This window comes from Qipengyuania flava (genome assembly GCF_011762005.1).
GTDB lineage: Bacteria > Pseudomonadota > Alphaproteobacteria > Sphingomonadales > Sphingomonadaceae > Qipengyuania > Qipengyuania flava.
Map to the genome: position 1 here is coordinate 1 of NZ_JAASQU010000003.1, position 55,096 is coordinate 55,096.

Annotated in this window: 56 protein-coding genes and 1 tRNA gene (1 of these 57 cut by a window edge); 18 read left to right on the top strand and 39 right to left on the bottom strand. The window is 64.7% G+C overall.

What is annotated here, in order from left to right:
* Positions 1 to 310 precede the first annotated feature (310 nt).
* Positions 311 to 1,852 (top strand): lipopolysaccharide biosynthesis protein, encoded by a 1,542-nt coding sequence (locus FHS69_RS10465; RefSeq protein ID WP_243844638.1) that lies wholly within the window; start codon positions 311 to 313, stop codon positions 1,850 to 1,852.
* On the opposite strand, the gene FHS69_RS10470 is transcribed toward FHS69_RS10465, so the two are convergent.
* Positions 1,770 to 2,642 (bottom strand): glycosyltransferase, encoded by an 873-nt coding sequence (locus FHS69_RS10470; RefSeq protein WP_166777665.1) that lies wholly within the window; start codon positions 2,640 to 2,642, stop codon positions 1,770 to 1,772. The two genes, FHS69_RS10465 and FHS69_RS10470, sit on opposite strands and share 83 nt — an antisense overlap.
* Positions 2,643 to 2,818: 176 nt before the next feature.
* On the opposite strand from FHS69_RS10470, the gene FHS69_RS10475 reads away from it, so the two are divergent.
* From FHS69_RS10475 to FHS69_RS10485, 3 genes are all read left to right on the top strand, one after another.
* Complete coding sequence (locus FHS69_RS10475) at positions 2,819 to 3,709, top strand: retroviral-like aspartic protease family protein (RefSeq protein ID WP_341801770.1); 891 nt, start codon at positions 2,819 to 2,821, stop codon at positions 3,707 to 3,709.
* Between the two features lie 60 nt (positions 3,710 to 3,769).
* Positions 3,770 to 5,572 carry an ABCB family ABC transporter ATP-binding protein/permease gene (locus tag FHS69_RS10480; protein WP_166777667.1) on the top strand — a complete coding sequence of 601 codons (1,803 nt, stop codon included), beginning with the start codon at positions 3,770 to 3,772 and terminating at the stop codon, positions 5,570 to 5,572.
* 115 nt (positions 5,573 to 5,687) lie between these two features.
* The gene (locus tag FHS69_RS10485; protein ID WP_166777668.1) at positions 5,688 to 7,193 is read left to right on the top strand and encodes a SulP family inorganic anion transporter; all 1,506 of its coding nucleotides are present in this window, start codon (positions 5,688 to 5,690) and stop codon (positions 7,191 to 7,193) included.
* Positions 7,194 to 7,314: 121 nt separating this feature from the next.
* Here the strand turns inward: FHS69_RS10485 and FHS69_RS10490 are convergent, their stop codons facing one another.
* The 5 genes from FHS69_RS10490 to FHS69_RS10510 form a co-directional block, all read right to left on the bottom strand.
* Positions 7,315 to 7,998 (bottom strand): type 1 glutamine amidotransferase domain-containing protein, encoded by a 684-nt coding sequence (locus tag FHS69_RS10490; RefSeq protein WP_166777669.1) that lies wholly within the window; start codon positions 7,996 to 7,998, stop codon positions 7,315 to 7,317.
* A gap of 125 nt (positions 7,999 to 8,123) precedes the next feature.
* Complete coding sequence (locus FHS69_RS10495; RefSeq protein WP_166777670.1) at positions 8,124 to 8,528, bottom strand: ACT domain-containing protein; 405 nt, start codon at positions 8,526 to 8,528, stop codon at positions 8,124 to 8,126.
* Positions 8,528 to 9,826, bottom strand: coding sequence for an ATP-dependent protease ATPase subunit HslU (hslU, locus tag FHS69_RS10500; RefSeq protein WP_166777671.1), 1,299 nt, complete (start codon positions 9,824 to 9,826; stop codon positions 8,528 to 8,530). Before hslU ends, FHS69_RS10495 begins: the two co-directional genes overlap by 1 nt.
* 21 nt (positions 9,827 to 9,847) lie before the next feature.
* Positions 9,848 to 10,408, bottom strand: a complete 561-nt coding sequence (gene hslV, locus FHS69_RS10505) for an ATP-dependent protease subunit HslV (RefSeq protein ID WP_067467785.1) — start codon at positions 10,406 to 10,408, stop codon at positions 9,848 to 9,850.
* A gap of 60 nt (positions 10,409 to 10,468) precedes the next feature.
* Positions 10,469 to 10,927: an outer membrane protein assembly factor BamE gene (locus FHS69_RS10510; RefSeq protein WP_067467788.1), complete on the bottom strand. Its 459-nt coding sequence runs from the start codon at positions 10,925 to 10,927 to the stop codon at positions 10,469 to 10,471.
* Positions 10,928 to 11,089: 162 nt separating this feature from the next.
* On the opposite strand from FHS69_RS10510, the gene FHS69_RS10515 reads away from it, so the two are divergent.
* Genes FHS69_RS10515 through arsN2 form a run of 3 tightly spaced genes read left to right on the top strand, consistent with a single transcriptional unit; the run spans position 11,090 to position 12,566 of the window.
* Positions 11,090 to 11,605: a ubiquinol-cytochrome C chaperone family protein gene (locus FHS69_RS10515; RefSeq protein WP_166777672.1), complete on the top strand. Its 516-nt coding sequence runs from the start codon at positions 11,090 to 11,092 to the stop codon at positions 11,603 to 11,605.
* Positions 11,602 to 12,138 (top strand): YceD family protein, encoded by a 537-nt coding sequence (locus FHS69_RS10520; RefSeq protein WP_166777673.1) that lies wholly within the window; start codon positions 11,602 to 11,604, stop codon positions 12,136 to 12,138. Before FHS69_RS10515 ends, FHS69_RS10520 begins: the two co-directional genes overlap by 4 nt.
* Positions 12,135 to 12,566, top strand: coding sequence for an arsenic resistance N-acetyltransferase ArsN2 (gene arsN2, locus FHS69_RS10525; RefSeq protein WP_166777674.1), 432 nt, complete (start codon positions 12,135 to 12,137; stop codon positions 12,564 to 12,566). Before FHS69_RS10520 ends, arsN2 begins: the two co-directional genes overlap by 4 nt.
* A gap of 99 nt (positions 12,567 to 12,665) precedes the next feature.
* Here the strand turns inward: arsN2 and FHS69_RS10530 are convergent, their stop codons facing one another.
* The 8 genes from FHS69_RS10530 to FHS69_RS10565 all read right to left on the bottom strand — a co-directional run bounded on the left by FHS69_RS10530 (position 12,666) and on the right by FHS69_RS10565 (position 20,209).
* The gene (locus tag FHS69_RS10530; protein WP_166777675.1) at positions 12,666 to 14,057 is read right to left on the bottom strand and encodes a class I SAM-dependent methyltransferase; all 1,392 of its coding nucleotides are present in this window, start codon (positions 14,055 to 14,057) and stop codon (positions 12,666 to 12,668) included.
* Positions 14,054 to 14,263 (bottom strand): hypothetical protein, encoded by a 210-nt coding sequence (locus tag FHS69_RS10535; protein ID WP_130587109.1) that lies wholly within the window; start codon positions 14,261 to 14,263, stop codon positions 14,054 to 14,056. The genes FHS69_RS10530 and FHS69_RS10535 overlap by 4 nt, the downstream gene beginning before the upstream one ends.
* Before the next feature lie 68 nt (positions 14,264 to 14,331).
* Complete coding sequence (locus FHS69_RS10540; RefSeq protein ID WP_166777676.1) at positions 14,332 to 15,897, bottom strand: alkaline phosphatase family protein; 1,566 nt, start codon at positions 15,895 to 15,897, stop codon at positions 14,332 to 14,334.
* A 259-nt stretch (positions 15,898 to 16,156) separates the two neighbouring features.
* Positions 16,157 to 16,705 (bottom strand): single-stranded DNA-binding protein, encoded by a 549-nt coding sequence (gene ssb / locus FHS69_RS10545; protein WP_067467794.1) that lies wholly within the window; start codon positions 16,703 to 16,705, stop codon positions 16,157 to 16,159.
* Positions 16,706 to 16,803: 98 nt separating this feature from the next.
* Positions 16,804 to 18,651, bottom strand: a complete 1,848-nt coding sequence (feoB, locus tag FHS69_RS10550; RefSeq protein ID WP_166777677.1) for a ferrous iron transporter B — start codon at positions 18,649 to 18,651, stop codon at positions 16,804 to 16,806.
* Positions 18,648 to 18,887 carry a FeoA family protein gene (locus FHS69_RS10555; RefSeq protein WP_067467800.1) on the bottom strand — a complete coding sequence of 80 codons (240 nt, stop codon included), beginning with the start codon at positions 18,885 to 18,887 and terminating at the stop codon, positions 18,648 to 18,650. The genes feoB and FHS69_RS10555 overlap by 4 nt, the downstream gene beginning before the upstream one ends.
* A gap of 54 nt (positions 18,888 to 18,941) precedes the next feature.
* A complete protein-coding gene (locus FHS69_RS10560; protein ID WP_166777678.1) occupies positions 18,942 to 19,601 on the bottom strand; it encodes a COQ9 family protein in 660 nt (219 codons plus the stop codon).
* A 2-nt stretch (positions 19,602 to 19,603) separates the two neighbouring features.
* Positions 19,604 to 20,209, bottom strand: a complete 606-nt coding sequence (locus tag FHS69_RS10565) for an ankyrin repeat domain-containing protein (protein WP_308258852.1) — start codon at positions 20,207 to 20,209, stop codon at positions 19,604 to 19,606.
* A gap of 84 nt (positions 20,210 to 20,293) precedes the next feature.
* Here FHS69_RS10565 and FHS69_RS10570 point away from each other — a divergent pair, with 84 nt between their 5' ends.
* Genes FHS69_RS10570 through FHS69_RS10600 form a run of 7 tightly spaced genes read left to right on the top strand, consistent with a single transcriptional unit; the run spans position 20,294 to position 24,767 of the window.
* Positions 20,294 to 20,878: an SCO family protein gene (locus tag FHS69_RS10570; protein ID WP_130587113.1), complete on the top strand. Its 585-nt coding sequence runs from the start codon at positions 20,294 to 20,296 to the stop codon at positions 20,876 to 20,878.
* On the top strand, positions 20,866 to 21,345 hold the full coding sequence (locus FHS69_RS10575) for a YcgN family cysteine cluster protein (RefSeq protein ID WP_166777680.1): 480 nt from the start codon (positions 20,866 to 20,868) through the stop codon (positions 21,343 to 21,345). The genes FHS69_RS10570 and FHS69_RS10575 overlap by 13 nt, the downstream gene beginning before the upstream one ends.
* Positions 21,342 to 22,064, top strand: coding sequence for a M48 family metallopeptidase (locus FHS69_RS10580; RefSeq protein WP_166777681.1), 723 nt, complete (start codon positions 21,342 to 21,344; stop codon positions 22,062 to 22,064). Before FHS69_RS10575 ends, FHS69_RS10580 begins: the two co-directional genes overlap by 4 nt.
* Before the next feature lie 43 nt (positions 22,065 to 22,107).
* A complete protein-coding gene (locus tag FHS69_RS10585; RefSeq protein ID WP_166777682.1) occupies positions 22,108 to 22,563 on the top strand; it encodes a hypothetical protein in 456 nt (151 codons plus the stop codon).
* Positions 22,564 to 22,573: 10 nt separating this feature from the next.
* Positions 22,574 to 23,521, top strand: coding sequence for a bifunctional diaminohydroxyphosphoribosylaminopyrimidine deaminase/5-amino-6-(5-phosphoribosylamino)uracil reductase RibD (ribD, locus tag FHS69_RS10590; RefSeq protein WP_166777921.1), 948 nt, complete (start codon positions 22,574 to 22,576; stop codon positions 23,519 to 23,521).
* 20 nt (positions 23,522 to 23,541) lie between these two features.
* Positions 23,542 to 24,159 carry a riboflavin synthase gene (locus tag FHS69_RS10595; RefSeq protein WP_067503857.1) on the top strand — a complete coding sequence of 206 codons (618 nt, stop codon included), beginning with the start codon at positions 23,542 to 23,544 and terminating at the stop codon, positions 24,157 to 24,159.
* Between the two features lie 20 nt (positions 24,160 to 24,179).
* Positions 24,180 to 24,767 carry a protein-methionine-sulfoxide reductase heme-binding subunit MsrQ gene (locus tag FHS69_RS10600; protein ID WP_166777683.1) on the top strand — a complete coding sequence of 196 codons (588 nt, stop codon included), beginning with the start codon at positions 24,180 to 24,182 and terminating at the stop codon, positions 24,765 to 24,767.
* On the opposite strand, the gene FHS69_RS10605 is transcribed toward FHS69_RS10600, so the two are convergent.
* The 4 genes from FHS69_RS10605 to FHS69_RS10620 all read right to left on the bottom strand — a co-directional run bounded on the left by FHS69_RS10605 (position 24,752) and on the right by FHS69_RS10620 (position 28,148).
* Entirely contained in the window at positions 24,752 to 25,261 is a 510-nt protein-coding gene (locus FHS69_RS10605; RefSeq protein WP_166777684.1) for a ComEA family DNA-binding protein, read from the bottom strand. The two genes, FHS69_RS10600 and FHS69_RS10605, sit on opposite strands and share 16 nt — an antisense overlap.
* Before the next feature lie 247 nt (positions 25,262 to 25,508).
* Positions 25,509 to 26,048 (bottom strand): GNAT family N-acetyltransferase, encoded by a 540-nt coding sequence (locus FHS69_RS10610; protein ID WP_067676258.1) that lies wholly within the window; start codon positions 26,046 to 26,048, stop codon positions 25,509 to 25,511.
* Positions 26,049 to 26,054: 6 nt separating this feature from the next.
* Entirely contained in the window at positions 26,055 to 27,236 is a 1,182-nt protein-coding gene (locus FHS69_RS10615) for an amino acid aminotransferase (RefSeq protein ID WP_166777685.1), read from the bottom strand.
* Positions 27,237 to 27,347: 111 nt separating this feature from the next.
* Positions 27,348 to 28,148, bottom strand: a complete 801-nt coding sequence (locus FHS69_RS10620) for a DUF1134 domain-containing protein (protein ID WP_166777686.1) — start codon at positions 28,146 to 28,148, stop codon at positions 27,348 to 27,350.
* 243 nt (positions 28,149 to 28,391) lie between these two features.
* Between FHS69_RS10620 and FHS69_RS10625 the strand changes: the two genes are divergently transcribed.
* A tRNA-Ser gene (locus FHS69_RS10625) sits at positions 28,392 to 28,483 on the top strand.
* A gap of 19 nt (positions 28,484 to 28,502) precedes the next feature.
* Here FHS69_RS10625 and FHS69_RS10630 read toward each other — a convergent pair.
* Complete coding sequence (locus FHS69_RS10630; protein ID WP_166777687.1) at positions 28,503 to 29,855, bottom strand: mannitol dehydrogenase family protein; 1,353 nt, start codon at positions 29,853 to 29,855, stop codon at positions 28,503 to 28,505.
* Positions 29,852 to 31,252, bottom strand: a complete 1,401-nt coding sequence (gene uxaC, locus FHS69_RS10635; protein WP_166777688.1) for a glucuronate isomerase — start codon at positions 31,250 to 31,252, stop codon at positions 29,852 to 29,854. The genes FHS69_RS10630 and uxaC overlap by 4 nt, the downstream gene beginning before the upstream one ends.
* 63 nt (positions 31,253 to 31,315) lie before the next feature.
* Between uxaC and FHS69_RS10640 the strand changes: the two genes are divergently transcribed.
* Positions 31,316 to 32,869 (top strand): UxaA family hydrolase, encoded by a 1,554-nt coding sequence (locus FHS69_RS10640; RefSeq protein ID WP_243844654.1) that lies wholly within the window; start codon positions 31,316 to 31,318, stop codon positions 32,867 to 32,869.
* On the opposite strand, the gene FHS69_RS10645 is transcribed toward FHS69_RS10640, so the two are convergent.
* From FHS69_RS10645 to FHS69_RS10670, 6 genes are read right to left on the bottom strand one after another with little or no spacing between them, the layout of a single operon-like run.
* Positions 32,870 to 34,150, bottom strand: a complete 1,281-nt coding sequence (locus tag FHS69_RS10645; RefSeq protein WP_166777689.1) for a TRAP transporter large permease — start codon at positions 34,148 to 34,150, stop codon at positions 32,870 to 32,872.
* Positions 34,150 to 34,629, bottom strand: a complete 480-nt coding sequence (locus FHS69_RS10650; protein WP_166777690.1) for a TRAP transporter small permease — start codon at positions 34,627 to 34,629, stop codon at positions 34,150 to 34,152. Before FHS69_RS10650 ends, FHS69_RS10645 begins: the two co-directional genes overlap by 1 nt.
* A gap of 2 nt (positions 34,630 to 34,631) precedes the next feature.
* Positions 34,632 to 35,642 (bottom strand): TRAP transporter substrate-binding protein, encoded by a 1,011-nt coding sequence (locus FHS69_RS10655; RefSeq protein WP_166777691.1) that lies wholly within the window; start codon positions 35,640 to 35,642, stop codon positions 34,632 to 34,634.
* A 25-nt stretch (positions 35,643 to 35,667) separates the two neighbouring features.
* On the bottom strand, positions 35,668 to 37,284 hold the full coding sequence (locus FHS69_RS10660; RefSeq protein WP_166777692.1) for a family 43 glycosylhydrolase: 1,617 nt from the start codon (positions 37,282 to 37,284) through the stop codon (positions 35,668 to 35,670).
* The gene (locus FHS69_RS10665) at positions 37,281 to 38,258 is read right to left on the bottom strand and encodes an alpha/beta hydrolase (RefSeq protein ID WP_166777693.1); all 978 of its coding nucleotides are present in this window, start codon (positions 38,256 to 38,258) and stop codon (positions 37,281 to 37,283) included. The genes FHS69_RS10660 and FHS69_RS10665 overlap by 4 nt, the downstream gene beginning before the upstream one ends.
* A 33-nt stretch (positions 38,259 to 38,291) precedes the next feature.
* Positions 38,292 to 41,060, bottom strand: a complete 2,769-nt coding sequence (locus tag FHS69_RS10670; protein WP_166777694.1) for a TonB-dependent receptor — start codon at positions 41,058 to 41,060, stop codon at positions 38,292 to 38,294.
* A 182-nt stretch (positions 41,061 to 41,242) separates the two neighbouring features.
* Between FHS69_RS10670 and FHS69_RS10675 the strand changes: the two genes are divergently transcribed.
* Positions 41,243 to 42,577, top strand: coding sequence for a pectate lyase family protein (locus tag FHS69_RS10675; RefSeq protein WP_166777695.1), 1,335 nt, complete (start codon positions 41,243 to 41,245; stop codon positions 42,575 to 42,577).
* 81 nt (positions 42,578 to 42,658) lie between these two features.
* Here the strand turns inward: FHS69_RS10675 and FHS69_RS10680 are convergent, their stop codons facing one another.
* The 5 genes from FHS69_RS10680 to FHS69_RS10700 form a co-directional block, all read right to left on the bottom strand.
* Positions 42,659 to 44,224, bottom strand: coding sequence for a carboxylesterase/lipase family protein (locus FHS69_RS10680; RefSeq protein WP_166777696.1), 1,566 nt, complete (start codon positions 44,222 to 44,224; stop codon positions 42,659 to 42,661).
* On the bottom strand, positions 44,211 to 45,236 hold the full coding sequence (locus tag FHS69_RS10685) for a sugar kinase (protein WP_166777697.1): 1,026 nt from the start codon (positions 45,234 to 45,236) through the stop codon (positions 44,211 to 44,213). The genes FHS69_RS10680 and FHS69_RS10685 overlap by 14 nt, the downstream gene beginning before the upstream one ends.
* On the bottom strand, positions 45,233 to 46,006 hold the full coding sequence (gene kduD, locus FHS69_RS10690; protein ID WP_166777698.1) for a 2-dehydro-3-deoxy-D-gluconate 5-dehydrogenase KduD: 774 nt from the start codon (positions 46,004 to 46,006) through the stop codon (positions 45,233 to 45,235). Before kduD ends, FHS69_RS10685 begins: the two co-directional genes overlap by 4 nt.
* A gap of 102 nt (positions 46,007 to 46,108) precedes the next feature.
* Positions 46,109 to 46,741, bottom strand: coding sequence for an RpiB/LacA/LacB family sugar-phosphate isomerase (locus FHS69_RS10695; protein ID WP_067467868.1), 633 nt, complete (start codon positions 46,739 to 46,741; stop codon positions 46,109 to 46,111).
* Between the two features lie 122 nt (positions 46,742 to 46,863).
* Positions 46,864 to 47,880 carry a LacI family DNA-binding transcriptional regulator gene (locus FHS69_RS10700; protein WP_166777699.1) on the bottom strand — a complete coding sequence of 339 codons (1,017 nt, stop codon included), beginning with the start codon at positions 47,878 to 47,880 and terminating at the stop codon, positions 46,864 to 46,866.
* A 167-nt stretch (positions 47,881 to 48,047) separates the two neighbouring features.
* Between FHS69_RS10700 and FHS69_RS10705 the strand changes: the two genes are divergently transcribed.
* Positions 48,048 to 48,830 (top strand): 2-keto-4-pentenoate hydratase, encoded by a 783-nt coding sequence (locus tag FHS69_RS10705; RefSeq protein ID WP_166777700.1) that lies wholly within the window; start codon positions 48,048 to 48,050, stop codon positions 48,828 to 48,830.
* Positions 48,831 to 48,854: 24 nt separating this feature from the next.
* On the opposite strand, the gene FHS69_RS10710 is transcribed toward FHS69_RS10705, so the two are convergent.
* The 8 genes from FHS69_RS10710 to FHS69_RS10745 all read right to left on the bottom strand — a co-directional run.
* Complete coding sequence (locus FHS69_RS10710; protein WP_067503972.1) at positions 48,855 to 49,184, bottom strand: PepSY domain-containing protein; 330 nt, start codon at positions 49,182 to 49,184, stop codon at positions 48,855 to 48,857.
* On the bottom strand, positions 49,181 to 49,708 hold the full coding sequence (locus FHS69_RS10715; protein WP_166777701.1) for a ferric reductase-like transmembrane domain-containing protein: 528 nt from the start codon (positions 49,706 to 49,708) through the stop codon (positions 49,181 to 49,183). The genes FHS69_RS10710 and FHS69_RS10715 overlap by 4 nt, the downstream gene beginning before the upstream one ends.
* A 53-nt stretch (positions 49,709 to 49,761) precedes the next feature.
* Positions 49,762 to 50,445, bottom strand: coding sequence for a Fe2+-dependent dioxygenase (locus FHS69_RS10720; protein WP_166777702.1), 684 nt, complete (start codon positions 50,443 to 50,445; stop codon positions 49,762 to 49,764).
* A 62-nt stretch (positions 50,446 to 50,507) separates the two neighbouring features.
* Positions 50,508 to 52,874, bottom strand: a complete 2,367-nt coding sequence (locus tag FHS69_RS10725; protein ID WP_166777703.1) for a TonB-dependent receptor — start codon at positions 52,872 to 52,874, stop codon at positions 50,508 to 50,510.
* Between the two features lie 15 nt (positions 52,875 to 52,889).
* Complete coding sequence (locus FHS69_RS13960) at positions 52,890 to 53,636, bottom strand: TonB family protein (protein ID WP_166777704.1); 747 nt, start codon at positions 53,634 to 53,636, stop codon at positions 52,890 to 52,892.
* Positions 53,633 to 54,061: a TonB system transport protein ExbD gene (gene exbD / locus FHS69_RS10735; protein WP_067467891.1), complete on the bottom strand. Its 429-nt coding sequence runs from the start codon at positions 54,059 to 54,061 to the stop codon at positions 53,633 to 53,635. Before exbD ends, FHS69_RS13960 begins: the two co-directional genes overlap by 4 nt.
* Positions 54,062 to 54,063: 2 nt before the next feature.
* Positions 54,064 to 54,813, bottom strand: coding sequence for a tonB-system energizer ExbB (gene exbB / locus FHS69_RS10740; RefSeq protein WP_208380323.1), 750 nt, complete (start codon positions 54,811 to 54,813; stop codon positions 54,064 to 54,066).
* Between the two features lie 140 nt (positions 54,814 to 54,953).
* On the bottom strand, positions 54,954 to 55,096 hold the 3' portion of the coding sequence (locus tag FHS69_RS10745; protein WP_166777705.1) for an ArsR/SmtB family transcription factor. Its footprint extends 196 nt past the window's final position; only the last 143 of its 339 coding nucleotides appear in the window; the start codon falls outside the window, past its right edge; its stop codon occupies positions 54,954 to 54,956.

Below are 55,096 nucleotides of genomic sequence, written 5' to 3' on the forward strand. Positions count from 1 at the left end.
GGCGACCAATGCAGCGAACGGTGGAAGCCGTCAGCGCCGCGTCGGTGAGGGCCATCTAGGCCCCACCCAAGATTCGGTCAATGCCCTTTTTGCAATTTTGTTTCACGCTTTGCGCAAACTCGCGAAAATGCGGGCGTTTCAAGACTGCACCAGCCCCCCATAGATAGGGGCGTTGCGGTAGGATGCAACCACGCAGCCTCCCATTTGGCGTTTGAATCGCCGATTGCGCGGTGGAATCGGCACCGATTCATCCCGGATAAGCGAATCTCGCATCTCGCAATCGCCTCGAATCGCGCTTAGCACCTGCGCCATGACGATCGGCGATGCGCGCGAACAAGAGGCCCCCGAAGGATTTGCGGCACGCGTGCGCAATGCACTGGCATGGCGCTGGGGCAGCCAGCTGATCGCGCAATTCATCACCTGGGGGTCGACGATCCTCGTGGTCCGGCTGCTCGATCCGTCGGATTACGGCCTGTTCGCGATGAGCCAGGTGGTGGTCACCGCACTGAGCTTCCTCAACGGGTGGAGCTTTGCCAGCTCGCTGATCCAGTCGGACGAGGTTAGCGAACGCGACATCGGGCAGGTCTTCGCGCTGCTGCTGGTCACCAATGGCGCGCTCGCCGCGATCCAGCTGCTGCTCGCCCCGCTCGTGGCGCAATATTACGGCCAGCCCGAAGTCGCCCGGCTGCTGCAGGTCCAGGCGCTTATCTTCCTTGCCATCCCCTTCACCGCCCTGCCCACTGCGCTGCTCGCACGGCGGCTCGAGTTCCGCAGCCAGGGCATCGCCAATCTCGTTTCGGCGATCGCTGCAGCGCTTACCGCGCTGGCGCTGGCGTGGTTCGGCTTCGGCGTCTGGGCGCTCATCTATGCGCCGATCGCGGGCTATGCGGTGCGCGCAGTCATAATGAGCGTGGCCGCGAGGCTGTGGGTGCGCCCCGTGTTCGATCTCAGGGGGGCGCGGCGGATGATCACCTTCGGCGGCGCGCTGACGCTGTGCCAATTGTTCTGGATCGTCCAGAGCCAGAGCGACATCTTCATCGCCGGGCGCGTGTTCTCTGTCTACGATCTGGGCCTCTATTCGGAGGCGCTCTTCCTGACGTTGATCGTAACCGGACGCTTCATTCCGCCGCTCAACGAGGTCGCCTTCCCCGCCTATGCCGAACTGCACAAGGCGGGCCGCCGTCTCGGCCCCTATTTCGAACGCACCATGCAAAGCGTGCTGCTGGTGGTCAGCCCGATCTACATCGGCCTTTCGCTGACCGCACCCGAAGCGATCCTGGTGGTGTTCGGCCCGAAGTGGACGGGCATGGCGCCGATCGTCGCGGGGCTCGCGCTGGTGATGCCACTGATGGCCGTGCAGATCATCTGTTCGCCTACCTGCACCGCGACGGGCAAGGAGCGCATCTATCTCGCCACAAGCATCGCCGGAGCGGTGATCTTCGCCACGTCTTTCTTTATCGGCGTGCGCTTCGGCGCGCAGGGGCTGGTCCATGCCTGGTGGATCGCGGCGCCGCTATTGCTTGCCTTCACGCTCGCGCTGACGCTGCCGCAGATCGAGCTTCCGCTACGCCGCCTGCTGGCTGCGGCCGCGCCGCCGGTGCTGGCCTGCGCGGCAATGGCGGCGGTGGTGTCGGCCCTGCGACTGGTGCTGCCTGCCGACATCGGCCCCGTCCTGACGCTCGGCATCCTCGGCAGCGCGGGCGCCACCACTTATGCCGCGGTGCTCTATCTCGTCTGGCCCGATGTCGTACGCCAGAGCATGGCGATGATCAGGCGCAGCCCGGGCGATCCGCTGCCGCCTCGCGCATCCGCGCCAGTGCCCGTCGATCGAACCAGTACCATAGCGGATTGAGCCGCGGCCGCAGTTGGCCGAGCCAGGCGGGATAGGTCTGCGCCAGCGTCGCGGGTAGCGCCCGCGGACCGGGTCCGCGCATGATCGAAGAGATGATGCGGTTCTGGAAGCGGCGCTGCGCGTAATTGATCATCCGTTTTGCCTGTGCCGCAATCCCGTTGCGGTCGATCCGGTTGGGCTCGCAATAGAAGCCCGCCCCGGCGCAGCCGACCACGCGGTTCGCCTGCCAGCGGCTTTCGTCGCCAAGGTCGGTATGCGCGAGCGCGGCGATCAGCCCGTCATCGCCGATCAGATCGTCGGGCAGGCGGATGCGGCTGTCGCGAAAGCGCTCGACGAAGCTGCCGCGCAGCGCATAGCAATCGCCGAACAGCCCCGCCTCCTGCGCCATCAGTCGGCGATAGTATGCTGCGTTACGTCCGTTCATCGGCGGGGCCGACGCCGCATTGGCCTGCGGATTGTCCATCAGGCAGTCGGCGAGCGCGGTGAGCGAACCCGGCACCAGTTCGGCATCGCCATCGACGAAGACGTATGTGTCTGCTGCCGGAGCGCAATCGAGGATGAAGCGATTCCAGCTGCGCGCCTTGCCGCCTTCGGCATATTCGACCAGTTCGACCCCGCGCGCGGCATAGGTGCGGACGATGTCCGCGGTCGCATCGCTGCTGCCATTTACCACCACCACCACGCGTACGCCGCGCTCGCCCAGCGGAAGACTGTCGAGACACGCGGCGATACGCCGCTCTTCATTGTGGGCCAGGACCGTAACGAGGATCCGGCTGCGCTGTTCGGTCATAAAACGTCCGATCGAAGATGTACCGCGCGGTAGATCAAAGCGCCCGGCCGCCGCAATCGGGGGTGTGTCGCATTTTGTCGTAGCGTCCCGTCATGGTACTCTGGCTTTTCGAGCCTGAGGATAGGGCGATGCTTGCCCATGTATCTGCCATTGCCGTCGCGTTTGCCGCACCGATTGTGCAGCTTCAGCCGGATGCCTCGGCACAAGCCGAAGAGCCCGGCCCCGCGCCCACCGATCAGGCGATCGACCGCGATCGCTACGAGCGGCTGACGGTTCCGGTCATGATCGATGGTCAGGGGCCCTATCGCTTCCTGATCGACACCGGCGCGCAGGCAACCGTGGTCACGCATCGCATCGTCGACGATCTCGGCCTGCTCCGGCGCGGACAGGCAATGCTGGTAGCGATGGGCAGCGCGGCCGTGGTTGATCTGGTCGAGATCGACGAGCTGCGCTTTGCCGACCGCGCGATCACCGGCCTGCTATCCCCCCTGCTGCGCCGCGAGCACATCGGCGCCGACGGCATTCTCGGGCTCGACAGCTTGCAGGATCTGCGCGTGCTGATCGATTTCCGCACCGAACGCATGCTGGTCGCCGATGCGCAGACGCTGGGCGGCAACAGCGGATATGAGATCATCGTCCGCGCGCGGCGCAAGCTGGGACAGATGGTCATCACCGATGCAATGGTGAACGGCGTGCGTGCGGCCGTGGTCATCGATACCGGCGCACAGGGCAGCGTGGGAAATACCGCCCTGTTGCGCCGACTGCGCGCTCGCGAACAGGGCGAAACCGTCAGCGTCGACGTGCACGGTACCGCGGTGGTCAGCGAATTGTCCTATGTCCGCGAAGTGGTAATCGGTGGCATGGCGCTGGGCAATGTGCCGGTCGGCTTCACCGAAAGCCCGACCTTTGCCGCGCTGGGCTTCAGCAAGCGGCCCGCGCTGATTCTCGGCATCGCCAACATGCGTGCCTTCGACCGCGTGGCAATCGATTTCGCCAAGCGGCAGGTGTTGTTCGACATTCCCGGGCGCCGTGGTCGCATGCCCGCGAGCGGACCGTTCACACCCTAGCGTCGGGCTCGTAGCGGCCACCGCTTGCCCCGCCGCACCATTCCTCCCACATAGGCGCCCATGCCGCCCGACAACGCTTCCACCGCCCGGCCCGACGATCCCGAAGGCTGGGCCACGATCCGGCGGTTTCTCCCCTATCTCTGGCCGGCCGACAACCGCGCGCTAAGGCGGCGGATCGTCGGCGCGATGCTGTTCGTGCTGCTGGCGAAGGCGACCACGCTGGCGCTACCCTTCGCCTATAAGGGTGCGGTCGACGCGATGACCACGCCCGCGAACGAGGCGATGATGGCGGCGCTCGCCTTTGTCATCGCCTATGCCGCGGGACGCTTTGCCGCAGTGGTGTTCGACAATCTGCGAAACATCACCTTCGAACGCGTCGGGCAGGACGCCACCCGCCAGCTTGCCGAAGACACGTTCGTCCGGTTGCACCAGCTTTCGCTCCGTTTCCATCTCTCGCGTCGCACGGGAGAGGTCACCAAGACGATCGACCGCGGGACCAAGAGCATCGACATCATGCTCTACTTCCTGCTGTTCAACATCGCTCCCACCGCAATCGAGCTCATCGCGGTCGGCGTCATCTTCTACCTGAACTTCGGCTGGGAGCTGGTCGCCGCGACCGCGCTCACCGTCGCCGCCTATATCACCGTGACGCGCAAGATCACCGAATGGCGCAACGAGCTGCGTCGCAGGATGAACGAACTCGACGGCACTGCGCTGGCGCGCTCGGTCGACAGCCTGCTCAATTACGAAACGGTGAAATACTTCGGCGCCGAGCACCGCGAGCACGCGCGCTATGCCGAATCCGCCAGGTCGTTCGCAGAAGCGGCGGTGAAGAGCGAGAACTCGCTGGGGCTGCTCAACATCACGCAGGCCGTCATCATGAACCTGCTGATGGGCGGCGCGATGGGATTCACCGTCTGGCAGTGGAGCCGCGGCGTGCTGACCACGGGCGATCTGGTGCTCGTGAACACATATCTGATCCAGCTATTCCGTCCGCTCGACATGCTTGGCATGGTCTATCGCACCGTCCGGCAGGGACTGATCGACATGGCGGAGATGTTCCGTCTGATCGACACGCAGAACGAGGTGCAGGATCTTCCGGGCGCCCCAGCGCTGGTGGTGCGCCACCCGGTGGTGACATTCGACGACGTTCATTTCGGCTATGAGGAGGATCGCGAAATCCTCCACGGGCTCAGCTTCGAAGTGCCCGCGGGCAGCCATGTCGCGATCGTCGGGCCGTCCGGCGCGGGCAAGAGCACGATCGGGCGGCTGCTGTTCCGGTTCTACGACCCGCAGGCTGGCCGCATCCTGATCGACGGGCAGGACATTGCGCAGGTGACGCAGGCGAGCCTGCGCGCGCAGATCGGCATCGTCCCGCAGGACAGCGTGCTGTTCAACGACACGATCGGCTACAACATCGCCTATGGCCGCGACGGGGCCAGCCGCGAACAGGTCATCAACGCATCGCGCGATGCCGCCATTCTGCCCTTCATCGAGAAGCTACCCGACGGGCTCGACACCGAAGTCGGCGAACGCGGTCTCAAGCTATCGGGGGGCGAAAAGCAGCGCGTCGCCATCGCGCGTACGCTGGTGAAGGACCCGCCCATCCTGCTGCTCGACGAAGCAACCAGCGCACTGGACAGCCGGACCGAACAGGCGATCCTCGCCACGTTGCGCCGGGTCTCGCAGCACCGGACCACGCTGGCGATCGCGCACCGCCTGTCGACCATTGCCGATGCCGACCGCATCCTCGTACTCGACCAAGGCCGGTTGGCCGAAAGCGGGACGCATGCCGAGCTGCTCGGCGCGCGCGGGCTCTACGCGGAAATGTGGGCGCGCCAGCAGGCGGAACGCGGCGACTGAACGCATGCCCGGGGCGCCCCGCCCTTGTTCTGCAGTGCAACATGGTCCATAGGGCCGCGCGAATTACCGCGCGCGTTCGTCGCTGCGCATTCCCGGACCTGACAGGATATTTGCCATGCTCGACCGTGCCGCGATCCACCGCGACTGGTTCTCCAACATCCGTGCCGACCTGCTGGCCGGGCTCGTCGTCGCGCTCGCGCTGATCCCCGAAGCGATCGGTTTCTCGATCATCGCCGGGGTCGATCCGCGCGTCGGTCTCTACGCCTCGGTCGCGATTGCCATGGTCATCGCCTTCACCGGCGGGCGTCCCGGCATGATCTCGGCCGCGACTGCGGCCGTGGCCGTGGTGGTGGTGCCGCTGGTGCGCGATCACGGGGTCGAATACCTCTTCGCCGCGACGATCCTGATGGGCATCTTCCAGGGCATTGCCGCGCTGCTGCGGCTCGACCTGCTCATGCAGTTCGTCTCGCGCTCGGTCATCACCGGCTTCGTCAACGCGCTGGCGATCCTGATTTTCATGGCGCAGCTGCCGCAGCTCGATCCCACCGCCGACGGGATCGGCTGGATGACCTACGCCATGGTCGCCGCCGCGCTGGCGATGATCTACCTCATCCCCAAGATCTTTACCGCCGTGCCCAGCCCGCTGATCGCGATCATCGTGCTCACCGCGCTGTCGATCTGGATCGATGCACCGGTCAACACGGTGGCCGACATGGGCGAATTGCCCGAAGGCCTGCCCTATTTCGCGCTGCCCGATGTCCCGCTCAACTGGGAAACGCTGGCAATCATCGCGCCCTATTCGGCCACCATGGCCGCGGTCGGCCTGCTCGAATCGCTGCTTACCGCGCAGATCGTCGACGACATGACGCATACCGGCAGCAACAAGCGCCGCGAGAGCGGCGGCCAGGGTATCGCCAATATCGTCGCCGCATTCTTCGGCGGCATGGGCGGCTGCGCGATGATCGGCCAGTCGGTCATCAACGTCACCAGCGGCGGCCGCGGCCGGTTGTCGACCTTCACCGCCGGCCTGTCGCTGTTGATCCTGCTGGCGCTGCTGGGCGATCTCGTCGGCCAGGTGCCGATGCCAGCGTTGGTCGCAATCATGATCATGGTGTCGATCGGCACGTTCTCGTGGAATTCGATCCCCAATATCGGCACGCATCCGTGGCAGAGCTCGGTGGTCATGCTGGTGACGGTGGCCGTAGTGGTGGCGACGCACAATCTGGCGCTGGGCGTGCTGGCAGGCGTGATCCTGTCGGGCGTGTTCTTCACCCACAAGGTGATGACCATGTTCGAAGTGGTGCGCGAACGCGATGGCGAGACCGCAGTATACCGCGCGAAGGGCCAGATCTTCTATGCCAGCGTGGAGCGTTTCGAAGCGGCACTCGGCCCCGAAAGCACGCAGCCCGACCCCGCCGACCATGTGATCATCGACGTCTCGAAAGCCCATTTCTGGGATATCAGCGCGGTCGGCGCGCTCGACAAGGTCGTCGAACGCATGCGTCGCAACGGTCGCAGCGTACAGGTCGTTGGGCTCAATCGAGCGAGCAGCGATCTCGTCGACAAGTTCGCGCTGACCGACAAGACCGGCGTCGAGATCGGCCTTGCCCCGCACCCCTAATCCGAATGTTCGCGACCGTGGTCGTCACTTGAAGGACGCGGCCGACAGTATGTGGCTGCGGGCATAAAAAAGGGCGGGCGGGGTTTACCCTCGCCCGCCCTTTTCATGAACGCGCCGAAGCCTAGCCTGCTTTGAGCGCTTCCAGCAGCTTTTCGGCGGCAGGCTCGCTCGACGGCGGGTTCTGGCCGGTGATGAGCAGGCCGTCCTGAACGACATAGGGTTCGAAAACGCCCTGCTTCGAGAACGTCCCGCCCTGCTCGATCAAGATGTCTTCGAGCAGGAAGGGCACGACATCGGTCAGGCCGACCGCGTCTTCCTCCTGGTTGGTGAAACCGGTCACCTTGCGGCCCTTGACGATCGGTTCGCCATTCGGCGCGGTGACGTTCTTCAGCACGGCGGGTGCATGGCAGACCAGCGCCACCGGCTTGCCGGCGGCCAGCGTGCCTTCGATGACGGCTTTCGAAACCGCGCTTTCGGCGAGGTCCCACAGCGGCCCGTGCCCGCCCGGGTAGAAGACCCCGTCGAACGATGCGACATCGACATCCGCAAGTTTCTCGGTCGAAGCCAGTTGCGCCTGCGCCTCGCTGTCTTTCTTGTAGCGTTCGGTCGCCGCAGTCTGTGCATCGGGCTCGTCGGACTTCGGATCGAGCGGCGGCTTGCCGCCTGCGGGACTGGCCAGCGTGATCTCGTGTCCGGCGTCCTTGAGAACGTAATAGGGAGCAGCGAATTCCTCGAGCCAGAAGCCCGTCTTGTCGCCAGTGTCGCCGAGCTTGTCGTGGCTCGTCAGGACCATCAGGATTTTCATTAGTTTCGTCCTTTCGGGGGGAAATTGGGCGCGGCCGAAATGTGGGGCGCTTCACCCAGGAAACTCCCTTCGCGCGCTTCGGTTTCGCTGGGCAGGGTAGAAGATCTGAACGCCCGTCCGGATGGTCAGTCCGCCGCCCCCGCCAATCGGCGCAGCACCGCATGTGCCTCGTCGGCGCGGTCCGCAGGGACGAAGGCGTGATCATGATGCAGCGCCGCGACCATGTTGCAGGCAATGCCGGCATCCGCGAGCGCCGACGCGACTGCGGCGGTCAGACCGACGCCTTCGAGGTCGGAATGCACCATCAGCGTGATACGCGCAAAGTCGGGTCCTTCGATCCCGAGTTCATCCGCCACATCGGCCGGAACGATCGCAGAGACCCCCTCGTCCTCACGGAAAGTGCCGATTGCCGCGCCGAGCAATTGCGGCGCGGTATCGGGTTGCACGAGAACGAAGCGCCAGAGACGCGGGTCGAGCCGCGGCGCCATGGCGGCGATCATCGCCGCTCCATCGCGCACCGGCTCGTCCATTACAGGATATACTTGCTGAGGTCGGTATCACCGGCCAGCGTTTCGAGCCGTTCGCGCACGTAGTTCGCGTCGATCGTGATCGTCTCGCCCTTGTGCTCCTCGGCCTCGAAGCTGATGTCCTCGAGCAGGCGCTCCATCACAGTCTGCAGGCGACGGGCACCGATGTTCTCGACCGCTTCATTGACCTGCGCCGCCAGCTTGGCGACTTCGGTGATCGCATCCTCGGTGAAATCGAGCGTGACGTCCTCGGTGCCGATCAGCGCCTGGTACTGCTCGACCAGATTGGCGCGCGTTTCCTTGAGGATACGCACGAAATCCTCTTCGGTCAGCGCGCGCAATTCGACGCGGATCGGCAGGCGACCCTGCAATTCGGGCAGCATGTCGCTGGGCTTCGACACATGGAACGCCCCGCTGGCGATGAAGAGCACGTGATCGGTCTTCATCGGGCCGTATTTGGTCGCCACCGTGGTGCCTTCGATCAGCGGCAGAAGGTCGCGCTGCACGCCTTCGCGGCTGACGCTGCCGCCGCGCACATCGCTGACCGCGATCTTGTCGATCTCGTCGAGGAACACGATGCCGTTGGTCTCGGCATTCTCCAGCGCGACGCGATTGACGTCGTCCTGATCCATACGCTTGTCGGCTTCCTCGTCGACCAGCCGGTCCCAGGCATCGGGCACCTTCAGCTTGCGCCGCTTGAGGTTGGACTTGCCCATAGCCTTGCCGAGCATGTCGGAGAGGTCGATCATCCCGACCCCGCCGGGCATCCCGGGGATGTCCATCTGCTGTCCGGGTTGCTCGCGCACCTCGATCTCGACTTCGGTGTCGTTCATCGAATTGTCGACGATCCGCTGGCGGAAAGCCTCGCGCGTCGCTTCGCTGGCATTGTCGCCGACCAGCGCGTTCAGCAACCGGTCCATCGCCGCCTTGCTCGCCGCTTCACGCACTGCCTCGCGGCGGCGCTCTTTCTCCAGCCGGATCGCTTCCTCGGCGAGATCGCGCGCGATCTGGTCAACGTCGCGGCCGACATAGCCGACCTCGGTGAACTTGGTCGCTTCGATCTTGATGAAGGGCGCTTCTGCCAGCTTGGCCAGCCGTCGACTGATCTCGGTCTTGCCGCAGCCGGTGGGGCCGATCATCAGGATGTTCTTAGGCGTCACTTCGTCGCGCAGTTCGGGGCCCAGCCGCTGGCGGCGCCAGCGGTTGCGCAGTGCCACCGCGACCGCGCGCTTGGCATCCTTCTGGCCGATGATGTGATCGTCCAGCGCGGCGACGATCGCCTTGGGGGTCAGATTGTCCATGAATTCCTCGATCCCTTGAGCCTAGACGGTCTCAAGCGTCACATTGCCATTGGTGAAGACGCAGACGTCGGCGGCTACCGCCATCGCCTTGCGCGCGATCGCTTCGGGATCGTCTTCGTAATCGACCAGCGCCTTGGCCGCGCTGAGCGCATAATTGCCGCCCGAACCGATCGCCGCGATACCGCCTTCAGGCTCGAGCACGTCGCCATTGCCGGTGAGGACAAGGAGGTTCTCCTTGTCCGCGACGATCATCAAAGCTTCGAGATTGCGCAGATATTTGTCGGTGCGCCAGTCCTTGGTCAGCTCGACCGCGGCACGTAGCAATTGGCCATTGTGCTGCTCGAGCTTTTTCTCGAGCCGTTCGAACAGCGTGAAGGCATCGGCGGTCGCACCGGCGAACCCCGCCACGACCTTCTCGCCCTCACCAATCCGGCGGACCTTGCGCGCATTGGGCTTCATCACCGTATTGCCCATGGAGACCTGTCCGTCCCCGGCAATCACGGTGGTATCGCCGCGCTTGACGCCGATGATGGTGGTGGAATGCCACTGGGTCAGCCCGTGGCGATTGTCTCTGTCGTCCATGCCGCGCGATATGGGGCGTGCGACGCGGGGGTCAAGCCGCGCCGGCTGCCGCGGGCCGACTTACTGGCCCGGGCCGACACCCGGCTGGGTGACCGCGCCGATATTGCCGAACAGGTCCTCGAGGAAGCTGCGCTCGCGACCCAGCGTCGGCGTCGCATCGCCATCGGGGCTGAGGAACGCGACCTGGTCCATCCCCGTGCGATCTGCCGAGACGACATTCCCCGCCTCGTCGAACTTCACCGCCAGTACCGAATGTTCGCGGATACGCGGCCGCACGAAGGGTTTGCGCCCCGTCGTGCTGGACACGTAATACCAGGTCTTCTGACCATACTGGCTTTCGAAAGTCGGGCGCCCCAGCGTCCCGGCGACGCTCTGCTCATTGTCGATCCCGGGCTGCACCGATTGCACCAGCGTGGCGTCGACGATGTAGCCGCGCGGTTCGCGGATTGCGCTGCAGCCGGTGGCGGCGATGGCAGCCGCGCCGACAACGGCAAGGCCCAGAATTTTCGACCTGTTCATGGGAACAGCAAATCTCCGTCTTTCGGCAGGCGCTTGGCCGCGAGCGGCCGCCTCCCTATATGCTTGGCGAACGCCTTAATCCGAAAGCGTCGGCCCATGCAACTCGGCATTGGGGACCGCTTGGGGATCGCGGCCTGTATTGCCGCTGAACGGAGTAGTTTCGTGTCCTTCTTCTCTCGCCTGTTCTCGACTCAACCCGACCCGCGCGAGGAATGGCGCGCGCTGTGGCACCGCACCGTGGCCGAGGCGCGCGATCCTGACTGGTACCGCATGTGCGGCGTCGCCGACAGCGTCGAGGGTCGCTACGACATGATCACGCTGGTGCTGACGCTGGTCATGCTGCGGCTGGAGGATGAAGGCGGCATGGAAGCCAGCACCGCGCGGCTGACCGAACTGTTCGTCGAAGACATGGAAGGTCAGATGCGCGAAGCCGGTATCGGCGATCCGACCGTGGGCAAGAAGATCAACGCGCTGATGGAAAGCATGAACGGACGCATCGGCGCCTATCGCGAAGGCCTGCGCAGCGATACCAAGGTGCTGGTCGAAGCGGTGCGCCGCAACGTCACCATGGCGCAGCCCGACGAAGCCGAAGCGCTGGTCCAGTGCATGGCGGCGCTGCACGCGCGGCTCGCCCGGACCGATGTCAGCCAGCTCCGCGCAGGGGAGATCGCGGCATGAGCGCGCCCGAACTCTCTCGTCCGGTAAAGCCCCGTGCTCTCCCGGCCGAACCGCTGACGATCGAAGCGAACGATGCCGAGCGCCTCGCGCTGGCCGATCGATTTGCAGTGACCGCGATCGCCGCGCTCACCGCGACGGTGGAATTCGCCACCGAGGACGAAGCGGTGCTCGCCAACGGTACCCTGTCCGCCACCATCACCCAGCCCTGCGCGGTGACGCGCGAGGAGCTATCCTATGCGGTCGAAGAGCCACTTGCTCTGCGCTTCGTCCCCGCTGGATCGCTGCCCGAGCACGCGCCCGACGAGGAGATCGAACTCGACAGCGAGGATCTCGACGAGATCGAATATGAAGGCGACAGCTTCGACCTCGGCGAGGCGATCGCGCAGACGCTTGCCCTCGCGATCGATCCCTATCGCGAAGGCCCTGACGCCGATGAAGCGCGCAAGAAGGCCGGCATTGTCAGCGACGAGGACCACGCCCCGAGCGGCCCACTGGCGGAAGCGCTGGCCGGACTCAAGAAGGACGGACGATGACCGCGCTATCCATCACCCCGGCAGTCGCGAACGAGCAGATGATCCGCGCGCTGGCGGCAGAGGGCCTGCCGGTCGAGGATCTTGCCGAAGAGGGGCGCCGCTTCTTTGCCTTCCACGATGGCCCGCAATGGATCGGCTTTGGCGGAATCGAAGGCGATGGGCCCGACCGCATTCTGCGCTCGCTCGTCATTAGCGGCACTGCGCGGGGAAAGGGCACGGGGGCCGAGGCGGTTGCCTTGCTCGAAAGCGAAGCACGCCGCGATGGTGCCGCTCGGTTGCATCTGCTGACGACCACCGCAGGCGATTTCTTCCGCAAGCTCGGCTATCGCGATTGCCCCAGAGGCGAGGCCCCCGAGCGGGTTGCCTCTTCGCGGGAATTCGCTGCTCTATGCCCCGCCAGCGCGGACTATCTGGTCAAGCGCCTGTAATCCGCCCAACCGAAGCGGATAGGGCCCGAGACGGGCAGTGCCAGCTTGGCCCGCCAGCGGGCTAGCCACGATCAGAAGGGAATGTCGTCGTCGAGAGCGCTAGTTGCGCTGGAACCAGTACAGCGTTCGGGTTGGCAGCACGTCTACTGCTTTCACAATCTGCGCGCGCTGCGACAGCAGATTGGCGAAAGTGTCGTTGTGATAGTGCGGGAAAATATCCGGCCGCTGCGACAGCAACAGCTGCACCATTGGATCTTCCTTATGGGGAAACTCGATCACCCCGGCAGGCGCCAGGGACACGAGCCAGTCGACGGCCATGTCGAGCGGGACGTTGCGCCCGATGGCGATGTGGTGAATGAACGCGAGTGCCAGGAGCGCATCGGGCTTGGCGCGCTTTGAAAGGCCCATTCGTTCTGCTTCGCCCCAGCCCTGCGAGGGACTGGGATTGGCGGCATCGAGCCACAGCGGCAACAGATCGAGTTGTTCCAATTGTGCGCGCTTGAAGGCGATCTCCAAAGCGCCGTGGTCGAAATCGAATCCGATGACCTTTCCGGCCCCAGACTCTAGCGCCGACTTCGAATAATCGCCCGTATTGCAGCCGATATCATAGAGCAGGCCGGGCTTGATGGCGGCAACCGCCTCCTTTACCAGATCGTGCTTGGTCGCAGCTTCGGGAGCGGCGTAGCTGGTGTTGTTCGCGTATTCGCCCCACACCGTCTTGTGCGACGGGACTTCCATTTTCGCGATAGCCCCGCGCAGACCGCGAAGCATACCTTCGAAGCTCGAGCGTGGAAGGCGAGCCTCGCGGTACCGCGACGACCCCGTCGTCGACTGCACCGACCGGTTCTGCAACGTAGCCTGAGCGATAACGTGGGTAAGCACGGTCCAGTTGAGCCGCTTCCTCAGCGGAACAAGTTTAGCCAGGTCTTCGGGCGCAATGCCTTCGAGCGATCCGCGAAACCAGTGGTTCGGCTGGAGATCGAGCATCGACCACATCAGCAGCGGATTAAGAAACTGCATGCAGAATTGGCGATGGGCGGCCCAGATCTCGCCGTCTTCATACGGGCGGATCGACAAGTGGTCGATATGCACCGGTCGGGTCCCGTCGAATTGCATGTTGTATGCAGTCGCATCGACCAGTGTGAAGTCCTCGGACAAAAGCTCGAGATGGAGGTCAAGGTGCGCCAGCGCGGCCGCTTTGTGCAGGCTGAAGCTCCATTCATACGGATATGAAATGAACGGGATCTGCGGGTGTGAAAGGAGGACATCCGCCTGTTCGATCCCGACCTTCGATGCCTGTTCAGTCACATCGGTGAAATCGACCAGTTGGCCTCTGTCGACCAACTTTCGCATGACGCCGGCTTCTTCAGCACGCGCAAAATTACGAGCCGCACTGCCCGTAACCGAGCGGAACACCTTCTCGCCGATGCGGAACACTCGGCCGTCCGGATCGCGAAACGAACCGGGGTCCAGGACTGCGCTGGCGCTCATTCGTCGCCGCTGGGCTTCTGGCGGCTAAACAGCGCTTTCACCTTGTACAGCGAAGTGCGGAAGAACAGCGTCGCCCCGGCAACAGCACCGATCGCTGCCTGCAGGACGATGCTGCCCGTCGCGGGATCGATATAGGCATGGGCCGGTGCAGATAGGCTGAGCATGGCGGTAAGGCCGACAAGCGAAACCATGGTTCTTTGAAGCATCGAGATTCCTTCGCAAGGGTTATGGGCTGCGGTCAAAAATGAAGCAGTTTGGCTAAAATCTTATTAATCTACTCGGTAAAACTCGGCAGTGGGCGCCACTCGCGCGGAGTACCTGCCAAATCTGTCGCCGCCACCTGATCCGGCGCAGGTGCGGGCCGCGGAGCTGCAGCGAATTCGCGCGCGCGGAAATCAGCCATCAATCGTCCGAGGGAATGCGTTCCGGAAACCTCGCCAGCGCTTTCACCGGGAACACGGATCGCGTAGAAAGTCGAATAGGACATCAGCAACTCACGCCGCGAAAGCTGTGGCCCGTCAATAAATGGCTGCGTGGGAGCGATCCGCGATCCGTGATCGCCATGGATCAGGACGATCGCTTCGCGGCCCGCGGGAGTGAGATCGAGCGCCTCGATCAGCCGGTCGAGCCGCTGCTGTAGACAGCGAACCTGATCGGCATAGCCTATTTCGCGCGAAGCGACCGCGCCCGGCCCGTGCTCATCGAGCCAGTCGGATTCGGGTTTCACCGTGCAATCGGCGGCCAGCATATACGGATCATGCGGCAACAGAATATGCGCGAACTTCACTTCCCCCTCGCGCAAATCGGCAAGGTCAGCCACAAACCTGTCAAATTGGCCGAGCGAGGTAAGCGGGAATAGCTCGCTACGGTTGTTCGCCAGGCGGGCCGTGGGATCTGGGCGGATCCTGCCCGTGGCCGTGCGGATCGTCCTAGTCAGGTTGAACATCGTAAAGCCGAACACTTTCGCTCGGTCTGTCGCGCTCAGTTCGGTGTCCAGCATAGAAGCCAGACCGGAACTTTCGAACGTCCTGCACCGTGTGAGCTTCTGCTTCACGCACAGATCGAAATATGCGGGGAGCAAGGCGTCGATGCGATATCCCATCGCATCAAGATCGGCGAAATAGGGGAGTTGCTCGGGTATCGAATATTCCGAAGCGATCGAATGGACTACGGGCTCGTCCTGCCCATAGGAGAACAGCGCCGGAAGCGAATTCAAGGTCTTCGCATGCGGACTGTAGGCGCGCGGGTAGACCTGAAACTCGTGCTTGGTGAAAAAGTCGACCTGTTCGGACCGCAAGTCCCGGTAAACCTCCGGCCCCAGCGCCATGCCGTCCAGCCCAAGATAGGAGTCGAGCACCAGGTGAACGATCGCCGGGCGGTCCGCGCGATCTCGGTCGGGGTCCTGCAAGTTTTGCGCTTCGTTCTCGACTTCACGATGGCTGCCGTCGTTAAATGCCAGTTCGGCACCTTGGAAAAGGAGTACCGCAGCGGCCGCCGCGAAGAGAATCTTGACGAAAATTTCGCGGGCACAGAAAGCGATCACCGCGAAAATGGCCCAGAAGCCAAGGAACCAGATAGCGGTTATCGATGCGTTCAGATCGACCAGCGTCGCTGCGAAGAGTGCCACGACGAGAAACCAAAGCCGCGGTTTGGCAGCTTGCTGGACGAGAGCCATCACCCCCCCGATCAGGGCGAGCGCCAGCATGGTTACGGCTACCTCGGGCCGAAAGAGCGGATAGCCATTGAAGTTGAGAAGATTGAAGAAACTGGCCCACAGCGCGACAATCCACACGCAATGCGAGAGCCAGCGATCGCTCGTTCCTTCGTCCTGCATTCTCATTCTGACCTCCCCCCTGAACCGGGCGAAGTAGGTGGAACTTGGTTAAGATGCGCTAAAAGGAGCGGGATGGGCTGATCCGGCGGGGGCGGCTTCGGACCCGAGCCACGGCAAGAATTTCATAGCTGTGGTTACTTGTGATCGGCGCGTATAGTCGCAACCGGCCGGCATTATAGGCAAAACGGCCTTCCTCCTGTGAAGGAAGAAGGCCTTGTCCATCATGATCACGAAAGGCGTTTGCCCGCCAGCGGGCTAGCCACGATCAGAAGGGAATGTCGTCGTCGAGGTCGTCGTAGTTCGAGCCGCCGCCCGCGCTGCCGCCCGACGATCCGCCGCCGCCCTGGTTCCAGCCGCCGCCATTATCGCCGCCCTGCGAGCCGCCACCGTAGGAGCCACCGCCTCCGCCGCCGTAGCCGCCGCCGCGCTGGCCGCCACCGCCGCCGCCGCCCGATCCACCCTGGGCGCCATCGAGCATGGTCAGCGTACCGTTGAGGCCGCGCAGCACGACTTCGGTCGAATAGCGATCATTGCCCGACTGGTCCTGCCATTTGCGCGTCTGCAACTGGCCTTCGATATAGACCTTGCTGCCCTTGCGCAGGAAGCGTTCGACCACGCCGACGAGTCCTTCGGAGAAGATCGCCACCGTGTGCCATTCGGTCCGTTCCTGGCGTTCGCCGGTGTTGCGGTCCTTCCAGGTTTCGCTGGTGGCGATGCGCAGATTCGCGACCTTGCCACCGTTCTGGAAGCTGCGGATTTCCGGGTCGGCGCCCAGGTTTCCGATCAGCATGACTTTGTTGAGGCTACCGGCCATCGAATCGTTCCTTCGTATCTGTTGGCGCTTGGCCTAACCGACGGTGCGAGTCGCATCTAGGGCCACGGGCGAGTTTCCCCCGTAGTGGAGGTGCTTGGTCACAACCCCGCCGCGGTCGCGATCCAGAAGGTCAGTCCGGCGAAGGCATAGGCCAGCGCGAAAAGGTAAACGACCATGAAGGTCGGCCACTTCCAGCCATTGGTTTCGCGCCGTGCGACCGCGATGGTCGAGATGCATTGCGGAGCGAAAACGAACCAGGCGAGGAAGGCCAGCGCGGTCGGCAGGGTCCACAGCGCAGCGATCTTGTCGGTCACGCCTTCGGCAGCAAGGTCCTCGTCCTCGGCATCGACCGCATAGGTCGTCGCGAGCGCGGAAACCGCTACCTCGCGCGCGGCCATTGCGGGGATCAGCGCGAGGCTCATCTCGCGGTTGAAACCGATCGGTTCGAGCACCGGATGCAGGCCGTCGGCAACCATCCCGGCGACGCTGGCGTCGAGCTGGCTTTCGCCCGGCTCGGCCTTGGGAAAGCTGAGCATCAGCCACAACGCGATGGTGACCACGAAGATGATCGTGCCCGCGCGGCGCAGGAAGACATAGGCGCGATGCCACAGGCCGATGGCCAGATCCCTGACCCGCGGCATCTGGTAGCGCGGCATTTCCATGATGAAACCGCTTGCGGCGCCCTTGGCCAGCGTGTTGCGCAGCACCAGCGCCACCACCAGGGCGCCGACGATTCCGGCGAGGTAGAGCGCGAACAGCACCAGCCCCTGCAGGCCGATGCCGGGCCCGAGCGTGGTCTCGGGAATGACCGCGGCGATGATCACCGCATATACGGGCAGGCGCGCCGAACAGGTCATCAGCGGTGCGACGAGGATGGTCGTCAGCCGGTCCTTGGGATCGGGGATCGAGCGGGCAGCCATGATGCCGGGAATGGCGCAGGCGAAACTCGACAGCAGCGGGATGAAGCTTTTGCCCGACAGGCCGACACCGGCCATCAGCCGGTCCATCAGGAAGGCCGCGCGCGCCATGTAGCCGGTCGCTTCCATCACCAGGATGAAGAAGAACAGGATCACGATCTGCGGCAGGAAGACCACCACCGACCCGACCCCGGCGAGCACGCCCTCGGTCAGGAAGTCGCGGAAGAAACCGTCGGGCATGATGTCGGCGACCCAGCCCGAAATCGCGCCGACCGCGCCTTCCAGCGCATCGGCGAAAGGCGTGGCCCAGGCGAACACTGCCTGGAAAATCACGAACAGCAGGCCGAACAGGATGACCGGCCCGATCCACGGATTGAGGAGGACGCGGTCGACCCCGTTCTCGATCGTGTGCCGCGCCGAAGCCGACAGGATCGCGGCGCGCGCCATGTGCTTGGCGGCCAACCGGCGTTCGGGCAGCGTGATGTGCCAGCGCTTGTGGGCTTCCTCGTCGGCATGGCTTTCCGCCTCGGCGATCGCCGCGCACAATTCGTCGAGCCCCTTGCGGCGCACCGCAACGGTAGGGATCACGGGCACGCCGAGCGCGGCCGACAGCGCCGCAGCATCGAGAGTCAGCCCGTCGCGTTCGGCCAGGTCAACCATGTTGAGCGCAACCACCGTGGGTCGGCCGAGCTCGAGCACTTCCTGCGCGAACACCAGGTGCTGTTCGAGATTGGCGGCGTCGAGCACCAGCACGAGCACTTCGGGCAGCGCTTCGCCCTCGAATTCGCCGTGCACGACCTTGCGCGTGACGTCCTCGTCGGGGCTGGCGGCATCGAAACTGTAGGAACCGGGCAAGTCGATCAGTTCGAGCGGCTCGCCGCTTGGCAGAGTGAGCCGGCCCGCCTTGCGCTCGACCGTGACGCCGGGATAGTTGGCGATCTTCTGGCGCGCGCCGGTTAGCGCGTTGAACAGCGCCGACTTGCCGGCGTTGGGATTGCCCACGAGGGCTGCAGTGCGATGACGGCTCATGCGGGTTCCACCTCGATCGCGCGGGCATGTACGCGGCGCAGCGCGATGGTCATCCGGCCGATGCGCAGTGCCAGCGGATCGCGCGTCCCGAAGACGCCGCGATGGACGACCGAGACTTCGGCCCCCTCGTCCACGCCCAGCGCGCGCAGGCGCTTGGCTTCGCCTTCGGCCAGCGAAGCCCAGTCGACCGCGACGATTCGTGCAGTCGTATCGTTTTCGAACCCGTCCAGCGTCATGCGCGCCGCCCTGTCAGAACTGCGCGCTTGTTGCAACCGGTTATCAATAGCCCGTTAGCGTGCGGGGTAGCGCAGGCGTCCGAGGAAGCGCGAAACGCTGAAGGTCTCGCGGTCGGGGTTGAGCCACTTGGCCTTCACCTTCTCGAACTTCATCACTCCGTCGATCCGCCGGTCGAGAAAGGCGCGGGTCTCGGCCTTGCCCTCGCTCTGGTCGTCGACGAAGACCGCCAGCGTCGCGCCGTAGATCGATGCGAGGATCGCGCGCTTGGTGTAGTGGTTGTAATCGGTCGCGGTGTCGCCCGCGAGCCGCCACATGACATCCGCGCTGTTCCAGCCCGTCTTGAGCGCGCGCGGCGCGTTCTGCGGCATGGCCATGATCGCAAGCGCGCGGCGCAGCGCTTCTTCCTGCCCCGCCACCGCATCGAGGCGGTACTGCACGAGGCTGCGGATGCGTTCGCGGATCTTCATCGCCGCGAGCGTTTCGGGTGGCAGGTCGAGCGTCATTTGCCGGTCGGTAGTCTCGATCCAGGCACAGATCATGCCCATCGCGCCATCGTCCTTGAACGCCAGCCGCGCGACGTCGCGGTCGGCGCCGAGCTGGTGGGCGGCCATGTCGAGCGCTTCCACGCTCCAGCCGTCGAACACCGCCGAATCGGCGATCCCCGGGGCCAGCGCGAGCCGCAATTCGTCGAGCGTGAGATCGGCGACGTCCATGGTCAGCTCGGCCCGTAGGCTTCGGTCTGTTCGCCGCGCTCGGCCTCGGCGCGTTCGATTTCATCGAGCATGTTGGAGCGCGCGCCCATCAGCTTCGCATAATCGCGCGCGGTGCGGCCCGAATTGTCCGCCCGATCGGCATCGGCGCCCTTCGAGACGAGCAGCCGGACCAGCCCGGCATCGCGGCGGTGGACCGCGGCGATCAGCGGCGTTTCACCGGTGGTGTTGGGCACGTCTACCGAGGCGCCCCGTTCGGCGAGGATCTCGACCCCTTCCGAAAAGCCGAGCTGCGCGGCAAGCTGCAGCGGGGTGGTGCCGTTCCTGTCCGCAAGGTTGGGATTGGCACCCTTCGCCAGAAGGAAACGCAGCCACACCGGGTCGCGGCGTTCGGTCACGATGTGCAGCGCGGTCTCGCCGCTCGACAGGTCGCGCGAATTGACCAGCACACTGCCCGGCTCCTCGAGGAACCGGGTCACCTCGTCACCTTGCCGCTTCTTGACCGCCTCGAGGAATTTGTACCCGTCGCGCTGGCCTTGCGCATGCAGTGGCGTAACAGCCAGCGACCCTGCCAGCGCAGCCAGTAGAATATTCGTCGCGAAACGCTTCACCGTGTGAATGCCCCTGTAATCTGTGATCCAATCGCGGACTCGCTCTTGCCGAGCGGCGGTTAGCAGACCATGAACCGTCGCACGATGATACGCAACCATACCCCCTTGCTCGCCGCGCTGCTCGCGCTTGCCGCCTGCCAGCAATCCGCCCCTGCCCAGCCCCCACTTGCAGGTGCCGCCATCGGCGAGGAATTCACGCTCACGGGCGAGACCGGCGAGGATGTCAGCTGGAGCGATTTCGACGGCCAGTACCGCACGCTCTATTTCGGCTACACCTATTGCCCCGACGTCTGTCCGGTCGATACCCAGCGCGCAATGGCCGGTCTCAAGGCGTTCGAGCAGGCCAATCCCGAGCTGGGCGCGCAAATCCAGCCGCTGTTCATCAGCGTCGATCCCGCGCGCGATACACCCGAAGTGCTTGCCGAGTTCACCGACAGCTTCCACCCGCGCCTGATAGGCATGACGGGGACCAAGGCACAGATCGACACGGTCACCGATGCCTTCGCCGCGACCTATTCGATCGAGGAAGCCAATGAAGCGGGCGGCTATCTGGTCGGCCATACCAACATCACCTATCTGTTCGGCCCCGACGGCGAGCCGCTGGCCATGCTGCCGACCGACGAGGGGCCCGAGGCGGTCGCTGCGGAACTGGAAAAATGGGTGCGCTGAGGGACCGTTTCTGGGAGCGGCCGCTGGCCGATCTCGATACGGCGGAGTGGGAAGCGCTGTGCGACGGTTGCGGACGCTGCTGCCTGCACAAGGTCGAATATGAAGACAGCGGCGAGATCGAGCACACCAATGTCGCCTGCCGGCTGCTCGACACGCAGACCGCACGCTGCATGGATTACAAGCACCGCAAGGCCTTCGTCCCGGATTGCCTGCGGCTGACGCTGCGCATCGTCGACGATGTCAGCTGGCTGCCCGGGACCTGCGCCTATCGCCTGCGCGCCGAAGGCCGCCCGCTGCCGCACTGGCACTATCTCATCAGCGGCGATCGCGACGCAGTGGTCGGTGCGGGCGTTTCGGTGGCGGGGCGCGTCGTCAGCGAGGACGAGGCGGGACCGCTCGAACACCATGTCGTCGACTGGGACGACGATTATGACGACGAGCCCGCGCAAGGGGACGCGGCGGCATGATCGACTGGCTGCGCCGCGAAGCGATCGAACCCGAGATCGAGCTTGGGGACCGCACGCTGCCGATCGATCTTATTCGCAACCGCCGCGCCAAGCGATTGACGCTTCGGCTCGCGCCCGATGGCAGCGCGGTGCGGATCACGCTGCCGCACTGGTGCCGCAGCGTCGAGGCGATCGGCTTCGTTCATGCGCGCCGCGACTGGCTGACCGAACAGCTCGCGAAAATCCCGCCGAAACGCGATCCGGTCGCCGAGCGGAGGCTGATGTATCGCGGCACGCAGATAGCGCTCGACTGGCGCGCAGATGTCCCGCGGCGTCCGGACCTCGACGGCGATACTCTGACGATCGGCGGGCCGCAGGACACGCTGACGCGTCGCCTGCAGCGCTGGCTCGAAGCCGAAGCGCTGCGTCTGTTCGCTGCGGACGCGCGCGATTACTGTTCGGCCGCCGGGCTCGATACTGCCAGCGTCAAGCTTACCCGTGCGCGCAAGCGCTGGGGCAGTTGCTCGTCCGAAGGCGTTTTACGGCTGAACTGGCGGCTGGTGCAGGCTCCCGATGCGATCCGCCGTTCGGTGGTGGCGCACGAAGTCGCGCATCTGGTGCATTTCGACCATTCGCCCGCCTTCCACGCGCTGCTGGGCGAGCTCTACGAGGGCGATATCGATCAGGCCAACCGCTGGCTCAGCCGGCACGGGCGCGAACTCTACGCCGCGTTCGATTGACGCAGACTGGCGCGGTTCATCGAAAGCCCCTATCTTGCCTGCCATGCGCCTGACCTCTCGTTTCAATGCCAAGGCCGGTTTTGCCGATCTGTGGGACTATTTGCGCGAACCGCGCCCCTATCGCTGGCCGCTGCTTGCCGTGTCCTTCGCGATCCCGCTCGGCGGCCTGCTCGCCCTGACGCAGGAATCGCATTTCCGTCCGCCCGATGCACCGAAGGTAAGCTATATCTCGACCTTTGCCGAAGGGCGCAGCGACGAGGAAATCCGCCAGTCGAACATCGCCAACCAGCAGCGCAAGGAAGCGCGCGAGGCCGAGCGCGCCGAACTTCAGGAACGCAAGGTCGAAGCCTACAAGGCGCTGGGGCGCGCCACGGGGCTCGATGTCGACGCGATGGAGCGCGAGGCCGCAATCGAACGCGCCCGCGAGGAAGTCGCGGCCGAAGCGCGGCGGCGTGAACTCTACGCGGCAGGTTCGGACGGTGCCGACAACGGCGAGTGATGCGCGCTGGATGGATGCGGCAGCGCGGCTAAGCACGCGCGCGCGTCCTGCCAGCCACCCCAACCCCGGTGTCGCCTGCATTCTGGTCCGCGACGAAATTGTCGTCGGACGCGGCTGGACCGCAACTGGCGGACGTCCGCATGCTGAGGCCGCAGCTCTGGCGCAGGCTGGCGACGCTGCGCGAGGGGCGACCGCCTATGTCACGCTCGAACCCTGTGCCCACCGTTCGGAGCGCGGCCCCGCCTGCTGCGACCTGCTGGCGCATGCCGGGGTGGCGCGCGTGGTGGCGGGCGTCGAGGATCCCGACCCGCGCACCGCGGGCGAAGGCTTGGCCCGGCTGCGCCGCGCAAGGGTGGCCACCGACCTGCTTTCCTCTCCTGCCGCGCAGGCCAGCCTCGCCGGCTACCTCGCCCGCGCCGCGCATGCCCGCCCGCATGTCACGATGAAGATAGCCATGTCGCTCGACGGCTGCATCGCCACGGCGGGCGGAGAAAGCCAATGGATCACCGGCCCGCAGGCGCGCGCGCATGTCCATGCCCAGCGTGCCCGCGCCGATGCCATTCTCGTCGGCGGCGGCACCTGGCGCGCGGACCGACCACGGCTCGACGTACGCCTGCCGGGACTGGAGCATCACGCGCCGCAACGCATTGTGCTGACGCGCGGGGTCGCGCCCGATGGCGTCAGGGTCATCAATACCCCCGCGCAGATTGGCGCGCTGGAGGCGCTCTATCTCTACGTCGAGGCGGGTGCGGATATCGCCGCCAGCTTGCTGGCAGACGATCTGGTCGACCGGCTCGAAATCTACCGCGCGCCGATCGTCATCGGGGGCGGCCGGGGTGCGGTGTCTGATTTCGGGCTCGCTGCACTCGATGATGCACATGGCCGCTGGGCACTGGTCGAGCGACGCCAGCTTGGCAGCGACAGCTTCGAGGCCTACAGCCGCCAGCGCCAAGAATAGAGGGTTAGGCAGGAGCAAGCATGTTCACCGGCATCGTCACCGCCATCGGCACCATCACAAACGTCGAGGACCGGGGCGACACGCGTGTCGTCGTGGCCTGCCCCTGGGACCCCGCGGGTATCGATATCGGTGCATCGATCGCCTGTTCGGGCGTGTGCCTGACCGTGGTCGAAAAGGGTGGCAAGCAAGGCGACGCCTGGTTCGCAGTCGACGTTTCGGGCGAAACCGTAGCGCGGACCGCGCAAGACCAGTGGCGCGCCGACCGGCGGCTCAATCTCGAACCCGCCTTGCGGCTGGGCGACGAACTCGGTGGGCATCTGGTCACCGGCCATGTAGATTCGGTCGGTCGGGTCGCGCTGGTCGAGGATATCGGCGGGTCGACGCGGCTCGAAATCCTCGCCGGGCCGGACATCGCGCCCTTCGTTGCGGAAAAGGGCTCGATCACCGTCGACGGCGTTTCGCTGACCGTCAACGATATCGAGGACGAGGCGAATGGCGATGTGCGCTTCGCGCTCAACATCATCCCGCACACGGGCGAAGTGACCACGCTGGGCGACCTGTCCGAAGGCGATGCGGTCAATCTCGAGATCGACGTGCTCGCGCGTTACCTCAAGCGGATGCAGAGTCTCGCCGGCTGACGGGCACGGCGATCAGGCCCATGTTCTCCGCCCTCAAGCGATCGCGCCCGTTGGTCTGGCTGCTGCTGGCGTTCCCCGCGTTGTGGATCGGGTTGCGTTGGGCCATCACGCCCGGCGAATACGGCTATGGCCATGCGATCGCAGACAGCGGCGATTGGGCGGCCTGGCTGCTGATGGCAACGCTCGCGGTCACCCCGCTGCGGCTGGTCTTCAAGCGCAGTGGCTTGACCTTGTGGCTGATGCGCAGGCGGCGCGAGATCGGGGTGGCCAGCTTCGGCTATGCGGCGCTGCACACCGCGATCTATCTGGTGCGCAAGGGTTCGCCCGAATATGTGCTGGCCGAATTCACCACCCCCTACATGCTGGCGGGCTGGGCGGCGCTGGCGTTGTTCGTGCCGCTGGCGCTGACGTCGAACGATGTATCGGTGCGGTTGATGAAGCGCGGCTGGAAGCGCCTGCACCGGCTGGTCTATCCGGCGGCGGTCCTCACCTTCCTTCACTGGGTATGGTCGGCTTTCGACCCGACCACGGCCTGGATCCACATCGGGATCCTGGCCGCGATCGAGATCGTCAGAATTGCGCTGCAGCGCGCTCAGAGAGTGACGTAGTTCTTGAACCGTTCGACTTCGGCTTCGTCGACATACTTGCCGATCTCGCGATCGAACACGCCCATGTCTGCATAGGGCCGGTATTCTTCGAATTCGTGAACCATCTTGTCGGTCATGCCGGGGATGAGACGAATTTCTTCCTCGGTTCCGCTGTTGAGGTTCACCGGAACGAAGACGCTGGTGAGAACGGCGGCGGCTTCCTCGGCGCTCAGCGTTTCGAGCAGCTTGGCGTTGAGGTCGGTGACGCTGGCATAGGGCTGGCCGGCGACGATCGCGGCGGCCAGTTCCTCGCTCACGCCTTCGGTACCGGCGAGCTGTTCGGCCGTGGCGGTGTTGGCGTCGAGCACGGCGGCGGTTTCGACGGCTGCGGCATCTTCCGTCGCTTCGACTTCGGCGGTGTCGGCTGCATCGGTGCTTTCGTCGGCAGCGCCCGAGCAGGCTGCGAGAGTGAGCATGGTGCCCGAAAGGGCGGCGGCAAGTACCAGCTTACGCATAGGATGATTCCTCCTTTTGAGAAGCGCTCGCAATAGCCGCAGTATCGCCGAATGAAAAGCGAAGCGTGGCGATTTTCCTACTCGGGCGAATGCTGCTCGAAGCTGCGGGATGCCGCAGCCGTTTCTCTCTCGCCGTTTTGCCCGTTTCGCAGGCCCGGCGGGAGCTCGGCGGTTTCTTCACCCGGACCGTGTAGCAGGCGGTCCATGTGACAGGACTTGCCCGCGGCAGTCCTACACGGGTCCTACATCAGGCCAGCGGGCCCTGCTGGTGGGATTCGCGATCGATCTCGTAAACCAGATGCACCACGCGCTTGCCCTGGTAACGGCCCAGCTCGTAGCGGGTAGTACGCGCCGCGCCGATCGCCTCGAGCGCATTGCGCGAACGGTAATTGGTGTCGCCCACGCGAAACTCGACCAATGCCACATGGGCGAAGGCGTGCGCCAGCATCGCGCGCTTCATCTCGGGGTTGTAGCCCTTGCCCCAACAGCGCGGGGCGAGGAAGGTCCAGCCGATCTCGACCACCCCGCCTTCGTCGGGATCGAACCGGTCGAAGCGCGTCATTCCGAGCATGCGCTCGTCGCGCCTGTCGCATACGGCCAGTGCGCCCCCGCTTGCCAGACCCTCGTCGAAGAAGGCGTCGAACACGTCGCGCCGCCAGCGATCATGGATCGGGTGCTGTTCCCACACCGCCGGATCCGACGCGATGCCAAAAAGGGCTTCGCGATCGGTCTCGGCCAGCGGGCGCAGGACCAGCCGCTCGGTCTCGAGGGTCGGCTGGCGTTCCATCGGGGATCAGCCCCCTGTGACGTCCGCCAGCGCGGCGATGAACTTGGGCGTGTTGCCCTCGTGCAGGCCGGCCACGTTGATCCGGCCCGAACCGGCCATGTAGATGCCGTGATCCTCGCGCAGGCTGGCGATCTGCGCCTTGCTCAGCGGCAGCACCGCGAACAGGCCGTTCTGGTTCGCCAACGCCGCAAGATTGAGCCCGGGAACGTCTTCATCTGCCGCTGCCAGCCGCTCGCGCACGCGCCGCATCCGCTCGCGCATCTCCGCCAGCTCCTCGAGCCACAGAGCGGTGAGCGCGTCGTCGCGCAGCACGGTGCGCACTGCCGCGCCGCCGTGGTCGGGTGGCATCGACCAGTTGGCGCGCGCCAGCGCATTGGCATTGGACGTGATGGCGGGCAGCGCATCGGCGTTCCGGGCGAGCATGTAGAAGGCGCCCACGCGGTCGCGGTAGAGGCCGAAATTCTTGTCGCAGCTATAGGCGATCAGCGCTTCGGGGACCGCCGCGAGCACCTGCCGGACGCCCGCGACGTCCTCTTCAAGGCCCTGACCGAGCCCATGATAGGCCACGTCGAGGATCGGCAGCACACCGCTCTCGGCGAAGGCCTGGGCGATCTGGGCCCATTGCGCGTCGGTGTAGTCGACACCGGTAGGGTTGTGGCAGCAGCCGTGCAGCAGCACCGCATCGCCCGGCCGCGCTTTGGCGATTACATCGAGCAGCGCGTCGATATCGGCAGTGCCATCGGCCTTGGCATGACTGAAGCCGACCGTCTCGACACCCACATCCTCGAGGATCTGCGCGTGGTTGGGCCAGCTGGGCGTGCCGAGGTGGATACGTGTGATCCCCGCGGCTTTGCCCAGCGCGACCGCGAGACGCACCGCACCGGTCCCGCCCGGCGTCTGCATCCCCTCGAGCCGGCCGCCCATCGTGGCGTCCTTGCCGAAGATGTAAGGCTTGAGCGCATCGACGAAGCCGGTGTCGCCCTCGGGCCCGAGATAGCTCTTGGAATCCTGCGTATCGACCAGCTTCTGCTCGGCTGCCTTGATCGCGCGGAAGACGGGCGTCGCGCCGTCATTGGTGCGGTAGACGCCGACGCCGAGGTCGATCTTGTCCTCGCGCGGGTCCGCGGCATGCATCTTGATGAGCGCGAGCAGCGCGTCGGGAGACTGGGCTTCGAGTTGGTCAAGCATGGCCGCCTCATCGCCCGATATGCGAAGGGCCGCAACAGGAAATCCCGTCGCGGCCCCCTGCCCTGGCGAATTATCATTGTGCGATCCGAAGGGCGTCTTGTGCGCCTGTACTCAGAAGGGCAGCCAGCGGTGCTTCTTGGAGAACTTCATGTATCCGGCATTGACCCCGAGCCGCAGCCCCGCGCCCATCCGGATCGGGATCAGCACGACATCGCCCTTGCGCAGGTAGCTCGCGGTCAGCCCGCCGATGACATAGGCCTGCCCCTCGCCCGCAGGATAGCGCTCGTAGAGCTCCTCGCTGTCGTAGAGGTTGTAGACCAGCACGAAGGTGCTGCCCGCGTTCGCGCCTGCGTCGAACCCGATCGACGGGCCGGTCCAGTAGACCGGCATCTCGCCCTCGACCTTGTGATAGAGCGTACCCGAGCCGTAGCGTGCGCCGACGATGAACGCCCCGCCCGCCTCGCGTCCGACGATATAAGCATTGGGTTCCCCCTGTTCGGCAAGCAGGTTGCGGATCATCTTGGCAACGCCTTCCGCGCCCTTGCCGAACACGCCTTCCGCCGCGCCGATCAGGTCGTCTTCGCGATAGGTCGTCGCGGGATCGTCGACAGTGGCAGTTTCGACCGCGTCGCTCGCGGCTTCCTCGGCGGATTTCTCGGACCATTGCGGCTGTTCGGGATAGGCATCCGCCGTGGCCGTCGCTTCGGGCGTGGGGGTGTAGCTCGGTACAGGCGTCGGGGTGGCCGCGGGCTCGCCATAGACCGGCTGGTCGCCCGGCTGCTCGACGAGATCGCCGTCGATCGCGCTGTTCGGGTCGATCGTTTCGACCTGGGCGGACAATGGCGCGGCGACCATCCCGAATGCGGCGAACACCAGTCCGAGCCGCGGCCAGGTGCGTGTGAATGTGGTCATCGATCCCTCCGTGTCGGCGGCGCTGGCGCAGACAGCTGCGCCGTGAGAAGAATCCTCTTTGAGCGGTGCGGCAATGAAACGGCGATGAACCGAATCGGAAATGCGGCGAAGCGAGTCGTTTGCGGGGTCGGGCGGTGCTCGACCGGCGCCTTTCGACGAGGCACAAAACTCCCCTTGATGGGGCGGGATACCGTGGCTATAGCGCGCCCCTCGCAACCGGCGATGCCGGATCCTGCGAGATGCGGAGACGTGGGTGAGTGGCTGAAACCAGCTCCCTGCTAAGGAGCCATACCTGGTAACGGGTATCGAGGGTTCGAATCCCTCCGTCTCCGCCATTTCCCGAAAACGGAATGGTCAGCGCAGCAGCGGGAGCAGCCTGGTGTAGCCGGGCCAGAGCGGCGCGCGACCGCCTGCACCATCGAAGCAGTGCGCGACCAGCGCCGCGCGCCCCTCGCCCTGTGCGAGCGGGACAAGCGTCTCGCCGTGCGGATCGTCGACCGCAGTGCCTTGCTCGATATGACGGATCCACGCCGCGAGGCCAGCCACGATCGCATCACACCGCTTTCCCGTGCGGACGCAATCGATCGCGGTATCGAGCCAACGCTGCGGGATCTTCTGCGTACCGTCCATCGCGATTTGGTCGAGCCGGTGGCGGAGAGCGGGATCGGCGAAGCGGGTCAGCAACTGATCGGCATAGGCATCCAGGTCCTGCCCGGGTGCGGGCGTGATCGATGGCAAAGCCTCCTCGGTCATGAGCCGGGTAGCGAGTTCGCGCAGACGCCGATCTGCCACCGCCTCGTGCACGAAGCGGTAACCTGCTTCGAGCCCACAATAGGCGAGCAGCGAATGCGCACCGTTGAGCATGCGCAGCTTGGCGGTCTCGTAGGGCGCAACGTCGGCCACCAACTGCACTCCATGCCGCCCCCAGCGGGGGCGCCGCGCGGCAAAGCGGTCCTCGATCACCCACTGGCTGAAGCGCTCGGTGAAGACTGCGCCCTCATCGCGCAGGCCGATCCGCGCTTCCAGATCGTGGAGATCTTCGCCGCCGCTGCGCGGAACGATGCGGTCGATCATGGTCGAAGGGCAGGTACAGTGCTGCTCGAACCAGTCCGCTACAGCGGGGGCCTCCGCTTCGATCCACTCGCTCATCAAGCGCTGCAGCACCGCACCATTGTGGGCGAGATTGTCGCAGGACAGAAGCGTAACCCCGGCCAAGCCTGCTGCCCGCCGTCGCGCGAGCGCTTCACCAAGCAGCGGGTAGAAGCTCTGGCGAGCCGCCGCGAAGTCGAGGCTGCCGTCGGCTGCACGGGCATAACCCTTCTCGGTCACGGTGAAACTGACGATGTGGCATGCCGGATCGGCGATGCGCGCGACTACCGCCTCGTGTTGTTCGGGCGCGAACAGCACTTCTCGGACTGCGCCGATCACCCGGCTGTTCGCGGCGTTCCCGCTGCGCTCGGTCAGCGTGTAGAGCCCGCCTTGCGGATTGAGCTGCGCGGCAACGTCAGGTGAGCGAAGCGAAACGCCGCTTATCGCCCAGCCCTCGTCCCCCGCCGCCATCGCGCGATCGGCGTACCAGGCCTGGTGCGCACGGTGGAACGCGCCGATCCCGAAATGGGCGATGCCCAGCGCCTGCGCATCGCGATCATAGCCGAACCTTTCCACCTGCGGGGGCAGGTGGTGCAGCGTATCGGGTGCCAGCCTCACAAGCGGTAGGCCCGTTTGGCGAGGCCATATGCCAGCTCCGGCGCCAGTTCGGCCGCTTCCCAGTCCTCGAGCCGATGTTCGACGACGAGTTGCGCGAGGAAGCCGCAATCGATGCGTCGCGCGACATCGTGCCGCGCCGGGATGGAAAGGAAGGCGCGCGTATCGTCGTTGAAGCCGACCGTATTGTAGAAGCCTGCGGTCTCTGTCGTCATCTGGCGGAAGCGGCGCATGCCCTCGGGGCTATCGTGAAACCACCATGCCGGGCCGAGTTTGAGGCACGGATAGTGCCCCGCCAGTGGCGCCAGTTCGCGCGCATAGCTGCTTTCGTCGAGCGTAAACAGAATGATCGAAAGGTTCGCTTCATTCCCGAAACGGTCGAGCAGCGGCTGCAGCGCGTGGACGTAGTCGGTTCGCGTCGGGATATCGGCGCCCGTGTCGCGCCCGAAGCGTTCGAACAGCTGGCGGTTGTGATTGCGCAGGCTCCCCGGATGGATTTGCATGACCAGCCCGTCATCGACACTCATCGCCGCCATTTCTGTGAGCATCTGCGCGCGGAAAAGTTCGGCATCCGCGCTGCTTCCCGTCCCCGTCTTTACGCGGTCGAACAGCGCCTGTGCTTCTGCGGAAGAAAGATTGGCGGTCGCGGCGGTCGGGTGGCCGTGATCGCTCGAGGTCGCCCCCATTTCGGCGAAAAAGCGGCGCCGCTGGCGATGCGCGGCAAGATAGCCTGGCCAGGTCATCGTGTCCTCGCCCGTCAACTCGCCAAGCTGCGCCAGATTGTGCACGAACCCCTCGAACTCTGGATCGACGACGGCGTCTGGGCGATAGGCGGTGATGACGCGGCCGTTCCAGTCGCTGGCTCGGATCGCGGCATGGTGATCGAGCGTGTCGAGCGGGCCTTCGGTCGTCGCGAGGACTTCTATGCCGTAGCGATCGAACAGCGCCCGGGGTCGGAACTCGGGAGTTTGCAGCTTCTCGGTGATTGTATCGAAATAGAGGTCGGCTGTACTGGCTTCGAGCCGCACATCGAGCCCGAATGCCTCGGAAAAGACCCAGTCGAGCCACATTCTGGAGGGGGTGGCGCGAAACAGGTGATAGTTCTCCGCGAATATCCGCCACGAGGCACGTGGATCCGCGCTACTTCCGGCAATACCCAAATCCTCGAGAGCGATCCCCTGCGAATAGAGCATGCGGAAGACGTAATGATCGGGGTGGAGCAGCAGTTCGCTGGCATTGCCGAAGGGCTCGTTGCGCGCGAACCATGCCGGATCGGTATGCCCGTGCGGACTGATGATCGGGAGCTGCGCGACCGTAGCGTAGAGCTCGCGAGCGAGCGCCCGCACGCTCGGCTCGGCAGGGAACAGGCGGTCTTCGTGCAATTCGAGCGGTCGGCTCATGCTTCTCTCCCCAAGACGCTTGTGGTAACCGGTGTCAGAGAGAGACTTCTGCCCGTGGTGCCGATGGAAATCAACTCACGGGAAAATGAGGATGGGCTGATGCAGGATGACGGGACAGGCAGTGAATCCGGACGACGCGATGCCTGGCTGTGCCATGCAGCCGACAGCGTCGCCATCGCACTGCATGACCTCAAGGCCGAAAGTTGGGTGGAGGTCGGGGATGACGCCATTCGCCTGCCGGAGGCCATCGACAAGGGGCACAAGCTCGCCTTACGGCCGCATACGCCGGGCGAAACCATCATTCGGTATGGAATGCCGATCGGCAGGGCCACCGCCCCGATCGCGATTGGCGCCCATGTGCACAGCCATAACCTTGCCACTGCGCTGGGGGGCGAGCGCGATTACGGGTGTTTTGCCGCCACGCCTCCTGTGCTCGGACAGATGCCCGCGCTCGGCGATTGGCGCGGCTATCGCCGCGAGGATGGGCGGTTCGCGACGCGCAATGAGATTTGGGTCTTGCCGACGGTCGGCTGCGTCGCACCGCTGGTGGAGACCGTGGCGCGCGAAGCGCATGCGCGCCACGCGGGTTTGCTCGACGCGGTGGTGGGCTTCGGCCACCCGCACGGCTGTTCGCAACTCGGCGATGATCTTTCGGGGACGCGCGCCCTGCTCGCAGCGCTGTGCGACAATCCCAATGCAGGGGGCGTCGTGCTGGTAGGCCTTGGCTGCGAGAGCAACCAGCTCGACGAACTGCTGGCTGCCATTCCCGCGCGCAGTCGCGCCAAACTGCGTATGATGCGTGCGCAGGACGCAGGGGACGAGCGTGAACGCCTGCTCGCGCTTATCGCCGAACTGGCGCAGGAGATCGGGTCGCTGGAGCGCGAGACAGCCCCCGCATCGGCGCTCACGATAGGCCTGAAATGCGGTGGGTCCGATGCATTATCGGGCCTGACCGCCAACCCCCTGCTGGGCCGGTTCAGCGATCGGCTGGCGGCTGCAGGCGGAAGCCTTGTGCTTACCGAAATTCCCGAGATCTTCGGTGCGGAAGAGGCCTTGCTTGCGCGCTCGACCTCGCGCGAGACATTCGAACAGGCCGGCGCGCTGGTAAATCGCTTCAAACGCTATTTCCTCGATCAGGGGCAACCTGTTTCCGAAAATCCCTCGCCCGGCAATATCGCCGGGGGGATCACGACGCTGGAAGAAAAATCGCTCGGTGCCGTGCAGAAGGGCGGCAGCGCACCACTGGTCGACGTGATCGACTATGGCGGCATCGCTTCGCGGCCGGGGCTGACGCTTCTGGAGGCTCCCGGCAATGACGCGATCTCTTCGACCGCGCTGGCCGCGGCAGGAGCGACGATGATCCTGTTCACCACCGGTCGCGGAACGCCGCTGGGCTTCCCGGTTCCGACGATGAAGATTGCATCGAACAGCGCGCTCGCCGCCGCCAAGCCCGGCTGGATCGATTTCGACGCGGGCCGCGTGCTCACCGAAGGCGCGGTTGCGGTCGATGAAGACTTCGCAGAATGCTTGCTCGCCACGGCAAGCGGCCGCCCCACCGCCGCCGAGACCGGCGGCCAGCGGGTGATCGCGATCTGGAAACGCGGCGTTACGCTCTGATCAGCCGAACACGCCCGGCAGCCACAGCGAAAGCGACGGAACGAAGGTGATAACCACCAGCGCCGCGATCAGCGTGAGGTAGAACGGCCAGATCGTCTTGACCAGCGCGGTCACGGGCACCTTGCCGACCGCCGAACCGACGAACAGCACCGAGCCCACCGGCGGCGTCACCAGTCCGATGCCCAGGTTCAGCATCATGATGATGCCGAAATGGACCGGATCGACACCCACATCCATCGCGACCGGCAGGAAGATCGGCGTGGTGATGACGATCAGCGGTGCCATGTCCATGAAGGTGCCCAGCGCCAGCAGCATCAGATTGATGATGAGCAGAGTCAGGATCGGATTGTCGGTCATCACGCCGATCAGCGCCCCCATCGCGGCGGGCACTTCGAGCAGTGCCAGTGCGAAACCGAAAGCGGTAGCCGCAGCGATGATGAACAGCACCATGGCGGCGGTGCGAACCGATTTTCCTGCGGCCTCCCACATGCCTTCCCAGCCCAGGCTGCGATAGACGAAGGTGCCGATCAGCATGGTGTAGATCACGGCGATGGCGGAGCTTTCAGTCGGGGTGAAAAAGCCGCTGAGGATGCCGCCCATGATAATAACCGCGGTCATGAGTCCGGGAATGGCATAAGCGGCGGCGAGCACGAATTCGCGCCAGCCGGGGAACCGGCCGATGGGCAATTTGCCGCGCCTTGCCACTAGCCATGCGACCAGCATCAGCATGACGCCAGTCAGGACGCCCGGCAGCACTCCAGCGAGGAACAGGTCTCCGATCGAGACCCCGATGCCGGACGCTGCGGAATAGATGATCATGTTGTGCGAGGGCGGGATCAGCAGGCCGACGATCGCCGCGGTCACGGTGACATTGACGGCATAGTCGCCCGGATAGCCCTTGTCCTTCATCAGCGGGACCATGGTCGAGCCGATCGCCGAGGCGCTGGCGATGGCCGAACCCGACACCGCACCGAACATCATCGAGGCGCCGACATCGACGATGCCGAGACCGCCGCGGACCCGGCCGATCGCCGCATCGGCTACCCGCACGAGGCGCTCGGCAATGCCCGCGCGATACATCAGGTCGCCCGCAAAGATGAAGAAGGGGATCGCCATCAGCGTGAAGACGCTGATGCCCGCTGCGACACGCTGGACCGCGACGATGGGCGGGATGTCCATCGCGAGGAAACAGGCGAGTGCTGCCGCGAGCAGCGAAAAGGCCACCGGCACACCGATGACGAGCAGAGCGAAAAGCACGCCGAACAGGACAAGCAGTTCCATCAGCCTTCCCCCTCGCCTGCGGAATCTTCCGCGATGTGCCGCCCGCTGATGATCTGCGGCAGCGCGAACAGCGCCATCAGGAGGCCCGACACCGGCAGCGGAACATAAGCCACGGCGCGACTGACGCCGAGCGAGGGCACGCTGTTGCCGCGCACCGCCCAGCAAAGCTGCGTGCCATAGACGAGCAGCACCAGCCCGATTGCTGCCACCACCAGCGCAGTGAAGCGCAGCAGCGGGCGGGCGCGCGGTCCGAGTTTCTCCTCGAGCAGTGCGATGCGGATGTGAAAGCCCTCGTAGACCCCCGCCGCGGCAGCGAACATCACATACCAGATCATCAGGATCAGCGAGGCCTGCTCGGTCCATGAAGGACTGGAATTGAGCACGAAGCGACCGAACACCTGCCAGCCGATGATCGCGGTCATCGCCAGCAGGCCGATTGCTCCGAAGGCGATCAACAGGCGCGAAAGGGACGCAGCCATGACTATTCCTCCCTCATTTCACGAATGCGGCGCACGATGTCCCGCTGCGCGGGCGTGGTGATGAACTCGTCCCAGACCGGCCGCATCAGCGCGGCGAAAGGCGCAGGATCGACGCTGTTGACTGCGACATCGGAAGCGGCAACCGCGGCTTCGGCCTCGGCCACGCGAATGTCCCACAGGCGACGCATCTCCACGACCGAGGCCTTGGCCGCTTCCCGGACGAGCGCCTGATCGGGCGGTGCAAGCCGATCCCAGCTGGCCTTGCTCATCACCAGCGCCTCGGGCGTCAGCAGGTGCTGCGTCAGGCTGAGATGGGTGGCGACCTCGTAATGGCGTTCGCCCACGAAGGTCGGCCAATTGTTTTCCGCCCCGTCGATGACACCCTGCGCCAGCGCCTGGTAGATCTCGCCGAAGGGGATCGGTACCGCATTGGCGCCCAGCGCATTGACCATCGCGATATAGAGGTCGGAGGCGGGCACGCGGATCTTGAGCCCGCGCAGGTCCTCGGGCGCGGTGATCGGGCGGCGCATGTTGTAGAAGCTGCGTGCGCCGGAATCGTAGATGCACAGGCCGATCAAATTGTGCGGTTCGAGCGCGGCCATGACCTCGTCGCCCACTTCGCTGTCGACCACGCGGCGCATATGCGCGACCGAATCGAAGACGAAAGGCAGGCAGAAGGGCAGCGTCATCGGCTCGATCGAATTGAGCGGCGCGAAATTCACCCGGTTGAAATCGATCCCGCCGAAGCTGGTAATCTCGAGCGTATCGGTCTCGCTGCCGAGCTGGCCGCCGGCGAACATCCTGATGCCCAGCCTGCCACCCGTATTTGCATCGAGATAGCGGCCCATGAATTCGACCGCGCGCACCGTGGGATAATCGCCCGGATGCGCATCAGCACCGGTGAACAGCCCGGACATGACCGGCTTGCAGGCCGGAAGCATCGCAGCGCCTCCCAGCGCCATACCCCCCGCCAGCAAATGGCGACGCGACAACGCCGCGTTTGCAATACCCATCTTCGTTCCGCTCCCCATAATGCGTTCAGTCATCCAGTGCGGTGAAGCGGAAGTCACGGAATTTCGCCTCGCCCGGTCCTGCCGCATAAAGGCCCGGGCGCAGCATCAGGAAGTCGCCGCGCACGTTGTGGTGATAGCCGGACACTTCCATCCCGCGATCGAAGCGGTGCCAGGTTTTCCCGCCATCCCCGCTGGTATCGTAGGTGACGATGTGGCGCCGGTTGGTCACGCGCATCCGCATCCTCGCGCCATGCGGATTGGCGGGCCGTGCCCGCTCGCGCCCGTATTGATGCGTGACGAAGCGCGTGTCGTCGAAGCCGAGCCCGCAATAGAGCTTGTCGTCATAGAACAGGATCAGCCCCGCCCGTCCCCCCGGCGCAATCTCGATATCGCATTCGAAGCGATAGGATCGATCCCCTGCGGTCAGCAGCAGCGGCGATCCGCTGGACGGCGCCGCGCCCTTGCCCTTCAGCCGCAGCACACCGTTGCCGCTGGTTGCCCGTACCGCTTCATCGGCGTCGGGCTTGAAGAAGGCCCATTTACTGCCCAGCGCCAATGGGGCGGAGAAATCGTCGGTCAGCGGCATGCCATGTGTCACCGCAGTGCCCCCGCCCGGTTTGGCGATCGGCGCGGACAGATCGCCGCCGGTCATGCGGAACCACCCGTCGGGGGTGAATTCGACGGGATCGAGCAGACATTGCCGGCCAAGCGTCCAATAGCCGTTTTCATAGCCGTGGTAGAACGACCACCAGCTACCATCGGGCGCTTCGACCAGCGAGGCATGACCGCGCGACCACCACGCCTCATCCACGCTCTCGGTGCGGACCAGCGGATTGCCCGGATGGTGCTCCCACGGACCATGCAGCGAGCGCGACCGGGCGGCGATGACCATATGCCCGGTCGGTGGACCGGCGGTACCGCCCACGGCAGTGATCATGTAATACCAGCCGCCGATGCGGTGGATCTTGGGCCCCTCGGGCGAAAACCCCTCGACGATCCAGTCGGACGGATAGCGCCAGGGATCGTAGACGTGCTCGACTGCGCCGGCGAGCGAGAGATTGTCGTCGGACAGGCGAACACGGTCGCCGCCCGACAGGAACAGCCAGCGGCTGTCGTCTTCGGCCACGGCATGGCAGGGATCGATATGGTTCGGCAGGCCGAGCGGGATTGGACCGCTCCACGGGCCCGCGATATCATCTGCCCATGCCACGAAGATATCGTTCTGCGGCTGCGCCTTAACCGGGATGTAGAGGAGATACCGGCCCTTGTCCTTGTGCAGGCTGGGCGCCCAGACCGACCCGATGTTCCGCGTCAGCGCAGCGTCGAGCGGGCGCCAGTTCACCAGATCGCGCGAATGCCAGATCGTCAGCCCGGGATAGGCGTCGAAAGTCGAGAAGGTCATGTAATAGTCCGCGCCATCCTTGAGGATCGCGGGATCAGGACGGTCGCCCGAGACGACGGGATTGAGGAAACTCCCATTGCCGAGATCGGGGATACGCTGGTTATCGAAGCCGCGCCGGTACCGGCTTGCGGCAGGAGCATCGTGCGTTCGCGCAGCTAGCGGAGCGGACAATGCGGGCACGAGGCTCGCCAGTCCTGCCCCGCCGACCCCGGCGAGCAAATCCCTGCGTCGGATCGTCATGCAAAATTCCTTGTTCTGGCCCAGGAGAGCCACAGTTCCGGCCAGACTTCGACCGGTTTGCCCGCTGCCTTGCGAAGCCCGAAACCGTGTCCACCGGCCTCGAACAGATGCGTTTCGACGGGTAGGTCGCGCGCCTTGAGCGCCGCGCGCATACGGAGCGTGTTCTCGACCGGGACCGAAGCATCGTCCTCCGCATGGAGCAGGAAGAAGGGCGGCGCATCGGCGGGTACATTCTCATCGGGCGAATGCGCGCGTTCGAGCGCGGCGTCGGCGTCGCTGCCGATCAGCAGTTCCCGCGATCCAGCATGCGCTATGCCGGGTTCCATGCTGATCACCGGGTAAATGCACGCGGCACTGTCGGGCCGCGCGGAAAGCGTATCGGCTGCATCGACCGGTTCATAGGCCGCACGGTCGAACCGTGTCGCAAGGTCGGCGCACAAATGCCCGCCGGCGGAAAAGCCCATCGCGTTCACACGCGCCGGGTCGAGCCCCCATTCACGGGCGCGGCTGCGAATGAGCCGCATCGCGCGCTGCGCATCGCTGAGCGCCACGTCGGGTCCGGCCGCCCAACCGTCGCCGGGCAAACGATAGAAGAGTACGAAAGCGGTGATGCCGCGGCTGGCAAGCCACCGGCCCATTTCATAGCCTTCCTTGTCGATGACCACATGGCGGTATCCGCCGCCCGGCAGCAGCAGGACGCTGGCGCCGGTGGGACGTTCGGGCTGGAAAACGCTCACACGCGGAGCGGTTATCCCGGCGACCGCGCGGTCCTGGTAGGACGGGTCTGCCGCCCGGTCGGCGATGAGCTCCAGCGGCGCCCGATCGGGGAAGCCCGGCGCGCCATCCGGCCAGAGTTCAAGCGTTGCGAGCTTCGCATCGGTAGGGTCGCGGATGGGGCGCGCAGCAGCGCCGCCGGCCAGAATTCCCGACAGCGAAAGGCCCGCGACGAGAAGCGACCGTCGATCACTTCTCATGCGCGAGCCCTCGTCGTCATCACGCGGTTCGGATCAGTATTCGAACCGCACGCCGGCCATGATGATGCGACCGAAGTGGTTGTTTTCGTAGTTCCGGCGCGCGAAGTCGTCGGTCCAGCGGAAACGGTAGTCGTCGGTCAGGTTGTTCCCGTCCAGCGTCAGCTCGATCATGTCGTTCAGCTTGTAGCGGATTGCCGCGTCGAGATTGAACGAGGAGGTGAAGCCTTCGAGGAAATTGCCATTGCCGCTGTTGCCGGTGTGGTAACCGTCGCGATAGGCGGCCGACACACGGATCGAGAGGCGTCCATCATCATAATAGGCCGTTCCGTTGGCCGAATATTTGGACACGCCGGAGAAGCTGGTTTCGACCACATTGCCCTGGAACTCGAAGTCCTGCGAACTGTCGACATAGGTCACGTTGCCCAGCACGCCGAAGTTCTCGAGAGCGCCCGACGCGAAGGCTGAGAACGGCAAGTGCAGGCCAAGTTCGAGCCCCTTGATCGTCGCGCCCTCACCATTGCTGGTCGAGCGGAACTCGAACTCCCGGTTGGGGTCGGTACCATTGACGATCGCATCGTAAGCCGGCGTACCCGAAGTCAGCAGCGACAGCGGCAGCCCGCTCTGTGCATAGGTGATCTGCTGCGAGCTGCCCACCGGGAAGCTTTCGATCTCCTTGATGAAGCCAGCCAGCGAGACGATCGCACCCGGCGCGAAATACCATTCCGCCGAGAGATCGTAGTTCCACGCACGATAGGGTTCGATGAACGGGTTACCGGTGGTGATCCGGAAGTTGAATTCATCGACCGAACCGCCGGGCGTCAGATTGCCGAGCGAAGGACGCGTGATGACCCGGGCGATAGCGCCGCGGATGATGAAGTCGTCGCTCGGGAAGACGTTCAGGTTCAGCGCAGGCAGGAAATCGTCATAGCTGCGCTCGACTGTCACGAACTGGCCGTTGTTGAAGCCCTGCGACGATTGTTCGGTGTGCGCATAGCGGGCCCCGAAATTACCCGTGATGCGTAGGCCTTCGTCGATCTCGAAATCGGTCTGGAAGTACCCCCCTGTGACCTTTTCTTCCACGCCCCGCACATCGCCCTCGCGAACCACGGCGGGACGGTTGTAAAGGTCGAGGAAGGCGATCGCCGCGTCGAGATCGGGCACGATCCAGCTGTTGGTGTTGCCCGCCGGCTGCCCCGCATCGCCCAGTTCGAACAGTTCGGACAGGTCACCCGTGACAGGCGCACCATAGGCACCCGGAGCGCAGGTGAAGACCGAGCAGTACTGGCTGTCGCGACGCGCACTTTCGGTGGCAAAGTCGAACTGGCGGTAGAAGGGCCCGCCCGAAAGCTTCAGCCCCTCGGTGGGCTCCCATTCGAGATCGAAGGAAACGGTCTTGAACTTGTTTTCGACCGAGCTCGGCCGGTCGCGAAATTCGGCGAGCTGGAACATGCCCGGCGTGGTGACATCGGATTCGAAGGTCAGCCGCGGGAATGCCATGTCGGTGTAATCATAGCTGTACTGGCCGTCGCGATCGTCGAAGATGATCGTCGTCTCGACGGGAATGGTCGCATCCGACTTGGAAAAGCCTGCAAGCAAGGACACCCGGAAAGTGTCGGAGAAGGCCTGCTCCAGCCGGCCCGAGATCTGGTAGAAATCGGTTTCGCTTTCGCGGTGATAACGCTCGTTGCGGATCCAGGCGTTCGAAAGGTCTGCGCTGATGACGTTGTTGTTGCTGTCGATGAAGTAGTTCGACAGGTCGATTTCGTCCTCGTTCGAACGCAGCAGGACCTCGCCCCAATATTCGTCGCGATCTTCCTTGAAATTGGAATAGAGCGCGTTGAGTTCGATATTGGTGCGCTCGGTCGGACGGAACTGGATCGCCGCGGTCGCGCCGAGCCGTTCGCGGTCGTGATTGACCAGGCCGTAGCGCGGGATGCGCGGATGGAAGGCATCGCGTACTTCGACACAGCCCGGGTCGGCGGGGTTGGCGGTGCAATCGACACCATCGACCGATTGGAAGGTCGCGCCATTGGCCCAGCGAACCGAATTGTTGCCCAGTTCGGGGGTTTCGTATTTCGACCACGCAGCCGAAGCGGAGATACCGAAGGTCTCGTCAGCGTTGTTCCATGCGAACAGCCCCGCAATACGCGGCGCCACGTCATCGTTCAGATCATTGTACCGCGCCTGAGCCGAACCGACGAGTTTGAGCCCCGCCCCGTATCCCAGCGGATTGCCGGTGTTGAGATCGATTACCGCACCCAGCGAGCCCTCGTCGAGCGCTGCCGACGCGGTCTTGTTGACGACGATCGAATTGAACAGTTCGGAAGCGAACACATTGAAGTCGAAGGCACGGTCGCTGTTGAACGACGCCCCGTCGACCGAGGTGGCGATCGTTTCCATGCCATTGACGCGAACACGCGTGAACTGCGCCCCGAGACCGCGCACGGTGATCTGACGCCCCTCGCCCGCGTCACGTTCGATCGCCACGCCGGGAATCCGCTGCAGCGATTCTGCAAGATTGGTGTCGGGGAATTTGGCGATGTCTTCCGCGACGATCACATCGACTTGGCCGACTGCGTCGCGCTTGGCCGATATCGCGGCATTCAGCGACTGGCGAAAGCCGGAAACGATGATGACATTGTCTTCGGCGGAAACTTCGCCGGACGCTTCACCGGCAACTTCGCTGACTTCGTCGTCATCGAGCGTACCCGAATCCTGCGCAAACGCAGGGGCCGAAAAAACCAGCGCGCTGCCGGCCAGCAAAGCCGCCTTCGCGCTTCGCGCGGGAACCACAAACCTCATTGCATCCTCCTTCAAATTGGCACCGGTGTCTTTTTGAAGAAGATGTCGCGCATGCTTGCGCCCCGCCCCCTTCCGGACACCCCAATTTCCCTCAACCCGGCCGTTTTGGTAACCGGTGTCAATTCTTCTTGCTCCAATCTCGGGTAGCTGTCAAGGTGGCAATCAATGGAGAGGATGCCGCGATGAAGAATATCGGAAATTTCCTGTTGGCCCTGTGCCTGTTTGTAGTCAGTGCGCCTGCGATTGCGCAACTTGCCGACCCCACGGATGGTGGCGCGGGAGGCAGGATCATACGCGTAAGCACGCTCGACAAAGACGGGCCGGGCAGCCTTGCCGAAGCACTGGCTGCCAAGGGTCCGCGTATCGTGGTGTTCGAAGTCGGCGGTACGATCGATCTGGAACGCTCCGCCCTCACCGTCACCGAACCGCACCTCACGATCGCGGGGCAGACCGCCCCGTCGCCCGGCATCACGATCATGCGGGGGGGCATAAACGTCAACACGCATGACGTAATCGTCCAGCACCTTCGCGTAGTGGTTGGCAGCGACGGGCTACCCAAGCGTCACGGGTGGGAAGTCGATGCGTTCTCTACCCGTTCGGCGCACAATCTGCTGATCGAGAACAACAGCTTCTTCTGGGGCGTGGACGAGAACATGTCCGCCTCGGGGCCTCGCTTTACCGGCGAAACGGTCGAGGAATGGCAGGCCGGGACGAGCCGCAACATCGTGTTCCGTTCCAACCTTGCCGCCGAGGGCCTCGCCGATTCGACGCATCCGAAGGGCGAACATTCGAAGGGCTCGTTGATCCACGACAATGCAACCGGGATCGTCTTCGAACGCAACGTATGGGCGCACAATGTCGAGCGTTCGCCCCTGCTCAAGGGCGGGGTCGAAGCACTGATGATCAACAATCTCATCTACGATCCGCAGTACCGCGCGGTGCATTACAATCTGATGGATCTCGAATGGGCCGGGCACGAGCCGGTCGACGGCAAGCTGACCGCAATCGGCAATGTCATGCGCGGGGGAGTCAGCACCGATCCCGACCTGCCTTTCCTGATGATCGGCGGCGTGGGCGACCTGCTCTACTACGGGCGCGACAACATCGCGGTCGATCGCCTTGGCAACGACCTTCCCATGTTCGGTCGCTACGGCGTGACGCGCGCGCAGATCCGCGAGCAGGACGCCCCACTCCACGACCTAGAGGGCTATGACATCCTCGAAACGGTCGATGTGGAGTCCGTGCTGCTCGCGACTTCGGGCGCGCGCCCGTGGGACCGCAGCGAGATGGAAATCCGCGTGCTGTTCTACATCGCCGAGGGGCGCGGCGAGGTCATCGATTCGGAGGCCGAAGTGGGCGGCTATCCAACGTTCGAATCGACCCGTGCACCTTTCGTCGAGAGCGACTGGGACCTGACAACGATGCGCCCCAGATCGGGTGTCTGGCCGGGCCAGAAGGAAGGCGCGCAGGAACATCTGTCACCGCGCGATCGTGAGATGCGCCAAACCCGCCGTTGAATGAATTGACCCGCGGGATGCCCGGCAGGCGCTCCCGCGGGGTTCAAACTGGAGGACGCGTATAGCGACGCTGCTCCTGCGTCAGCTCCCGGGCTGAATATAGGGCGCCCTGCCCCAGAGCTCGCGCTCCCACCGACGCGGATCGTCCACCATGCGGATCCGGTCTTCACCGATTATCAGCGTCTGGCGTTCAGGCAGGCGATAGGGCTGCCAGGCATCCAGCCCCGGGCGACCTTCGTGCGCCAGTCCGGCGAAGGCACCGATCATCGCATCGCTGATTTCACGCGCGCGCCGGCCGGTGCCCGCATAGCTGCCCTCCGCGTCGAGCGTCCCGAAGACATAGGGTAAGTCATCTGTGTGCGCAGCACCACGCGCAGGATCGACCGGGCTTGGCCTGTCGAGCTGGTAGACCCAGGTCCCTTCGGCACCGGCGTGCGTGCGCGCATCGGCTTCGATGACCTGTCCCGGCCAGCTACGCCCCGCAGTGGTCGCGGCATAGAACACCTGCTCCACCGACCAGTCGGGGAAGCGCTGCCGATATTGCTCGACTACCCATGGCGTGGGCAGGTCGATGCGAATCTGCGGGCCAAGCCGCTCTGCCAGATTGCCCCAGTCGAGATCGCGCACGACCGGCCCGTCCGCCCGGATGAAAGCGCGCGTTTCATCGCGCGTGTTACCGAGGATCATGGGTATCGCCAGCGATTGCGGGGCGGCGTCGGGCCAGAACGGGTGGCGATGAAGGTGCACCATGTCGAGCACCGGACCGAAATAGAGGCTGCCCCCGAGGATCGGGTCGGTTGCATCGAGCGCGTCGACCAGTCGCTCGAACGGCAGGGCGAGCAGCGCATCCCCCGCCCCCTTCCCTTCGGACAGGCCAAGCCGCTCCAGCAATGCGAGCGTACGTCGCCAGCCATTGGCCGACCCTTGCGCAGTGACCTGCTGGCCGCTCATCGTGGCGGCCGAATGGAACAGTCCGTCGGCTTCGGGCATGGCCATCAGTGTTGCGATTTTCGCCCCACCACCCGATTGCCCGAAGACCATTACGCGCCCGGGATCGCCGCCGAACGCGCCAATGTGATCGCGCACCCATTCGAGGGCGCAGATAAGATCGAGCTGCCCCGCATTGCCGCTGTGCCGGAAGCGTTCGCCCAGAGGCTGCAACCAGCCGTAGCCGAACAGGTTGAGCCTGTGATTGACGGTCACCACCACCGCGTCGGCTTGTGCGGCAAGATGCGGCCCTTGCGTCAGCGGATCGGTGACCGAACCCCAATTGTAGGCCCCGCCGTGGAAATAGACCATGACCGGACGCTGTGCGGAAGGATGCGCATCGGGCGTCCAGATGTTGAGGAACAGACAGTCCTCGCTGATCCGCGGCGTCATGGGATTGCGCTGGGGGCACAGCGGCCCGAATTCGGTCGCCCGGGTGGCTTGCTTAGGCAAGCCCTCGCGCCGCGGCTGCGCGAACCGCGCTGCGCGCGCGTAGCGAATACCGAGAAAGGCCTGCGTCCCGCGATCGCTGAAGCCGCGATAGCCGAGTGCCTGCGGGTCGCCCGTTCGAGCTTGCAAGTGCGGTGCTGCCATGAGTGCGGCGCCACCGAGGCCGCTGCCGAGCACCGCCCTGCGCGTGAAGCTGCTAGCGTCGGACATCGACCCCGGCGGGTGCGAAGGCATCCAGTTCCGCGCGCGTTACCGCGATCGTATCGCCCGGCACCCCGTGCTTCATGACGGCGAGCGAAAGGCCGGTCTTGGCCATGTCCTGCACGCTAGCGCCTTCCATCCAGCGCAGCAGCACACCCGCCGCAAAAGCATCCCCCGTGCCGATCCGGTCGACGATCGGCGCGATCCGTACCTCGTCGGTCTGCCAATGGCTCTCGCGCTGGTCGACCCGCGCGGCAAGGCCGTGCGTGGTGGCGTTTTCGACGTGGCGAGCGGTCGAGGCGATCGTGGTCAGTTTGGGAAAGCGCGCGAAGGCGGCTTCCGATGCCTCGCGTCGCCGGTCCGGTCCGTCGCCCGAAAAACTGGTGCCGAGCAGGAGCGATATGTCGCGATGATTGCCGATCAGCACGGTCGCGTGCTCGACAAGTTCGGTCAGCACGCTGCGGGGGTCGCTGTCCCAGGCTTCCCACAGAGTGGCGCGATAATTGCCGTCGAAACACACCGGCACACCAGCCTCTGCCGCAGCGCTGACCGCCGCGCGTGCCAGTTCCACCCCGGCCGGCCCGAGCGCGGGGGTGATGCCCGATAAGTGCAGCAGTCCGGCGCCCTTCAGTGCAGCGCCGAAATCCAGTTCTGCCGGATCGGTTAGGGCAAAGACGCTGCCTGCACGGTCATAGGTAACGCGCCCGCCAATCGGTCCGCTGGGTGGTTCGAAGAAATACAGCCCCATCCGGCCCGCCTTGCGCCGGATGAACTGGCGGTCCACGCCCGCCTCGCCCAGCGCGGCCAGCGCGCGGCGACCGGTAGGGCTGTCGGCAACCGCGCTGAGCAGGGCGACGGGCAGGTCGAGGCTGGACAGTGCGATTGCGACATTCGCCTCGGCCCCGCCCACTGCGAGATCAAGCCGATCGCTGCGGTCGAGCGGGGTACCGGGATCGGGCGAAAGCCGCAGCAGCAATTCGCCGAAGCAGACGACATGGCCCGGTTCCGACGGCCCCTTCATCGTGCGAGCCAGCCCCCGTCGACGGCGAGGATGTGACCCTGCACGTAATCGGCGGCGCGGCTGGAGAGGAAGACCGCCGCACCGCCGATGTCGGCCGGGTTGCCCCAGCGCTGTTCAGGTATGCGTTCGAGGATCTGCCGGTTGCGGGTTTCATCGGCCTGCAGCGCGGCGGTGTTGTTGGTCGCGATATAGCCGGGGGCGATCGCATTGACGTTGATCCCGCGTGGCGCCCACTCATTGGCCAGGAGCTTCGTCAGGCCGCCGACGCCCGATTTGCTGGCGGTATAGCTTGGCACGCGAATGCCACCCTGGAAGCTCAGCAGCGAGGCAACATTGACGATCTTGCCGCGCTCGCCGTCCTGCGAAGCCCAGCCAGTCATGTGACGCGCCGCCGCCTGGCAGAGGAAGAACAGCGTCTTGAGATTGGTGTCCATCACCGCATCCCAATCCGCCTCGGAGAAATCGAGCGCGTCTTCGCGGCGGATGATGCCGGCATTGTTCACGAGAATGTCGAGCCGGCCAAACTTGGCGACGACTGTGTCGACCACTTCGGTGACCGGTTCGATGGAGGAAAGGTCGGCAGAAACGAGTTCGCAGCGCCGCCCGAGCGCGCGAACCTTCTCGGCGGTTTCGTCGGCTGCGCTGCGCCCGACCGCCGCGATGTCTGCGCCCGCTTCGGCCAGCGCCAAGGCGATGCCTTGCCCGATCCCGGTGTTTGCGCCCGTCACGACGGCAGTCCGCCCCGTCAGATCGAAGGGTGTGCTTACCATGTCTCTCCCTCACTCATTTGCGGCGGAGGTGGTCGCGCAAAGTCCGCGCGACCACCCGCCCCAGGCGCCCGGTTCATCCGGGCTGTGCGATACCCGAAGGGCTCACAGGTTGCGCAGGTAGTCGCTGATCGCTTCGTCCTGCGAATTTGCGTAGAAGTATTCGGCGAAGCGCTCGCCCGCGATCGCCGCGCGCAGCAGGTCCTGATCGACGTTCTTGAGCACGGTCAGCATGTCGTGACAGGCCGCGCCCTTCAGATCGGCAAGGATGCCGCGGTTTTTCTTCATGACTTCGGCGCGTTCGCGCGGATAGCCCGCCCCCGCTTCGTTCTCGAACAGCTTGCGATAGCAGTCCTGGAGATTGAGTTCGGCAGCCCAGCCGAAGCCCTTCGCGTAAGGCATCGAAATGGCGTTGCCTGCGTTGATCTGATTGAACAGAAACGCATCGGTCGGGTCGATGACGAGACCGCAGAAAACGCCTGGCATCGAATTGCAGGCGAGCATCGAACCCATCCCCGTGCCGCAGCCGGTCACTACGAAATCCGCCGCCTTGGAATTGAGCAGGATGCCCGCGAGCAACCCGTTCATGACATAGGTCAGCGAGGCCGAGTCCTCGGCAGTGTACATGCCATAATTGAACACGTCGTGGCCGAACGGTTCGGCCACAGTGGTCAGCGCGTCATGGATGATGCCGTTCTTGGCGGCCTGGCTGTTTTCGGTGATCAGCGCGATCTTCATGGATACTCCTTGCCCTTGCGGGTCATGCGTAATTCGACGGCTTCGAGTCGAGTTTGGAAACCGGTGTCATAGACGCTTGTACAGGCAAAGCCGGAGACATTTCAACCGCCAAGACAGTTTTTTCAGCCCGGTTCGGCAACCGAATTGCGCGTCACCAGACGCGCAGGGAAGCTCGACGGCAGCGCCTCGGAACTGTCGGGCGCCACCAGCTTGAGCGCGGCGGCCTTGGCCATTTCACGGATTGGCCAACCGACCGTGGACATTGGCGGCCAGATATGCGCAGCGATGGGGGAATCGTCGAAGCCGACAATCGAGAGCTGACGCGGGACTTCCACCCCACGTTCGCGTGCAGCGTGGTAGGCACCCGCCGCCATTTCGTCATTGCTGGCGAAGATCGCGGTAACCCGCGGCTCGGCGCTCAACAGGTCATTGGCCGCCCGGTGGCCCGAATCAAACCGATAATTGCCCTGTGCCAGCGCGGCAGGCGGTACTTCCAGTCCGTGGCGATGCATGGCGGCAAGAAAGCCTTCGCGGCGCTCGAAGGCGGACCGGAAGCCCGAGGGCCCCTCGATCAGTCCGATGCGGCGATGGCCCAGCTTGACCAGGTAATCGACCACCCCCTCGACCATTTCGCGGTCGTTCGACTGGACCAGATGCTCGGCTTCGTCGAGCGCGGCCGAGCCCATACGCACATAGCCGCACCCCATTTCGCGGCACAGCGCTGCGAGATCGTCATTTTCCGAGATCGGGGGCAGGATCAGCACGCCATAAAGACGCTGCTGCTCGAGGAAATTGCGGATATCATCGAGCATGGCGGGCGAATGGCGATCGACCGGCCTGACGACGAGAGCGAATTCGGTATCGCGGATTGCGTCGAGCACGCCTTCCTGGAAGTTGAGCACGGTCTGCGCATTGGGGTTGTCGTGCAGCAGACCGATCAGGAAGTTGCGCCGCAGCGCCAGCGCGCGCGCCTGCGGGTTGGGAGTATAGCCAAGCTCGGCGATGACCTTCTCGACCTTCGCGCGCGTTGCTTCCCGCAGCAAGGGCGATCGGTTGATGACACGGCTGACGGTCTTCTTGGATACTCCAGCCACCCTCGCCACATCATTGATCGTCGGGGCCGGTCCGGACTTAGCCATATTTTCACAACCTTCCGCAATTTCGTATTTTCCATAGCCTCAAGTCAGGGAAATGGGAGGGCAGCGTATCATTATATCCGCAGGCGTTGCGGTAATTTCGTTTTGACACCGGTTTCCTTTTTCGCCAATGTCGCGCGGAAATATGGGAAATTCGAAGAGGGGACCCCATGAATTCCGCAGCCGGCGACATTGCAGCCGCATTCGTAAATGCCCGTCGCAACTGGAAAACTCTTCCCGAATATCCCGGTGAACGGCCGAGCGATCTGCGCAGCGCCTACGTCATTCAGGATGCAGCGCTGGCCGATTGGAACCGACCGATCGGAGGATGGAAGGTCGGCAAGATCAACCCGCCGATGAGCGACGAACTGGGCGCCAATCGGCTGGTCGGCCCGGTGTTTGCGGATACGGTCCAGCGCGAAGGGCAGGACAGCGCGCAATTCCCGATCTTCGCGGGCGGTTTTGCCGCGATCGAAGCCGAATTCATGTTGCGGCTCGCACCGCAGGAAGGCCCCCTTCCCGCCACGCGCGAAGCGGCCATGGACTGGGTCGACGAGGTGCGGATCGGGCTCGAGGTGGCGTCTTCACCCTATGCGGCGATCAATGTCGACGGTCCCTGCGTCACCGTGTCGGACCACGGCAACAACGCCGGCCTGCTGCTGGGCGCCTGCGTCGATCGCACCGAATGGGGCCGGCTCGATGACATTGCCGTCTCGCTCGAGATCGACGGGCGCGAGGTCGGGCGGGCGAGCACCGCCACGATGCTCGATGGGCCGTTCGGCGCCGCAGCCTTCTTGCTGCGCAACCTGTCCGACCGGGGCATCGCGCCCGAGGCAGGCTGGTGGGTTTCCAGCGGCGCCATCACCGGTGTCCATGAGATCGCTCCGGGACAGCGGGCCATCGCACGCTTTGCCGGAGTCGGCCAAACCGAAGCGGTGATGCAGGCCGGATAGCCCCACCCGCAGCCTGCCGCGCCGTCAGCCGGTGAAGCCTTCCGCGCGGTAGATCTCCTGCCCGCGGCGGAATACCACCAGCTTCTTCAGCGTAACCGGATGAAAAAAGGCCTCGATCGACTGGCCTTCCTTGGTTCGCGCATAAACCTCGTAGCAATCGCCCTCGACCTGCATCTTGAGCAGTTTCCATTCCTCGAGCCAGGCCTTCTTCTTGAGCTTGGACATCTTGGCCCAGCCCGATTGCGGGCCGGCGTTGCAGGTCACGTCGCCATCGGCCTGCGCAGGGGCGCCGAGCCCGAGCGCCAGCGCGGCAAGCCCGAGTGCACAGAAGCGCGCGGAACGGGGGAAAGTCATGCAATACTCCTCGAAACAAAGCGGCCACGCCGCATGGTGAAGCGCAGCAGCCAGGCGATCACCAGCGGCGCGAGGTGAACCAGCGCCGGGCCCCAGGCCCAGTCGAGCAACAGCCAATGGACCAGCGACAGCAGCGCAGCGGGATACACCAGCCGCTGAAGTGTCTTCCAGCGGCGTCCCAGACGGCGCATCGCCGCATCGAAACTGATCGCGGCGGGGATCGCCATTGCCAGCAGCGCAAACCAGCCGGTCCAGATGCCGGGGATCGGCAGTTCGGCCAGCATGGCGGAAAGCTGCTGCATGTCGAACGCATAGATCGCCAGATGCAGCACCGCATAACCGAAGGCGGCAACGCCAAGATTGCGGCGGATCGCCAGCCATGCGCGAAGGAAACGATTGGGGCCGAAAGCGTCGGCCAACGGGCCCGGCAGCAGAGCAAGCACCATCAGCCGGACCGACATCTCGCCGCTAGGATGGTACAAATCCATCGCCAGCGCCTCGCCACTGACAAATCGCCCGACCATCAGCGCTGCTGGGAGGGCGAGGACCAGCCACAGCAAGATTCGGCGCGATCCCTTCACGGCTGCGCCCAGCGCCGTAGCAGGTTGTGATAGACGTGGATCAGGCGGTTGATCTCGGGATCATCCTTTGCCCGATCGAGGGTCAGAACACGGATCGACTGGTCGAGATCGTAGAGCAGCGATCGTGCCGACGTGTCGGCTACCGCGCTCTGTATCCAGCTGATCGCGCAAATCCGCTGTCCGCGGGTCACTGGCGCCACCTGGTGCAGGCTGGAAGAAGGATAGAGCACCATGTCGCCCGCCGCGAGCTTGACCGGCTGCGCTCCGAATTGCTCTTCGACGATCAGTTCGCCCCCGTCATAGCTGTCGGGTTCGGACAGGAAGAGCGTGGCGGAAAGGTCGCTGCGGATTGTCAGTCCCGCCTCGGGCAGGCGCATCAGCGCCGCATCGGAGTGCGTGCCGTAATGCCCGCCGTCCTGATAGAGATTGAACACCGGCGGCCAGATCTTCTCGGCCAGCGAGGCGGAAAGAAACTCGGGATGCTGACCGAGCTTGCGCAAGATTTCATCGGACAGGCGCTGCGCCAGCGCATCGTGCCGGGGTAATTGCAAATTCTGTTTCACCGCAACGGAGCGCGTGCCGGCGGTCCCTGCACCGTCCCGCCAATCCGCATCGGCCAGGCTTTCGCGGAACTGCGCCACTTCATCGGCGCTCAGCAGGTTTTCGATAATGATCAGCATGGCACCGCGGCCTTGTCGTTGCGAGGTAGGGGGGCGCGAGCCACAGCCCGCGCCCCGCCCTATCAGAACTTCCCGGTGAGCGTGAGCGTCGCCCGCCGCTCGTCGCCCTTGTAGAGGAAGTGACCCGAACGGTAGCCGGCGAGATAATAATCCTCGTCGGTCACATTGGTCACGTTCACCCGCGCACCGAAATTCTGGTTGAAGTCGAAGCTAACGAAAGCGTCGAAGGTCCAGTAGTCGGGCACCCGATAGGCGTAGATCCCCAGCGTATCGTCGTAGCTCGCCGCATCATCGGGCTGGCCCGTGTAGAGCGCGCCCTTGTAGGTTGCGGTCCCGCCAAAGGCGAGCGCATCGGTCGCCTGGTAGCGCACCTGGCCGCTGAACTGCGTATTGGCGAAATTGCTCAGCCGGCGACCGATCTTGTCGGGATCGTTGGATTCGGTGACTTCCGAATCCATCACGGTCAGCGCCGCCTGTGCGAGCAGCTTGGGCGTGATGTTGCCGACGAGGCCGAATTCCAGGCCGCGGACGCGGTTCTCGCCCGTGTTGAGCGAACCGCCCGCGCTGTAGCCGTCACCGGCAGATTCGAACACGTCGCCCTTGGTGATCTGGAACGCGGCAGCTGTCAGCATGAAGCGATCGTCGAACAGGTCCGCCTTGACGCCCAGTTCGAAGCTCTCGCTGCTCTCGGGGCTGCCATCACCGATACCCGTGCCGTCATCGACGCAGATGCCGCCGTAGCCGCAGTTTCCGCCGAGGTCGGATTCGCCGCCGTTGATGTTCTTCGCGGTGCCGTAGTTGAAGTAGACGTAGACCTCTTCCATCGGCTTCACCCCGATCCCGGCATGGCCGTTCCACAGCGTGTCGCTGTAGGTATAGGCTTCTACCATACCGCGGCTATCGACCACATTGCTGTAGCTGAAGGCGTCCATGCGGATGCCGCCATGGACCGACAGCCAGTCGGTGAAGTCGACGGTGTCCATCGCATAGACCGAAAGCGTTTCCACCTGCCAGTTGCTGTCGACATCGCCGCGAACGATGTCGCGCTGGATGAGGTTGTGGATCTGGTCGTCGCCGAACAGAACGTTGCGGTTCTCATCGGTGATGCAGTAGCTCGGGCTCAGCCCGCCGCGGCCCGCAGTTACGCAATTCGTCGCCCCGTTCTCGGTCAGGTCGTAAGTCCCATTGGCGACCTGCAGGTTGGAATATTCGGTGCCGACAATCAGATTGTGCATCACGCTGCCGGTGCTGAACTGACCGATCACATTGAACTGATTGACGAAATACTCGACTTCCTGGTTGCCCTGATGCGTGCTCAGCGTGACCGGGGCGAAGGTATCTGTGTCCGGATCATAGGCGCCGCCACGCAGACCGGTGAGGACATAGCCATTGCTGGTCTCGCCGTAACGGGTGGAATTGACGATCTGGAAGCCGTCGAACGGCGTGATGTATATCCGCCCGGTGACGGTATCGACATCGGATTCGAGGAAATCGCCCGACTGCGTGTAATTGGGCACGTCGTCCCACGGGCCATATACAGTTGCGTCGCTCGGGCCGGTTCCGGTCGGGGGCGGCACGTAGCCGCCCAGATCGGGCGTGTCTTCGGCGGTCAGGTGATAATAGTCGACCACCAGTTCGAAGACGTCGCTTGGCTTGAATGCAGCTGAAACCGCTGCACCGTAGCGCTCACGGTCGGAGAAGTTGCGGTTGGGCACTTCCTCATAGCCGTAGAGCAGGTTTGCGCGCACCGCGAGCGTGTCGGTCAGCGGGACGTTCGCATCGAGCGTGACGCGATAATAGTCGTCGGTACCGATGCCCGCGTCGACCCGCGTGAACTGGTAATCGGTGCTGGCCTTCTTGGTGATCGAATTGACCGCACCGCCGGTCGAACCGCGCCCGGCGAAGCTGGAACTCGGCCCCTTGGTGATCTCGATCTGGTCGACCGCAAAGGTCTCACGCGTGGTCATGCCCGGATCGCGCAATCCGTCGACGAAGACGTCACTGCGCGCTTCATGGCCGCGGATAATGTAGCGATCGCCGAAGGCATTGCCGTTTTCGCCCGTGCCCACGGTGATGCCGGGCACGTTGTCGAGCACGTCGCGCAGGTCGGTCGCGCCCTGTTCCTCCAGCTGCTGTTCGGTCAGCACCTGGATCGTCTGCGGGGTTTCTGCCAGCGGCTTTACGCGACGCAGATCGCCCGAGGTGCGCGCCTTGTAGGGCACGCCCGGCTGCGCGTTCGGATTGACGTCGGCAGTGGCGTCCTCGATCGTCAGCGTGCCGAGCACGACCTCGTCTTCGGCACCAGAGTCCTGCGCTTGTGCGCCACCCGCGACCAGTGCCGCAGACAGGCCGATTGCAGCGGCTGCGGAGCCCCGTCCGGCGCCGCGGAGGCTGAGCGGGCGAATGACGCCCCGGTTACGATCCCTCATTGAAAACCTTTCTTCTCATCGTGTGCGTAGGGAATAGTCGATCGGCAGCGAGATCGTGACGCTATCCCTCGTCATCGATCTCGGGAATTTGGGCAGCGGGGCGACCCGCTCCATCAGTTCGAGCGTGGCGCGATCGAGCAGTTCATGGCCGCTCGAATTGCGGATCGAACTGCCCGAAATGCGTCCATCCGAATGGACGGTGAAACGCACCGTCACGACGCCCTGCTGGCGCGCCTTTTTCGCTTCGCTTGGGTAGCGTTTCTTGCGATTGAGATGCGCGCTGAGCAGCGCGTAGTAATCGGCTTCCTCGCGCTTGGCCTTGGGGTCGTCGCCGGGTGTCGCAGCAGTGCCGCTACCGGCGCCCGCGGGCATGGTCGCGAGCGCATTGCGCGGCGGCGCTGCCGGAGCAGCCGCCAGCGGCGCTGCAACCATTCGGCGAACGGGCAATGGCGGCGGTGGCGGCGGCGTGGTGACGATGTCGCGTGGCAGCGGAGCACGCACGCGCGGTGCCTCGACCTGCGGCACGAACTTCTGCGGCGGGACATATTCAGGCTGGGGCTGCGCCTCTGCCTGTTCGGCCTGCGCTGCAGGTGCAGGGCCCGCCTGCGGTGGCAATTCAACCAGCACCACCGGCTGCTCGGCCAGGTTGTCCGGAGTGGCCGGCTGAACCAGCAGCACCCCGGCGAGCACCACTGCATGGGCAGCGATCGCGATGCCGCCCCCCACGAGCCAATGGCGGTTACCGGAGCGCGCTGCGATCACTGCGCCTCACCCGCGCCTTCCGCGCCGACCAGCGCGACGTGCACATAGCCCGCGGCGCGCAACGCATTCATCGCCTGCATGATCGCATCATAGGTAATCGTCTTGTCGGCGCGCAGGAACACGCGCTCTTCGCGATCGCCGGCGGTGGCGGAAACGATTGCCGCGCCCAGCCCGGCGAGTTCCACCGGGTCCTCGTTCACCAGCACCGCGCCGTCGGCCTGGAGCGACAGATAGACCGGCGCTTCGGGCTTGGGTGCGGGCTGCGCGTTGGATACTGGCAGATCGACCTTCACATCTACCGTGGCGAGAGGCGCCGCGACCATGAAGATGATCAGCAGGACCAGCATCACGTCGATGAAGGGCGTGACGTTGATCTCGTGCGCGACCGCGAGGTCTTCGCTGTCCGAGGCGAGCTTCAACCCCATTGTCAGACCGATCCGGCGTCGAGCGTGCCGCGGCTGAGATCGCGCGAGATGATGCGCAGCAAGGCCGCCGCGCTGTCCGCCACCACTGCCCGGTGCGCGGCGATTGCGCGTGCGAAATGATTGTAGATCACCACTGCGGGGATCGCCGCGACCAGCCCCAGCGCGGTGGCGAGCAGTGCCTCGGCAATACCCGGCGCGACGACCGCAAGATTGGTGGTCTGCTGCTCGGCAATACCGATGAAACTGTTCATGATGCCCCACACCGTGCCGAACAGGCCGACGAAGGGGGCTGTGGCGCCGATCGTGCCGAGAATGGTGACACCCTGCGTCATCTTGCGCGCGACCTTCGCCTCGTAGCGATCGAGCCGCGAGACCAGCCGTTCCTTCAGCCCTTCGCCGTCCGCCAGCGAACCGTCGGACTGCGCCAGTTCCTCGCGGGCTTCCTGCACGATGGGATGCTGCTGCGCGGTCCCGTCGAGCTGTGCGAGCGAGCGGGTAGCGGCGAGACGATCGCGAAAGGCCTCGGCGTCCTTGCGCTGACGAGCAAGCTCGAGATGCTTTGCGACCAGCACTGTCCAGGTCACGATCGAGGCGACGACCAGCCCGAGCATGACCAGCTTCACCACCCAGTCCGCCTGCGCGAACATCCCCCAGACGCTGAGGTCGGCGGGCAAGGCTGCACTATCGGTGGCCGCTTCGGCAGCAGCCGGAGCCGCGAGCGCGAGGGATGGGAGAATATACTGTCTGATCACGATGGGCCTGCTGATTCGTTCGAGGCCCGACTAGGGACGATCGACTTGTAATGCAAGTCATTCGCAATTGCGATACCGCGATCATGGCGCGCGAATTTCCGATCCGCCGGAGGACCGGCATCTTGAGGACGATTCGCCCGTCAGCCCAGGCGGGCGAAATTGGCGACGCCGGGCGCTTTGCGCGGCGCGGGTGGCGGCGGCGCGCGGTCAATTCCGGCGAGCCCGCCGAGCGCCGTTGAAATCCCCCCGAGGCGCTCTTCGTCGATCCGGTAGAACACCAGCT

Bases quoted from the DNA above. Each gene is read 5' to 3' on its own strand.
- FHS69_RS10485 (WP_166777668.1), top strand. From the start codon at position 5,688: ATGCTCGACCGTGCCGCGATCCACCGCGACTGGTTCTCCAACATCCGT.
- FHS69_RS10490 (WP_166777669.1), bottom strand. From the start codon at position 7,998: ATGAAAATCCTGATGGTCCTGACGAGCCACGACAAGCTCGGCGACACT.
- FHS69_RS10540 (WP_166777676.1), bottom strand. From the start codon at position 15,897: ATGAGAATGCAGGACGAAGGAACGAGCGATCGCTGGCTCTCGCATTGC.
- exbD (WP_067467891.1), bottom strand. From the start codon at position 54,061: ATGGGGTTGAAGCTCGCCTCGGACAGCGAAGACCTCGCGGTCGCGCAC.
- FHS69_RS10665 (WP_166777693.1), bottom strand. From the start codon at position 38,258: ATGAGAAGTGATCGACGGTCGCTTCTCGTCGCGGGCCTTTCGCTGTCG.
- FHS69_RS10715 (WP_166777701.1), bottom strand. From the start codon at position 49,708: ATGGTCGGGCGATTTGTCAGTGGCGAGGCGCTGGCGATGGATTTGTAC.
- arsN2 (WP_166777674.1), top strand. From the start codon at position 12,135: ATGACCGCGCTATCCATCACCCCGGCAGTCGCGAACGAGCAGATGATC.
- FHS69_RS10645 (WP_166777689.1), bottom strand. From the start codon at position 34,150: ATGGAACTGCTTGTCCTGTTCGGCGTGCTTTTCGCTCTGCTCGTCATC.
- hslU (WP_166777671.1), bottom strand. From the start codon at position 9,826: ATGGACAATCTGACCCCCAAGGCGATCGTCGCCGCGCTGGACGATCAC.
- FHS69_RS10570 (WP_130587113.1), top strand. From the start codon at position 20,294: ATGATACGCAACCATACCCCCTTGCTCGCCGCGCTGCTCGCGCTTGCC.
- FHS69_RS10650 (WP_166777690.1), bottom strand. From the start codon at position 34,629: ATGGCTGCGTCCCTTTCGCGCCTGTTGATCGCCTTCGGAGCAATCGGC.
- FHS69_RS10470 (WP_166777665.1), bottom strand. From the start codon at position 2,642: ATGACCGAACAGCGCAGCCGGATCCTCGTTACGGTCCTGGCCCACAAT.
- FHS69_RS10670 (WP_166777694.1), bottom strand. From the start codon at position 41,060: ATGAGGTTTGTGGTTCCCGCGCGAAGCGCGAAGGCGGCTTTGCTGGCC.
- hslV (WP_067467785.1), bottom strand. From the start codon at position 10,408: ATGGACGACAGAGACAATCGCCACGGGCTGACCCAGTGGCATTCCACC.
- FHS69_RS10610 (WP_067676258.1), bottom strand. From the start codon at position 26,048: ATGGAACGCCAGCCGACCCTCGAGACCGAGCGGCTGGTCCTGCGCCCG.
- FHS69_RS10675 (WP_166777695.1), top strand. From the start codon at position 41,243: ATGAAGAATATCGGAAATTTCCTGTTGGCCCTGTGCCTGTTTGTAGTC.
- FHS69_RS10725 (WP_166777703.1), bottom strand. From the start codon at position 52,874: ATGAGGGATCGTAACCGGGGCGTCATTCGCCCGCTCAGCCTCCGCGGC.
- FHS69_RS10595 (WP_067503857.1), top strand. From the start codon at position 23,542: ATGTTCACCGGCATCGTCACCGCCATCGGCACCATCACAAACGTCGAG.
- uxaC (WP_166777688.1), bottom strand. From the start codon at position 31,252: ATGAGCCGACCGCTCGAATTGCACGAAGACCGCCTGTTCCCTGCCGAG.
- FHS69_RS10560 (WP_166777678.1), bottom strand. From the start codon at position 19,601: ATGGACGTCGCCGATCTCACGCTCGACGAATTGCGGCTCGCGCTGGCC.
- FHS69_RS10640 (WP_243844654.1), top strand. From the start codon at position 31,316: ATGGAAATCAACTCACGGGAAAATGAGGATGGGCTGATGCAGGATGAC.
- FHS69_RS10660 (WP_166777692.1), bottom strand. From the start codon at position 37,284: ATGACGATCCGACGCAGGGATTTGCTCGCCGGGGTCGGCGGGGCAGGA.
- FHS69_RS10600 (WP_166777683.1), top strand. From the start codon at position 24,180: ATGTTCTCCGCCCTCAAGCGATCGCGCCCGTTGGTCTGGCTGCTGCTG.
- FHS69_RS10535 (WP_130587109.1), bottom strand. From the start codon at position 14,263: ATGCTTCAAAGAACCATGGTTTCGCTTGTCGGCCTTACCGCCATGCTC.
- FHS69_RS10685 (WP_166777697.1), bottom strand. From the start codon at position 45,236: ATGAAGGGGCCGTCGGAACCGGGCCATGTCGTCTGCTTCGGCGAATTG.
- FHS69_RS10615 (WP_166777685.1), bottom strand. From the start codon at position 27,236: ATGCTTGACCAACTCGAAGCCCAGTCTCCCGACGCGCTGCTCGCGCTC.
- FHS69_RS10580 (WP_166777681.1), top strand. From the start codon at position 21,342: ATGATCGACTGGCTGCGCCGCGAAGCGATCGAACCCGAGATCGAGCTT.
- FHS69_RS10710 (WP_067503972.1), bottom strand. From the start codon at position 49,184: ATGACTTTCCCCCGTTCCGCGCGCTTCTGTGCACTCGGGCTTGCCGCG.
- kduD (WP_166777698.1), bottom strand. From the start codon at position 46,006: ATGGTAAGCACACCCTTCGATCTGACGGGGCGGACTGCCGTCGTGACG.
- FHS69_RS10510 (WP_067467788.1), bottom strand. From the start codon at position 10,927: ATGAACAGGTCGAAAATTCTGGGCCTTGCCGTTGTCGGCGCGGCTGCC.
- ribD (WP_166777921.1), top strand. From the start codon at position 22,574: ATGGATGCGGCAGCGCGGCTAAGCACGCGCGCGCGTCCTGCCAGCCAC.
- FHS69_RS10555 (WP_067467800.1), bottom strand. From the start codon at position 18,887: ATGACGCTGGACGGGTTCGAAAACGATACGACTGCACGAATCGTCGCG.
- FHS69_RS10680 (WP_166777696.1), bottom strand. From the start codon at position 44,224: ATGTCCGACGCTAGCAGCTTCACGCGCAGGGCGGTGCTCGGCAGCGGC.
- FHS69_RS10700 (WP_166777699.1), bottom strand. From the start codon at position 47,880: ATGGCTAAGTCCGGACCGGCCCCGACGATCAATGATGTGGCGAGGGTG.
- FHS69_RS10575 (WP_166777680.1), top strand. From the start codon at position 20,866: ATGGGTGCGCTGAGGGACCGTTTCTGGGAGCGGCCGCTGGCCGATCTC.
- FHS69_RS10620 (WP_166777686.1), bottom strand. From the start codon at position 28,148: ATGACCACATTCACACGCACCTGGCCGCGGCTCGGACTGGTGTTCGCC.
- FHS69_RS10655 (WP_166777691.1), bottom strand. From the start codon at position 35,642: ATGGGTATTGCAAACGCGGCGTTGTCGCGTCGCCATTTGCTGGCGGGG.
- FHS69_RS10585 (WP_166777682.1), top strand. From the start codon at position 22,108: ATGCGCCTGACCTCTCGTTTCAATGCCAAGGCCGGTTTTGCCGATCTG.
- FHS69_RS10480 (WP_166777667.1), top strand. From the start codon at position 3,770: ATGCCGCCCGACAACGCTTCCACCGCCCGGCCCGACGATCCCGAAGGC.
- FHS69_RS10605 (WP_166777684.1), bottom strand. From the start codon at position 25,261: ATGCGTAAGCTGGTACTTGCCGCCGCCCTTTCGGGCACCATGCTCACT.
- FHS69_RS10520 (WP_166777673.1), top strand. From the start codon at position 11,602: ATGAGCGCGCCCGAACTCTCTCGTCCGGTAAAGCCCCGTGCTCTCCCG.
- FHS69_RS10495 (WP_166777670.1), bottom strand. From the start codon at position 8,528: ATGGACGAGCCGGTGCGCGATGGAGCGGCGATGATCGCCGCCATGGCG.
- FHS69_RS10720 (WP_166777702.1), bottom strand. From the start codon at position 50,445: ATGCTGATCATTATCGAAAACCTGCTGAGCGCCGATGAAGTGGCGCAG.
- FHS69_RS10465 (WP_243844638.1), top strand. From the start codon at position 311: ATGACGATCGGCGATGCGCGCGAACAAGAGGCCCCCGAAGGATTTGCG.
- FHS69_RS10705 (WP_166777700.1), top strand. From the start codon at position 48,048: ATGAATTCCGCAGCCGGCGACATTGCAGCCGCATTCGTAAATGCCCGT.
- FHS69_RS10695 (WP_067467868.1), bottom strand. From the start codon at position 46,741: ATGAAGATCGCGCTGATCACCGAAAACAGCCAGGCCGCCAAGAACGGC.
- ssb (WP_067467794.1), bottom strand. From the start codon at position 16,705: ATGGCCGGTAGCCTCAACAAAGTCATGCTGATCGGAAACCTGGGCGCC.
- FHS69_RS10530 (WP_166777675.1), bottom strand. From the start codon at position 14,057: ATGAGCGCCAGCGCAGTCCTGGACCCCGGTTCGTTTCGCGATCCGGAC.
- feoB (WP_166777677.1), bottom strand. From the start codon at position 18,651: ATGAGCCGTCATCGCACTGCAGCCCTCGTGGGCAATCCCAACGCCGGC.